This window comes from Nocardioides sp. LHG3406-4 (assembly GCF_049897745.1).
Taxonomy (GTDB): domain Bacteria; phylum Actinomycetota; class Actinomycetes; order Propionibacteriales; family Nocardioidaceae; genus Nocardioides.
In genome coordinates this window covers 331,233-388,161 of record NZ_JAFCWV010000002.1, presented here as the reverse complement: position 1 = coordinate 388,161, position 56,929 = coordinate 331,233, and the positions used below count along the sequence as shown (strand labels likewise).

The following is a 56,929-nucleotide window of genomic DNA, read 5'->3' as shown; positions in this document are numbered from 1 at the left end:
ATCCGGGATCGCTGTGGAGCGCTGGCGCGATCGGTGTCAGCGGCACAACGACGGGCGGCAACTTCACTCCCGCCGCAACGAAGATCCCTCCGTTCACAGATCCCTTCGCTTCCATGATTCTTCCTGCGGTCACAGGCACGGCGAAGAGCGACCCGTGCGAAGACGGCCCTGGCCGCTACGGGTCGGTATCGATCTCCAAGGGCACCTGCACCCTGACCCCAGGCACCTATGTCATCACCGGCACGTGGGACATGAAGAACGGGACCCTGCTGAGGAATGACCCCGCCCTAGGTGGAGTCACTCTCTACGTCACCACCGGGACCCTCGACTTCAAGAACGGCGATGTGTCGCTGACCCCCACGAAGGCGGACGGTGTCTTCAAGGGCATGACGATCGTGTACTCCCGCAGCAACTCCAACCCGATCATTCTTCAAGGCAACGGAAACACTTCGATCACCGGGAAGGTCTACGCCGTGAGCAGCGTCCTCGACTTCAACGGCAACTCCTGCTTCGGCTTCGAAGGGGGACCGGTCGTCGTCAAGAGCGCCACGGGCAATGGCACCAAGGGATGCGTTACGGTGACCAAGTCGGTAGACGCAACGGTGGCGACGACCCCCGGAGACATCGGGCTCAGCAAGTAGCCACGTCAGCCAAGAGGCGGCTGCTCGAGGTCCTGCTGGCTCAGCTCCTCGACGTTGACGTCCTTGAACGTCAGCACCTTCACGTTCTTGGCGAACCGCGCCGGGCGGTACATGTCCCAGACCCACGCGTCGGTCATCGACACCTCGAAGAACACGTCGCCGTTCTCGGTGCGGGCCTTCACGTCCACCTGGTTGCACAGGTAGAAGCGGCGGTCGGTCTCGACGACGTACTTGAAGATGGAGACGACGTCGCGGTACTCGCGGTAGAGGGTGAGCTCCATCTCGGTCTCGTACTTCTCGAGATCCTCGGCGCTCATGGTGTCTCCTCGTGATGGTGGTCGTGCCCATTCTGCACCGGCAGCGGCGGTTCGAGCCCGGCGGCACGACGTACGTTGACGAACCGCATCCGGTGCACCGGCGACGGCCCGTGGGTGGTGAGGGCCGCGGCGTGCTCGTCGGTGATGTAGCCCTTGTGCGTCTTGAAGTCGTACGCCGGCCAGTCGCGGTGCAGGTCGCACATGATGCGGTCGCGGGTGACCTTCGCCAGCACCGACGCCGCGGAGATGCACGCGGCGACGCGGTCGCCCTTCCACATGGCCAGGCCGGGCACGTCGAAGCCGTCCACCGGGAAGCCGTCCGTGAGGACGTAGGCCGGCCGGACGTCGAGCAGGGCCACGGCCCGGCGCAGCGCCTCGACGTTGGCGACGTGCATGCCCAGGCGGTCGCACTCCTCGCTCTCGATGACGACCACCGACCAGGCGCTCGCCCGGCGAAGGATCTCGGCGTAGGCGCGCTCGCGAGCCTTCTCGGTCAGCAGCTTGGAGTCGGCGAGGCCCGGGACGATGCCGGCCTTGCCCGCCGGCAGGATGCAGGCACCCGCCACGAGGGGGCCGGCGCAGGCACCGCGGCCCGCCTCGTCGACGCCGGCGACCGGCTCGATGCCCGCGCGCCGCAGGGCGCGCTCGTAGCCGTAGAGCCCGGCGTCGCGCCGTACGGTCGCACCTCGGGGCAGCTCGCTCACAGCGCGTTCCTCAGGGTGAGGCGCCGACGTCGGCGAACGTCGCCGGCCGCTTGACCCACTGGAAGTGGTCGCGCGGCCACAGCAGCACGAACACCTTGCCGACGACGAGGTCGGCAGAGACGAACTCGTCACCGGGGACGCAGTCGGTCACGGTCTGGGGGCACATGTGCTCGGAGGAGTCGGCCGAGGCGCCGCGGTTGTCGCCCATCACGAAGATGTGGCCCTTCGGCACGGGCCCGGCCTCCCAGTCGTCGCCGCACTGGGTCGGCATCGGCCCCCGGCACTCCTGGCCGTCCTGCTTGACGTAGTCGTTCTCGTTGAGCGGCACGCCGTTGACCGAGATCCGGCCCCGAGCGTCGCAGCACTTGATGACGTCGCCCTCGACCCCGATGACCCGCTTCACCAGGTGCCCGCCGGTGGGGTAGAGCCCGATCTTGGACATCACCTTGGTCAGCGCGCTGGTCGGGCCGGCGTCGTCGAGAGGGCCGAGCCAGCCACCTGGATCCTTGAAGACGACGACGTCACCGCGCTCGGGACCGCCGCCGCCCCAGTAAGAGACCTTCTGGACCAGGATCCGGTCGTTCTTCACGAGACCGGGCTCCATCGACTCCGACGGGATGTAGAACGCCTGCACGAACAGCGCCTTGATGAGCACCGCCAGCACCAGCGCGACCACGAGCAGCAAGATGGTCTCCTGCCACAGCGGAAGCGGCTTGCGCTTGCGGGTGGCCGGAGCTGCCGGGGTGGGAGTGGAGGACCGCGAGCCCTCCTCGCCATCAGCCGTGGAGGTGGACGCGCGGTCGTCGGAAGTCACGAAGCGAGACTAACCACTGAGTGGTCGGAGACCGACGCTCAGAGCTCGCGCCGCTCCTTGATCTTGGCGGCCTTGCCACGCAGGTTGCGCAGGTAGTAGAGCTTCGCGCGACGCACGTCACCGCGGGTGACGATCTCGATCTGCTCGAAGATCGGGGAGTTCAGCGGGAAGGTGCGCTCGACACCGACGCCGAAGGAGACCTTGCGGACGGTGAAGGTGCGGCCGATGCCCGAACCCTGGACCTTGAGGACGACGCCCTGGAAGACCTGCACGCGGGAGCGGTTGCCCTCGGTGACCTTCACGTGGACCTTGATGGTGTCGCCCGCACGGAAGTCGGGGACGTCGTCGCGCTTGATGGCGTTGCCGAGCTCGGCAATGACGTTGGTCATGATGCTCCTCACGACTCGCCACAGGTCAGCCGCGGTTATCGGATGGGTGGATCGGTGGCCCGCGCCGTGCGTGGCCGGCGGCGAGGACTCCCCCTGTGGCAGGAGCCCGACGCAACCCTCCGGTCGTGATCTTCGGAGCGGTCTTCGGCCGACGTGGACCGAGGAGCAAGTCTGCCAGAGCCCGCGGCGTACGACGAATCAGCGCCCGCCGGACGTGCGGGGGCGGGTCAGCACCACGGCTCCGGGCGGCCCGTCCCCACGGATCCGGTAGCCGGCCTTCTTGTACATCCGGATGTTGTCGTGGCTCGAGGCACCCGTGAACAAGGAGTACGACGTCACGCTCGGCGGCGCGGCGGCCTCGATCTCGGCGAGCATGAACCGGCCGAGGCCCTGGCCCTGCAGGTCGGGGGCGACCATCAGCCGGCCCACGTCCCAGACCTCCCCGTCGACGCGGCCGCGCGCGGCTCCCACCAGGCGACCACCGCGGCGCAGCACCAGCCAGGTCCAGTCGTCGAGCGAACGGCGTACGTCGTCGAGGGACTCGTGCAGCGCCGGGATGCGGACGCCGGGGTTGGCGTGCAGCTCCTGCACCCAGCAGCACATCTGGAGGACGTAGAGCTCCGGCACGTCGGCCGGCACGGCACGCCGCAGCTCGCCACCTCCCGGCACCGCGCTGAGCGGCAGGAGGTCCGGACGCCGCTCGGCCGTCCGCCGCAGCGCCTGCTCGCGCCGCCAGCGCTCGATCGCGGCGTGGTTGCCGCCCAGCAGCACCTCGGGCACGTCACGCCCGCGCCAGGACGGGGGCTTGGTGTACACGGGGTACTCCAGCAGGCCGTCCTCGTGCGACTCCTCGACCAGGGACTCGGGGTTGCCCATGAACCCGGGCAGCAGGCGCACGACCGCCTCGGTGATCGCCAGCGCCGCGACCTCGCCGCCGTTGAGGACGTAGTCGCCGATCGAGATCTCGCGCACCTCCCCCAGCGTCGCGGCGTGCTCGACGACGCGCTGGTCGATGCCCTCGTAGCGGCCGCACGCGAACACCAGGTGCTCGCGGGTGGCCAGCTGCCGGGCGACGTCCTGGGTGAAGGGCTCCCCACTGGGGGTCGTGAAGACGATCGTGGGGCTCCCGGTCGCCACCTCGTCGAGCGCCTCGCCCCACGGCTCGGGCTTCATGACCATGCCCGCGCCCCCGCCGTACGGCGTGTCGTCCACGGTGCGGTGCCGGTCCTGGGTCCACCGGCGCAGGTCGTGCACGGTGACGTCGAGCAGCCCCTTCTCGCGGGCCTTGCCGGTCAGGCTCAGCTCGAGCGGGGCGAGGTAGTCGGGGAAGATCGAGACGATGTCGACGCGCATCAGGCGCCGGCCGCATCGTCGGGGAACGGCGTGACCAGGCCCGGCCGGTCGGCGACCACGATGCGACCGGCTGCGACGTCGACCTCGGGCACCAGCGCGGTCACGAACGGCACCAGGGTGTCGCGCCCCTCGGGCGTGCGGATCGTCAGCAGGTCCTGGGCCGCACCGTGCTGGACGGCGGTGAGGGTGCCGAGCTCCGCACCCTGCTCGTCGTAGGCCGTGAGCCCGATGAGCTGGTGGTCGTAGTACTCGTCAGGGTCCTCGGGCGTCGCGTCGGCCGGGAGGTCGGCGTGCAGGACGATGCCCCGGGCCGCCTCGGCGGCGTTGCGGTCGCCGAGCTCGTCGAAGCAGACCAGCAGCACGCTCTGGTGCCACCGGGAGCTGGTGACGGTCATGCTGCGCAGCGGGGAGGCGGAGCCCGCCGGTGGCTGGGCACGGAGCACGGCGCCGGGTGCGAAGCGGCGGTCGGGCTCGTCGGTGCGTACGTCGACGGTGACCTCGCCGCGGATGCCGTGCGGCTTGCCGATGCGACCCACGACGACCTCGATGCTGTCCACGGGGGTCAGCGTAAGTGGCGGGCTGGGGTCACCGGATATCCGGGGACTCCTGGGGTTAGAGGCCTATGCAATGCCCACGAACCCCACGACTCGCCCACGAACCCCGGGGCGCGGCGACCCGGGCCCGCAAGTCACCGGATATCCGGTGACTCCTGGGGTTCGAGGCCCATGCAATGCCCTCGAACCCCACGACTCGCCCACGAACCCCGGGGTCGGGGACTCCCGGGTACGACGAACGGGCGCCACCCCGAGGGGTGACGCCCGTTGCGGTGGAGCGTGTCAGCGGCGGTCGACGTCGACGAAGTCGATGCGCGCACCGCCGCGGCCCGCGAGGGCCGAGATGACGGTGCGGAACGCCGTCGCCGTACGGCCGTTGCGTCCGATCACCTTGCCGAGGTCGTCGGGGTGGACCCGGACCTCGAGGATCGAGCCGCGGCGCAGCTGCTTGTCGCGCACGGTCACGTCGTCAGGGTTGTCGACGACACCCCGGACCAGGTGCTCGAGTGCATCGGCGAGCACGGCGCTCAGGCCTCGCCCTTGCCGGCGTCCTCGGGCGTGATCTTCTCAGCAGCCTCAGCCTCGGCGGCGGCGCCCTCAGGCGTCTCCGACGCGGGCACGGCGGCCGGGGTCTCCTTGGCGGGAGCCTCAGCCTTGGTGTCAGCCTTGGTGTCCGCCTTGGGCTTGTCGTCGGCCTTGGCGTCCGTCGAGTCCTCGGCCTTGGCCTCCGTCTTCTTGGCTGCCTTCTTGGTCACCGCGCCGCTCTTGGGCTCGTTCGCGACGTCCTTGAGGGCCTCGTTGAAGATCTCGATCTTGTCGCGCTTGGGCTCCTTGACCTTGAGCGTGCCCTCGGTGCCCGGAAGCCCCTTGAACGTCTGCCAGTCACCGGTGATCTTGAGGAGCTTCTCGACGGCCTCGGTCGGCTGCGCACCGACGCCGAGCCAGTACTGCGCCCGCTCGGAGGTCACGTCGATGTAGGACGGCTCCTCCTTGGGGTGGTACTTGCCGATCTCCTCGATGACGCGACCATCGCGCTTCTTGCGCGAGTCGACGACGACGATGCGGTACTGCGGCACCCGGATCTTGCCCAGGCGCTTCAAACGAATCTTGACGGCCACGTCTGTGGTGTCTCCTCGGAAGTTGTGTGTGGTGAGGTGCCCTCTGCCAGGTGGGGACCGGGTCAGGCTCCTGCGATGGGCCCGGCCACGTCCGGATGAGAGGGTCCGGCCGTGCAGGGCACAGCGGGTGATTCTGCCAGACCCGACCCCGTCATTCCGAATCGAGCCCGATGAGGCGCCGGAAGGCGTCGACGCCGGTCACCGCGAGGGCGTGCTCGCCGCGCACGAAGTCGCCGGGCGAGAGCACCAGCCCCTGGTTCAGGGCCAGCTCCCCCGGCCGTCGCGCGAGGCGGCGTACGCCGTTGGCGCGGTAGCCGGCCTTGCGGCTCACGGCCAGCGACGCGGGGTTGTCGAGGAACGCCCCGGACGTGATCTCGGCGAAGCCGAGGTGGTCGAAGCAGAGCGCACACATCGCCTGCCGCATCGCGGTCCCGAGGCCTCGGCCCTGGTGCGCCCTGCCGAGCCACGAGCCCGTCTCTCCGGTGCGGGTGACGAGGAAGTCGCGGGTGCTCACGCCTTGTACGCCGACGAGCTCACCGTCGTGCCAGACGCCGAGGTTGAGCTCCCACGACTCGGGGCTCCACTCGGCGCGCAGCCTCCAGTGGTACTGCGCGAACCGCAGCGGGAGCTCGGCGGCCGGCGCGTCGGTCCAGGGGTAGAAGAACGGCATCTCCTCGGGCTCGTGGATGCCGGCGACGGCCAGCTCCGCCAGCGTCACGATGTCGTCGTCGGAGATGCCGCGGAGCTCGATCGGCCCGGCGGCGACCCGCAGGCCAAGGGGCGCGAAGACCTCGCTGATCGCGGTCATGCGACCACCCTCCCGCGGAGTACGACGCGGCTCGGCGTGTGCAGCACCGACAGGTCGGCCAGCGGGTCCGCCGGGTAGACGACGAAGTCGGCCGGCGCTCCCTCGGTGAGGCCAGCGGGCCGGCCCAGCCACTCGCGTGCCCGCCACGAGGCGGCACCCAGGGCGTACTCCGCGGACATGCCCAGTCCGGCCATCGCGACCACCTCGCTCGCGATGTTGCCGTGCCGGCTCACACCCCCGCCGTCGGAGCCGGCGTACAGCTGCACCCCGGCGTCGTGGGCGGCCATGATCGTGTCGCGCTGGCGCGCGTGCAGGTCGGTCATGTGGTCGGCGTAGACGGGGAACCTCGCGCGCCCCGCCTCGGCGTACTGCGGGAACTTGTCGATCTGCATCACTGTCGGCACCAGCGCCACACCGCGCTGCGCCATCGTCTCGACCAGGTCGGGCGACAGGCCGGTGCCGTGCTCGATGCAGTCGATGCCGGCCGCGATCAGCCCGGGCAGCACCGTCTCCCCGAAGCAGTGGGCGGTCACATTGGCGCCCAGCGCGTGCGCGGTCTGGATCGCCGCGGTGAACGCGTCCTCGGGGAAGCTCGGCTCCAGGTCGCCGGTCTCGCGGCTGATCCAGTCGCCGACCAGCTTGACCCAGCCGTCGCCGCGGCCGGCCTCCTGCTCGACGTACGACGTGAGCTCGTCGGGCTCGACCTCGTGCGCGTAGTTGCGGATGTAGCGCTTCGTGCGCGCGATGTGGCGGCCGCACCGGATCAGCCGGGGCAGGTCGTCGCGCTCGTGGATCCACGAGGTGTCGAGCGCCGAGCCGCAGTCGCGGATGAGCAGCGCGCCGGCGTCGCGGTCCTCGATCGCCTGCGCCTCGGCCTCCTCGACGGTGACCGCGCCGTGGTCCTCGAGCCCGATGTGGCAGTGCGCGTCGACGAGCCCTGGCACGATCCAGCCCTCCCCCGCCGACTCGACGCCCGGTGGGCGCTCGAAGGTGACGCGACCGTCGACGAGGTAGAGGTCGCGGACCTCTCCCTCGGGGAGGACGGGCCCGGAGAAGCGGAGCGCACTCATGATCCGACGCTATCGTGCGGCTCCCCACTACCGATGATGACAACCGCCGCCGCGCGAACGACAGTCCCCAGTACTCGACATCAACGACGGCGGGGGGCCACGATGCGTCTGCCCAGACCCATGACGCGCCGTCGCGGCGCCCGCGACACGCGGACCGCCGTCCTCGCCCTCCTCGCCCTGGTCGTGGCCGGGCTGGCCACCTGGGCGCTGGCCGCCCCTGCCGTCGCCGCCCCGTGCGACGCGCCGGTGGTCAGCCCGGTCGCCTGCGAGAACACCAAGCCGGGCAGCCCGGAGAGCGAGTGGGGCATCACCGGGGCCGGCAGCTCCTCCATCCAGGGCTTCGCCACCGACATCAGCGTCGACCAGGGCGGGACGGTGGGGTTCAAGGTCGACACCGTCGCGACGTCGTACCGCCTCGACATCTACCGGATGGGCTACTACGCCGGCGCCGGCGCCCGCAAGGTGGCCACGGTGCTGCCGACCGTGCTGAACAGCCAGCCGAACTGCGTGACCGCTCCCGCGACCGGGCTGGTGGACTGCGGCAACTGGACCCAGAACGCCTCCTGGGCGGTGCCGGCCGACTCGGTGTCGGGCGTCTACTTCGCCCGACTCGTCCGCACCGACGGCACAGCGGGCGCCAGCCACGTCTTCTTCGTGGTCCGCGACGACGACGGCGGCTCCGAGCTCCTCTTCCAGACCTCGGACACGACGTGGCAGGCCTACAACGCCTACGGCGGCAACAGCCTCTACACCGGGGCACCCGCCGGCCGCGCCTACAAGGTGAGCTACAACCGGCCGTTCACCACCCGCGCGAACGCACCCGAGGACTGGGTGTTCAACGCGGAGTACCCGATGGTGCGCTTCCTGGAGTCGAACGGGTACGACGTCAGCTACACGACCGGCATCGACTCCCACCGGCGCGGCGGCGAGCTCACCGAGCACCAGACCTTCCTGTCGGTCGGCCACGACGAGTACTGGTCGGGCCAGCAGCGGGCCAACGTCGAGGCAGCCAGGGCAGCCGGCGTCAACCTCGCCTTCTTCAGCGGCAACGAGGTCTTCTGGAAGACCCGGTGGGAGAACAGCATCGACGGCTCCGGGACGCCGAACCGCACCCTGGTCACCTACAAGGAGACCCACGCCGACGCCGTCATCGACCCCGCAGCTCCGACCTGGACCGGCACCTGGCGCGACCCGCGGTTCAGCCCGCCCGGCGACGGCGGGCGACCCGAGAACGCCCTGACCGGCCAGATCTTCACCATCAACTGCTGCGCCATCAACATGTCCGTCGGCAGCGCCGACGGCCGGATGCGCTTCTGGCGCAACACCCGCGTCGCCAACCTCACCGGGAGCCAGACCACGACCATCGGCACGAACGTGATCGGCTACGAGTGGGACGAGGACCTCGACAACGGCCACCGTCCCGCCGGCACGTTCCGGCTCTCCCAGACCCAGGGCTCCGGGGAGCGGATCACCGACCACGGCTCGAGCTACAGCCAGGGGCCGGCCACCCACTCGATGACGATGTACAGGCACGCCAGCGGCGCGCTCGTCTTCGGCGCGGGCACCATCCAGTGGGCCTGGGGCCTCGACAGCCAGCACGACCGCGGGACGGCCGCGGCCGACGTCGCCGCCCAGCAGGCGACCGTCAACCTGCTGGCCGACATGGGCTCCCAGCCCACCACGCTGCGGCCCGGACTGTCCGTGGCGACCGCCTCCACCGACACCGTGGCGCCCACATCGACCATCACGTCTCCGGCGGCCAACGCGACCGTGCCCGTCGGGACCCCTCTCACCGTCAGCGGCACCGCCGCTGACACCGGCGGTCGCGTCGGCGGTGTGGAGGTCTCCACCGACAACGGCGCGACGTGGCACCGGGCCACCGGCCGGGAGACCTGGACCTACTCCTACACGCCGTCGGCCAACGGCGCGACCACCCTCCGGGTGCGGGCCACCGACGACAGCGCCAACACCCAGTCCCCCGGGCCCGGGACCCCCATCACCGTGGGCAACGGCCCGGCGACGTGCCCGTGCACGATCTGGCCCGGTACGGCGACCCCGGAGCGCACCGACTCCGACACCGCCGCCGTGGAGCTCGGCGTGAAGTTCCGCACGAGCACCGCCGGCTTCGTCACGGGCATCCGCTACTACAAGCCGTCGGTCTCGACCGGCACCCACGTCGGCACCCTGTGGACCGGCGCCGGGACCAAGCTCGGCACGGTCACGTTCACCAACGAGACCGCGAGCGGCTGGCAGCAGGCCACGTTCGCCAGCCCGGTCGCGGTCACCGCCAACACGACCTACGTCGCGTCGTACTTCACCCCGTCGCGGTACGTCGCCAGCTCCGACTACTTCGCCACCGCCACCACCCGCGGCCCGCTCACCGCGCTCGCCAACGGGACCGACGGCGGCAACGGCCTCTACCGGTACGGCGGCACGCCGGGCGTCTTCCCGACCAGCAGCTACAACAGCGAGAACTACTGGGTCGACGTCGTCTTCGCCGACACCGACACGACAAAGCCGACGGTGACGAGCCGCACCCCTGCCCCCGGCGCCACCGGCGTCTCGGTCGGTGTCAGCCCGACGGCGGAGCTCAGCGAGCCGGTCCAGCAGTCCACGATCGGCTTCGAGCTGCGCGGCCCGGGCGGGGGGCTCGTCCCTGCCGCCACGTCGTACGACGCCGGCACCCGCACCGCCACGCTGGATCCCGCTGCGGCACTGGCGCCGGCGACGACCTACACCGCCAGCCTGGCCGGGGCCCGGGACTCGGCGGGCAACACCATGGACCCGGTGACCTGGACGTTCACCACCGAGACCGCCGACACCACGAAGCCCACCGTCACCGGACGCACCCCCGCGCCGGGTGCCACCGGCGTCTCCGTGGGCACCTCGGCCAGCGCCGTGTTCAGCGAGGCGGTGCAGCAGGCCTCGATCTCGATGGAGCTACGCAACGCCGCGAACGCCGTGGTCCCGTCCACGACCTCCTACAACGCGACCACCCGGACGGTCACCCTCAACCCGAACGCCCCCCTCGCGGCCTCGACGACGTTCACCGTGAACCTCACCGGCGCCCAGGACGCCGCCGGCAACACCATGGACCCGGTGACCTGGACGTTCACCACCGAGGCCGCCGACACCACGAAGCCCACCGTCACCGGACGCACCCCCGCGCCGGGCGCGACCGGGGTCCCGGTGACCGGCACGGTGACCGCGACGTTCAGCGAGCCGGTCCAGCAGGCGTCCATCGCCCTCGAGCTCCGGACGCCGGCCAATGCCCTGGTCCCGGCCACCACGAGCTACAACGCCACGACGCGCACGGCGACCCTCACCCCGACCGCGGCCCTCAACGGTGCCACGACGTACACCGCGAGCCTGGGCGGCGCCCGCGACCCATCGGGCAACCTGATGGACCCGGTGACCTGGTCGTTCACCACCGTGGCCAGCACGAACGGATGCCCCTGCACGATCTGGCCGGCGACCGCCACCCCCGCACGCACCGACTCCGATCGCGACGCCGTCGAGCTCGGCGTGAAGTTCCGCACGAACACCGACGGCTTCGTCACGGGCATCCGCTTCTACAAGGCAGTCGAGTCGACCGGCACGCACACCGGCAGCCTCTGGACCAGCGCCGGGGCCCGGCTCGCGGGCGTCACGTTCACCAACGAGACCGCCAGCGGCTGGCAGCAGGCGACCTTCACCAGCCCGGTGGCGGTCACCGCCGGCACCACCTACGTCGCGTCGTACCACACCCCCTCGCGGTACGTCGTCACCTCCAGCTACTTCACCGCGCCCACCACGCGGGGCCCGCTGACCGCCCTGCAGGACGGCGTCGACGGCGGCAACGGCCTCTACCGCTACAGCGCCACCGCCGGGGTCTTCCCGAACCAGACCTTCAAGAGCGAGAACTACTGGGTCGACGTCGTCTTCGCCGACACCGACACCGTGAAGCCGACCGTGGTCGGCAGGACGCCGGCCCCCGGTGCGATGAGCGTGCCGCTCGGGACCACGGCCACGGCGGCATTCGACGAGCCCGTCGACCCGGGGAGCATCACCTTCGAGCTGCGCAGCCCCACGGGTGCGGTGGTCACGTCGACCACGACCTACAACGCCGGGACCCGCACCGCCACCCTGACTCCCTCCACCGCGCTAGCCCCGTCCACGACCTACACCGCCACCCTCGGCGGGGCCCGCGACCCCTCGGGCAACGTGATGAGCACCCTGACGTGGACGTTCACCACCGAGACGCCGGACAGCACGAAGCCCACCGCGACCGGGCGCACCCCGGCGCCGGGCGCAACCGGAGTGCCCGTGTCCAGCACGGTGACCGCGACGTTCAGCGAAGCCGTCCAGCAGTCCACGATCAGCCTCGAGCTCCGCACCCCGGCCAACGCCCTGGTCCCGGCGACGACCACCTACAACGCGACCACCCGCACCGTCACCCTCACGCCCACCTCGGCGCTGTCGCCGTCCACCACTTACACGGCCAACCTCTCCGGTGCCCGCGACGTGTCGGGCAACCTGATGGATCCCGTGAGCTGGACCTTCGCCACCGAGGCCGCCGACAGCTCCAAGCCGACCGTCACGGGGCGCAGCCCTGCCGTCGGTGCGACCGGCGTGCCCGTGAGCACCACCGCCACCGCCACCTTCAGCGAGACCGTCCAACAGGCCACGGTCACGTTCGAGCTGCGCACCCCGGCCAACGCCCTGGTCCCGGCGACGACCACCTACAACGCGACCACCCGCACGGTCACCCTGACGCCCAACGCGCCGCTGGCCCTCGGCACGACCTACACCGCGAACCTCACCGGGGCACGCGACACCGCGGGCAACCAGATGGACCCGGTGAGCTGGACGTTCACCACCACGGCCAGCACCAGCAACTGCCCGTGCAGCATCTGGCCGAGCAGCGCGGTCCCCGACCGGACCGACGCGGACACCAGCGCGGTCGAGCTGGGAGTGAGGTTCCGGGCCAGCACCAACGGCTTCATCACCGGCATCCGGTTCTACAAGCCGGCCGTCTCGACCGGCACCCACGTCGGCAGCCTGTGGACCAGCGCCGGCGTCAGGCTCGGCTCGGTCACCTTCACCAACGAGACCGCCAGCGGCTGGCAGCAGGCGACGTTCCCCTCACCCATCCAGGTGAGCGCCGACACGACGTACGTCGCGTCGTACTTCACGCCCTCGAGGTACGCCGCCAGCTCGGCCTACTTCGCGGCGGCGGCCACCACCCGGGGCCCGCTGACGGCGCTCCGCGACGGCACCGACGGCGGCAACGGCCTCTACCGCTACACCGGGACGCCGGGCGCCTTCCCGAACAGCACCTACGGCAGCGAGAACTACTGGGTCGACGTCGTCTTCGCGGAGACCGCCGTGGACGACCAGGCCCCGACCGTCAGCGCCCGGACCCCGGCCCCGGGCTCGGCCGGCGTGCCCGCGTCGGTCCGGCCCTCGGCGAGCTTCAGCGAGACCGTGACCCCCGCGTCCATCTCGATGGTGCTGCGCAACACGGCCACGTCCGCGGCCGTCGCGGCGACGACGGGCTACGACGCCGGCACCCAGACCGCCACCCTGACCCCGACCTCACCGCTGGCCTACTCCACGGGCTACACCGTGAGCCTCAGCGGCGCCCGGGACGCAGCCGGCAACACCATGGCGCCGGTGTCCTGGACGTTCGAGACCTCGGCGCCGCCTCCGCCCGGCATCGACGCCGGGCCGGGCGGGCCGATCGCCCTGGTCACGAGCGATGCCAACAGGTCGTCGTCCTACCTCGCGGAGATCGCCCGGGCCGAGGGCCTGAACGAGTTCGCCACTATCAAGAACACCGATCTCTCGGCGGCCTCGCTGGCGGCGTACTCCGTGGTGGTCCTCGGTGACGTGGCGATCACCGACGCCCACGTCACCGCCCTCACCGCGTGGGTCAACTCGGGCGGCAACCTCGTCCTGATGCGGCCCGACCCGCGGCTGCTCCCGCTCGCCGGCCTCACCGCCCAGGCCGGCACCGTGGCCAACGGCTACCTGCGGGTCGACGCCGCCACCGAGCCGGGGGCCGGGATCACCACCGAGACCATGCAGTTCCACGGCACCGCCAACCGCTATGCGCTGAGCGGCGCCACGTCGGTGGCCGAGCTCTTCACCACCGCCACGGCCGGGACCGGCCAGCCGGCCGTCGCCTGGCGGTCGGTCGGGTCGAGCGGCGGCCAGGTCGCGACGTTCGCCTACGACCTCGCCCAGTCGGTGATCTGGACCAGGCAGGGCAACCCCGCGTGGGCGGGCACGAACCGGGACACCCTCCTGCCCAACCGCTCCAACGACCAGTTCTTCGGCGGCGCCTCCACCGACTGGGTGAACCTCGCCAAGGTGGCCATCCCGCAGGCCGACGAGCAGCAGCGGCTCCTCGCCAACCTGGCCACCGTCATGGTCCGGGACCGCCTGCCCCTGCCGCGGTTCTGGTACTTCCCCTCGACCCACAAGGCGGTTTTGGTGGCGACGGGCGACGACCACGCCAACGGTGGGACCCAAGGACGGATGAGCACCTACAACGCCGCCAGCCCGGCCGGCTGCACGGTCTCCCGGTGGGAGTGCCCGCGCTTCTCCAGCTACGTCTTCCCCGGCTCGCCGCTGACCAACGGGCAGGCGTCGACCTTCACCTCGCAGGGCTTCGAGGTCGGCCTCCACCCGCAGAACGGCTGCACCAACTACACGTCGCTGGCGAACCTCCAGGACACCTACACGGCGCAGCTCGCCGAGTGGAAGGCGAAGTACACCGCCGTCCCCGCGCCGACCACCAGCAGGTACCACTGCATCGTGTGGAGTGACTGGGCCTCGCAGCCCAAGGCACAGCTCGCCGCCGGCATCCGGCTGGACACCAACTACTACTACTTCCCCGGCTCGTGGGTGGCCGACCGTCCCGGCTTCATGACCGGGTCGGGCATGCCGATGCGTTTCACGGACACCGACGGCTCCCTGATCGACGTCTTCCAGGCGGCGACCCAGATGACGGACGAGTCGGAGCAGAGCTACCCCTTCACCCCGGACACGCTGCTCGACCGGGCGCTGGGCCCGCTCGGCTACTACGGCGCGTTCACCGCCAACCTGCACACCGACAACGCGACGACGTTCGAGGACACCCAGGTGCTGGCCTCCGCGCAGGAGCGCGGGGTGCCCGTGATCACCGCCAAGCAGCTCCTGACGTGGGTCGACGGCCGCAACGCGTCGTCGTACTCCAACACGTCCTGGAGCGGGAGCACCCTCACCTTCACGGTCAACGTCGGCGCCGGTGCCAGCCAGCTCACCGGGATGGTGCCGACCACCGGCCCGGGCGGCCGGACCCTGACGACGCTGAGCCGCAGCGGCCTCGCGGTCCCCTACTCGCTGATGACCGTCAAGGGCCAGCAGTACGCCGTGTTCGCGGCGTCCTCGGGCGGGCACGTGGCCGAGTACGCCGACGGGGGCAGCGCCGCCATCGCCGGGGCCCGCACCACGGAGGTGTCGTCGGACACCGCGACCCTGGCCTGGCAGACCGACGCACCGGCCTCGAGCACGGTGCTCCTCGGCTCGACCCCGCAGAGCCTCTCCCCCAGCGCGACCGTCGCCGAGCTGACCGGCCGGCACCTGGTGTCACTGGACGGCCTGGCGGCCGGTCGGCGCTACCACTACCGCCTCCGGTCGACCGCCGCAGACGGCTCGGTCGCCGTCTGGCCCGCACCCGGCGCGGCGCCGGCCAGCTTCACCACCCGCGGCCCCGACTCACGAGCGCCGCGGATCGGCGACGTCCGGGCCTTCGCCCTGCCCGACGGGACGGCCCGGATTACCTGGACCACGGACGAGCCGGCGACCTCGGTCGTCAGGTTCGGCCGGTCGCGGCTGGGCACCCTGCGTCGCGACGACGAGCTGACGCGCCGCCACGAGGTGGTCCTGACCGGCCTGGCGGCCCGGCGCAGCTACGGCTTCCGGGTCGAGTCGCTCGACGCGGACGGCAACACCCGCAGGGCCGCCGTACGCCGCCTGCGAGCTGCCGGGGCGGGCGTGGCGGTCCAGACGCTCGAGGAGTTCCGCACCGGAACCATGTCCCCGGGCCTGACGCTCGACCCGAGGGGGTTCGGCTCCCTGACCCTGGCCGGTCGCGGGCGCGCGTCGTACACCTCGACCGTCGTCGACGCCCATCAGAAGGTCGACTGGCGCCGGGCCGTCCTGCGCGGCAGGTTGCCCGCCGGCACCCGGGCGACGGTGACCATCCGCACCGGGAGCACCTCCACGCCCGGCGCCTCCTGGTCCACGTGGAGCAGCCCGCGCGACCACGGCGACCGGCTGAAGCAGTCCGGTCGCTATCTCCAGTACCGCATCGCGCTCGTCGCGACCGGGTCGGCGGTGCCCTCCGTGGCCGCGGTCGGGTTCACCCACTCCGGCCGGTCGACGGAGGTCACCGAGCACGACCGCTGAGGTCGGCGTGCCCGGGCGACCTTTACCCCACCTCGGGGATGCCTTTCATCTGCCGCCGTGTGCACGGTGAATTCCCCGTGCTCCTCCCTGAGGTGGTCTCCATGTCTCTACCAACACGGCTCCTCCCAACACCCCGGCGGCGCGCAGCCGTCGTCCTCGCCACGGCCCTCACGGTCGTCTCGACCCTCTTGCTCGCCCCCGCTCCCGCGATAGCCGGCGGGTCGCACGGCCACGGGTCCCACGGACCCGATGGTCCGCCCTGGACCGTCGTGGCCAGCGGTCTCGACAACCCACGCCAGATCTCGATCGACGAGAGCTACTCCCAGCACTACGGACGCCGCCACGGCGGCGACCACGGTCGCGGCCACGGCTACGGCCACAAGCCCGTGCTGTACGTCGCCGAGGCCGGTCGCGGTGGCGACGGCGCCTGCGTCGAGGGTCCCGAGGGCCCCGCCTGCTTCGGTCTGTCCGGTGCCGTGACCCGCGTCCGGCACGGCCACCAGGCCCGCGTGGTCAGCGGGCTCCCGTCCCTGGCCGCGGCCGACGGCTCGCAGGCCATCGGCCCGGCCGATGTCGCGGTGCACGGCTCCTGGTACGCCGTGACGGTGGGCCTGGGCAACGACCCGGCGGTCCGCCTCGACATCCCCGGGGGCGAGCGGCTGGGCACCCTGCTGGCCGGCCGCTTCGGCGGCGGCCAGATCGAGGTGGCCGACCTCGCCCAGTCGGAGGCCGACGAGGACCCCGACGGCGCCGGTCCCGACAGCAACCCGACCGGGCTGTTGACGACGCACCGCGGCTTCGTGGTGACCGACTCCGGTGCCAACGCGCTCCAAGCGGTCAGCTGGCACGGCGACGTCTCGACGCTCGCCACCTTCCCCGAGCGCCTGGTCCCGCCGCCCCCGTTCCTGCCGCCGGGCGACATCCCGATGCAGAGCGTGCCGACGTCGGTCGTCCGCGGCCCGGACGGTGCGTGGTACGTCAGTGAGCTCACCGGGTTCCCGTTCCCCGCAGACGGCGCACGCATCTATCGCGTCGTCCCGGGCCAGGCACCCACGGTCTACGCCACCGGGCTCACCAACGTCACCGACCTCGCCTGGCACGGCCGCAAGCTCTACGCGGTGCAGATCGCCGGTGACGCCGGACTGCTGGCGGCGGAGGGCCTCCCGATGGGCTCGTTGGTGCGCGTCGACCGTGACGGCTCGCACAAGACGGTCGCCGAGGACCTCCCCGCGCCGTACGGCGTGGCGATCGACGACGGCAACGCCTACGTCACCACGTGCAGCGTGTGCGCGGGCGAGGGTGGAGTGGTCAGGATCCCCCTCTGGTGACCCCCCACAGTCACCCGGCAGTGACCCTGTAGTGAGGGAGGCGCTGGGCCCGTCAGCCGAGCTGGTCGAGCAGCCAGGACGGGCCCAGCGCCATCGCACCCAGTCCCTGCACGCGGGCCTGGAGGAAGCGGTCGGCGGTCACCACGGTGACCTGCTCGCCCGACTCCCTGGCCCCCCGTGCCGACCGCTCGATCTCGCTGTCGCCGTCGCGAGGCGCGTGCACGACGCGCACATGACCGTCACGGCCCGCAGGCACCCCGCCCTTCGCGGCACCCTCCAGCACCAGCACCACCTCGTCGAAGGGCAGGTCGGCGACGAGCAGCTGTTCGTGCAGCCGACGCGCCGCTCCGCCGCGGTCCTTCCACCAGCCGTCGGGACGCGAGCCGACGACGTTCGCCCCGTCGACCACCAGCACGGTCACCGCGGTCCGCGCCCTACTTGAGGAACTTGGAGAAGTCCTTGGGCAGGTTCAGCGCAGCCGCAGCCTGCTCGTAGTCGACCCCCGCGGCATCGGGGTCGCCGAACGGGTTGGCCGGCGCTGCCGCCGGCTTCTCGGAGGCCGCCTTCGCCTGCTGGGCCGCCTTGGCGGGGTTGCCCGACACCCGGCGCCCCTTGGCAGGCTTCGGCTTGCCCTTCTGACGCTTGCCGGCACCGCCACCCATGGCGGGCATCCCCGGCATGCCGGGCATCCCGCCGCCGCGGGCCATCTGCTGCATCATCTTGCGGGCCTCGAAGAAGCGGTTGACCATCTGGTTGATGTCGGACACCTGGACGCCCGAGCCTCGGGCGATCCGGGCGCGGCGGGAGCCGTCGATCATCTTGGGATTGGCCCGCTCAGCCGGCGTCATCGACAAGATCATCGCCTGGATGCGGTCGATCTCGCGTTCGTCGAAGTTGTCGAGCTGCTCGCGGAACTGGCCCATCCCGGGCAGCATCCCCATGATCTTCGACATCGAGCCGAGCTTGCGCATCTGCTGCATCTGCGCGAGGAAGTCGTCGAGGGTGAAGTCGCCGCCGCCGAGCAGCTTCTCGGCCGCCCTCGACGACTCCTCCTGGTCGAACGTCTTCTCGGCCTGCTCGATCAGGGTGAGCATGTCGCCCATGTCGAGGATGCGCGAGGCCATCCGGTCGGGGTGGAAGAGGTCGAAGTCGGTCATCTTCTCGCCCGCGGAGGCGAACATGACCGGCTTGCCGGTGATCGACGCGATCGACAGGGCAGCACCACCGCGGGCGTCGCCGTCGAGCTTGGTGAGCACGACCCCGTCGTACCCGACGCCCTCGAGGAACGCCTGCGCGGTGCTCACGGCGTCCTGGCCGATCATCGCGTCGACGACGAAGAGCACCTCGTCGGGCTCGACCGCGTCGCGGATGTCGGAGGCCTGCTGCATGAGCTCGGCATCGACGCCGAGGCGGCCGGCCGTGTCGACGATGACGACGTCGTGCAGCTTGCGTGCGGCCTCCTCGAGGGAGGCCTTGGCCACGGCGACCGGGTCGCCGACGCCGTTGCCGGCCTCGGGTGCGAACACCGGCACACCGACCCGTTCGCCGTTGACCTGGAGCTGGTTGACGGCGTTGGGCCGCTGGAGGTCGGCCGCGACGAGCATCGGGGTCTTGCCCTGCTCCTTGAGCCACAGCGCGAGCTTGGCCGCGAGGGTGGTCTTGCCGGCACCCTGGAGGCCCGCGAGCATGATGACGGTGGGGCCGCTCTTGGCGTAGCGCAGCCGGCGCGTCTCGCCGCCGAGGATGCTGACGAGCTCCTCGTTGACGATCTTGATGATCTGCTGGGCGGGGTTCAGCGCTCCGCTGACCTCCTCGCCTCGCGCCCGCTCCTTGACGGCGCCCACGAACTCCTTGACCACGGGCAGGGCCACGTCGGCCTCGAGGAGGGCGATGCGGATCTCACGCGCGGTCGCGTCGATGTCGGCGTCGGAGAGCCGCCCCTTGCCGCGGAGGTTCTTGAAGGTGTCGGCAAGCCGGTCGGAGAGTGTCGCGAACAAGATGGTCCTTCACTAGGTCTCGGGTCTCCCAGCCTAACCGTGCCCCGGCGACACACGAATCCGTGGATCACCGGTCCGGGGGTCGCGGCGGGGGCGTCAGCGCCGCCCGGAGGGCGTGCGCGGCGGCAGCGGCACGGTCGTCGGCGAGCGGCCCGGCGTCCTGCTCCTGCACGTAGAACACGTCGACGGCCTGAGGGCCGACCGTGTCGATGTGGGCCGACGACACGGTGACGCCGAGCTCAGCAAGCGTGGCGCACACCAGGTAGAGCACGCCGGGCCGGTCGGCCGCGCGGACCTCGATCACCGTGGCCACGGTCGAGGCATCGGTGCGTACGGCGACCGTTGGCGCCAAGGCGGTGCCGTCCCGTGCCTGCTCGGCCGGGCGCAGCCGCTGGGCGGGGTCGATGCGGCCCGCCACGATCGAGTCGAGGCGCTGCCGCAGCACGGCGGGCTCGACGGCGGTGTCGGTGACGTCCCACTCGGTGACCGCGACGTCGCCCTGCGTCCAGGCCCGCGCGCCCCGGACCGACGCGCGCTGGAGCGCCAGCATCGCCGCGACGTCGGCCAGGAGGCCGACCCGGTCGAGCGCGATGACGCGCACGCGCACCCCGTCGTCGGCCTCGAGCACGTCGATGGACGTCGCGCCGCGGCGTACGCCGTCGGGCACGTCCACGACGTCCTGGACCACGCCGGTCGGCGGCTGCCCCGACTCCAGGACGCCGATGGCGTGCGCTCCGAGCCGGTGCACGAGCCCGGCGCGCCACGACGACCACGCCTTCGCCGAGGTCGCCCGGGCATCGGCCTCGGTCAGGGCCAGCAGCAGCGACATCGCCTCGGGCGAGGCGATCCGGGACGTCAGCTGGGCGATGGTCGCCGGGTCGTCGGGGTCGCGAGTGGTGGCGACGCCGGACAGCAGCAGGTGCCGGCGCACCAGGGTGCCCACCAGATCGACCGCCGCGGCGTCGAACCCCATCCGCGTCGCCACCGCGCGGGCGATCGGCTCGCCGGCCACGGCATGCTCGGTCAGCTCGCCCTTGCCGATGTCGTGGAGCAGTGCGGCCACCAGGAGCACGTCCGGCCTCGACACGCTGCGGATCAGGGCCGACGCCTCGATGCACGTCTCCACGACGTGCCGGTCGACGGTGAACCGGTGGATGGCCGACGCGTGCGGCAGCAGCCTGATCCGCTGCCACTCGGGCAGCACCCGGTCGACCGCACCGGTCTCCTCCAGGGTCTCCCACACGCCGAGCAGGCCCCGGCCCGATGCCAGCAGGCGCACGAGCAGGTCCCGCGCCTCGGCCGACCACGGCTCGGGCACCGGCGGGGACTCACGCACCAGTCGCGCCGCCGTAGCCGGGGAGAGTACGACGTCCCGCTCCGCTGCCTCGGCCGCAGCACGGAGCAGCAGCAGCGCGTCGTCGGCCGGCGCGACCCTGCCGTCGAGCACCACCTCGCCCGAGGAGAGGGCCACGCCGGGGGCCACCGTCCGGAGGTCCGGTCGCCGGGCGCCCCGCACCGACACCGGCCTGGCGAGCACGCCGTCGATGCGGCGCCACGTCAGCCGGTGGATGTGCGCGATCCGCCGGCCGGTCTCGCGCAGTGCGACCTGGGCCGCCGCCTCGCCCTCGAGGCCCAGCCGGGCGGCCAGCTCGGCCCACGCCTCCGGACCGACGCGGTCGGCCCCGCGGCCGGCGATCTCGTGCAGGTGGTCGCGCAGGTCCAGCAGGTCCTGCCGCGCATGCTCGAGAGCCACGTGCGGCACGTCCACCAGCCAGGTGGCCACGAGCGCCCGCACCACGGTGGCGTCGCGCAGCCCGCCCGCGGCCTCCTTGATGTCGGGCACCGACTCGTGCGCCACCTCCCCGACGAGCTCGTGACGCTGCCGGACGATCCGGTGCAGCGCGGGCAGCCGGGACCGCGCGTCGCGTCGCCACGCGGCGAGCATCGTCGTACGCAGGCGCAGGGTGAGGTTCGGGTCCCCAGCCAGGTGTCGCGCGTCGAGCAGGCCGAGCGCGACCTTCACGTCGCGGGCGGCCGCATCGAGCATCTCCTGCTCGGTGCGCACCGCGTGGTCGAGCCGCGCGCCGGAGTCCCAGAGCGGGTACCAGACATCTCCAGCGCCCTCCCCCGGGTCGACCGCACCGGCGTGGACGAGCACCACGTCCAGGTCGGAGTACGGCGCCAGCTCGCCGCGGCCGTAGCCACCCACCGCCACCAGGGCCACCCCGGCGGCGGGCAGCTCGGCCTTCTCGTAGGCGGCCCGGCACAGGGTGTCGGCCTCGGTGGTGCGCCGGGCCCGGTCGGTTGCGGTCATGGCAGCGGGCTCCTCCCGGAGCGGCGGGCCACCGCAGGCAGCAGGTCGACAGGCTGCCTGCGGTGACCCTCCGGCTAGATGGCGGCCTGGTCTGTGTCCCCGGTGCGCACGCGGACCACCGTCTCGACCGGGCTCACCCAGACCTTTCCGTCGCCGATCCGACCCGTCTGGGCGGACTTGACGACGATGCCCAGGATGTCGTCGGCGTCGGCGTCGTCGGCCACGATCTCGATCCGGATCTTCGGCACCAGCGCGATGTCGTACTCCGCGCCCCGGTAGACCTCGGTGTGGCCCTTCTGCCGGCCGTAGCCGCTCACCTCCGACACGGTCATGCCGGTGACGCCGAAGGTCTCGAGGGCCTCCCGGACATCCTCCCACTTGTGCGGCTTGATGACCGCGGTGATCAGCTTCATGCGTTCGCACCTTCCTTGCTGCTCGGGCTGGTCGGGCTGGCGGGCCTGGCCGACGTGGCCAGGTGGCCCGAGGTGAGCCCGAGGCTGCCGCCCCCGCTGCTGGTGAAGTCGTAGCCCGACTCGGCGTGCTCGGCGGCGTCGATGCCCTCGACCTCGAGCTCCTCGTCGATCCGGAAGCCGATGGTCCGAGAGATCGCGACCCCGATGATCGTCGTCGCGACGAACGAGAAGGCCAGGACGGCGCCCGCCCCCACCACCTGGCGCCAGAGCTGGTCCACGCCGCCGCCGTAGAACAGGCCGTCGACCGCGGCGGGCGCGCTGGCCGTGGCGAAGAGCCCGATGCCGATCGTTCCCCACAGGCCGCCGACCAGGTGCACGCCCACGACGTCGAGCGAGTCGTCGTACCCGAGCCTGTACTTGAGTCCGACAGCCAGGGCGCACAGGGCACCCGCGACCAGTCCGAGCGCGAGCGACCCCACGGGATTGAGGGCCGCGGCCGCCGGCGTGATGGCGACCAGGCCCGCCACGATCCCGGACGCCGCGCCGAGCGAGGTGGGCCTGCCGTCGCGGATCTGCTCCACGACCAGCCAGCCGATCATGGCCGCGGCCGTCGCCGACAGGGTGTTGACCCAGGCCACGGCGGCGAACACGTTGGCGCCCACCGCCGAGCCGGCGTTGAAGCCGAACCAGCCGAACCAGAGCAGGCCGGCACCGATCATCACGAGCGGCAGGTTGTGCGGCCGCATGGCCTCCTTGCCGAAGCCCTTGCGCCTGCCCAGGACCAGGGCGAGCGCGAGGCCCGCGGCGCCGGCGTTGATGTGGACGGCGGTGCCACCGGCGAAGTCGAGCGCCTTGAGGTTGTTGGCGATCCAGCCGCCCGAGAAGTCGACGCCGGTGACGCCGTCGAAGGCGAAGACCCAGTGCGCAACCGGGAAGTACACGACCGTCGCCCACACCGCGGCGAAGAGCAGCCACGGCACGAACCGAGCCCGGTCGGCGATCGCGCCGGAGATCAGGGCGACCGTGATGATCGCGAAGACGGCCTGGAACCCGACGAACGCCAGGCTCGGCACCGTGAAGACCAGCGCCCCGGGATCCATCAGGCCCTTGAGGCCTATGAAGTCGGCCGGGTTGCCCACGAGTCCGCCGGCCACGTCGTCGCCGAAGGCCATCGAGTAGCCGTAGAGGACCCACAGCACCGTCACGACCGCGAGCGCCGAGAAGCTCATCATCATCATGTTCAGGACGCTCTTGGAGCGGACCATCCCGCCGTAGAACAGGGCCAGGCCGGGAGTCATCAGCAGCACGAGTGCCGCCGACGTGAGCACCCAGGCGGTGTCGCCAGTATCCATGTGTCTCAACCTCGTGATCGTTCGCACGGAGGGCACGACTCCCCCGGCGACCACGCTGTCACCGGCCGGCTTCGTCCCAGTGGCACGACTGTGCGGGCCCGAGGTTTCGGCGTACGGCGCCCCGTGTTGCGCCCAGGCAACGAGTACGGCGCCGATGTTTCGGGCAGGTGAACAGGAGCGGGCCCTCGTGGGGACCGGCCCCGTGGCCGCCCCACGGGGCGGCCCGAGGGCACCGCCCCGTGGCCGGTCGTGAACTAGGGTGCGGTGGTGGACCGACCCGGTGAAGGAGCCCCCGCACGATGAGGATCATCGGCACCTTGATGGTGCGTGACGAGGTCGACATCGTGGCGGCGATGGTCGAGCACCACCTCGCCCAGGGTCTCGACAAGCTGATCGTCACCGACAACCGCAGCTTCGACGGCACCACCGAGGTGCTCGAGGCCTACGCCGAGACCGGGCTGATCGAGCTCCACCACGACCCCGAGCACCGCAAGCAGCAGCGCGACGTGGTCACCCGGATGGCCCGGCGCGCCCGCACCCACTACCGCGCCGACTGGGTGCTGAACCTCGACGCGGACGAGTTCCTCATCCCCGTCGACAAGCGGCTCACGGTGCGCCAGGCCCTCGAGGCCACCCCGCTGCACCTCAACGCCTTCACCGTGCCGGTCTTCAACCTCATCGGCCCCGCCGGCTGGGCCGGCAGCGGCATCGGCCGGCTCTGCTGGCGCGACCTGCGCACCGACGCGCAGCTGAGGGCCATCGGCATCCACGCGCAGCCCACGCCCAACGCCGTCCACCGTGGCGAGTCCGACATCGTCGTGCAGCAGGGCAACCACGTCACCTCGATGCCGAGCAACGGCCAGCCGCCGCCCGAGGTCTCCATGGAGGTGCTCCACCTGCCGTGGCGCTCGTGGACCCAGTTCGAGCGCAAGGTCGTCAACGCCGGCCGCGGCTACGAGGCCTCCCCCGACCTCAAGCCCAGCCGCAACCACCACGGCATGGCCGACTACCGCCGCTACAAGGAGGGCACGCTCGAGCAGTCCTACATCGCGCGCAGCCCGCTGCCCGACGACCTCCGGGTCGGCGAGGCCAACGGCTGGTACGTCCGGGACCCGTGGCTGCACGAGCACATGGAGGAGCTGATGGGCTCGGCCCTGCGGCCGGACCTGCTCCGCGCCGTGCTCGACACCGAGCACCTCGTCGACCCGCCGCCGGAGCTGGCCGACACCCCGCTGCGCCGCCACCTCGACCTCGACCGACGGGCCCGCATCGTCGACACCGACAGCGCGACCGCCTGACCGGGCGGCGTACGCCGCTCAGCGGTCGAAGCCGCGCTCCCTGCGAGCCTCGAGCGCGATCTCGATCAGCCGCTGCGCGCGCGCCCGGAACGAGTGCTCGCGGTGGATCTGTGCGGCCACCGCCCGACGCTCGTCGTCGCTGCCGAAGATCTCGTCCAGGTCGGGCGTGGAGCTCATCGTGATCAGGTCGGCCGAGGAGTGCATGACCTGCACAGATCGGCCGAAGGTCGTGCCCAGCCCGACCACGTCGTCGGTGATGACCCGGGCGCCGCTCGCGGCGGCGTCGAAGAGCCGGTTGGAGAGGAAGCCCTCCAGCCGCATGTCTTCCCAGTGGTCGTTCAACACCACCCCGGCGGAGCGGTAGGCGGCACCCAGCTGGGCGTTGGGCAGGTAGGCGTCCTTCACGACCCGGCCGGTGACGAACTGCCGCCACTGGCTGCCGTAGATGGAGATCGGCAGCCCCGACTCGACGGCGGCCTTCACGATCGGTCGGAACTGCTTGCGTGAGCCACCGACGAAGAGCACCGGGTGGCCGGTGTCGGGCACGGCCAGGTCTGGGTGGAAGAGCGTGTGGTCGGTCGCCTGCAGCATCGGCTCGACCCGGATGCCCCAATCGCGGGAGCGGCGGGCAGCCCACGCCTCGCTCGCCGCCAGCAGCCGGTCGTAGGTCACCGCCTCCCCCGTGGAGAGCATCTCCGGGTGGGAGATGACCCAGCCGATCGTCACGTGCTCGTAGGACGGCCGGTAGGGCGCGAGACCGCGCAGCACGAGCGAGACGTCGTCGAACCGCCCGGTGTAGCGCTCGTGCTCGGGCCGGTGGTCGATGACGACCTCCTGCCCGGCGTCGCGCAGCGCGGAGGCCATCGCCCGGGCGAAGTGCGTGTCGCCCCAGCGCTCGGCGTCGGGCCCGAACGGTGCGGGGTTCTTGATCGCCCAGCGCAGCCGGGGAGGCGACTCGTCGACGCGCAGCCAGGTGTCGCGGATCAGCACCGGCTCGGGCACGCCGAGTCGGCGTTGGCTGCGGTGCCGGAACGACACCGCGTGGTCGACCACCCGGAAGCCCCGGGTCGCCCACAGCGCGGCGTCGTCGCGCGGCGCGTTGCTCCCCCAGCGCTGGAGGTAGAGCTCGCGGTTGGTGTCGTAGGCGTCGTACCGGCCGGGAGTCTGCGACTCGTGGTGCGTCACCCGCGACTCGGGGAGCACGACGAAGCGGGCCTGCCCCTGCGTCTCGAGACGCTGCGCCGTGAGCCGCAGGCACAGGTCGACGTCCTCCATGCCGTTGCGGAAGACCGGGTCGAAGCCGCGCAGGGCGACGACGTCGGCACGCCTCATCGCGAGCGCCGCCCCGGTGAGCGCGGAGAAGGAGAGGTCCTCGATGCCGAGGGCGTCCTCGATCGGGAAGCCCTGGAGGAACGCGTGCGGCACCCCGCCCGTGGTCGGGAACGCGATGCCGGCCGACTGGATCACGCCCGTCGGGTAGAGCAGCAGCGACTGGGCGCCGAGCACGTCGTCATCGGCGAGCGCGGCCACGAGCGGCTCGAGCCAGCCCCGGTCGACCGTCGTGTCGTTGTTGAGGAACACGACGTACTCACCGCGGGCGTGCGGCAGCGCGAGGTTGTTGCCGAGAGCGAAGCCGTGGTTGACGGCGTTGTGGATCACCCGGACCCGGTCGAAGCGCCACGCCAGCGAGTCGAGGATCACCGAGGTCTCGCCGTCGCAGCCGTTGTCGACCACCAGGCACTCGACCGGGACCTCGCCGGCGTCTGCCGCGGCGACGACGCTCTCGACGGCGGCGACGGTCATCGTCCAGTCGGCGTAGGTCGGGATGATCACCGACACCAGGCCGGGCGTGGTCTCGGCGACCGCGAGGGAGTCCCAGTCGATGAGCGACCGGTTGAGCACGACGTCGGGCCACGAGCCGACGGCGGAGTCGTCGAAGGCCGGCCGGTCGCCCGCCGGCCGGTGCTTCGCCTCCGCCGTCCAGGCCACGTGGCGGGTCACGCCGAGCGCCATGATCGCCCGCACCCCGCTGACACGGGCGATCCGCGACACGAGGTCGAAGGCCCAGGCACCTCGCAACGACTCGTCGAAGCCACCGAGCTCGAGCACCGTGGCCCGGTCGACCAGCAGCCGCGCCACGTCGACGGTGCCGCGGTCACGGACCTGCTCGCGGGGCAAGCCGTTGCCCACCAGCCCGGAGGAGCCGTCGCGACGTACCCGACGCATCACGTCGGCGACCGCGAGCCCGCGCTCGGTCTGCGCCACGGCGAGGGCGAGCCGCAGCCGGTCCTTCTCCCAGGTGTCGCCCGCCGACAGGAAGGTCAGCCACACGCCCGTGGCGGCAGCCACCGCCCGGTTGAGGTCGGCCGGCACCGGGCCCGGCGCCGGCACGATCTCCCACGAGTCCGCCGGGAGCTCGGCGGCGAGCAGCTCGGCCAGCCCGGGCTGCGTCCCGTCGTCGAGCACGAGGGCGTGCCACGACGTGAGCCGCTGGCCCCTGAGGCTGCGCAGCGAGGTCACGAGGTGGCCGGGGTGCGTGCCGGGGGTGATGACCACCGACACGAGGGCGTGGTCGCCGGCCACGGCGATCTCGACGTTGTCGTACGGCGCGACCTCGGCGGCTCCCCGCCGCAGCTCGGCGCGCGAGACGGCGCCGCGCACGATGCCGGCCCGGCGCAGGTCCCACTCCGCGCGGCGTGCCGAGAGCCAGTCGAGCAGGCTCGGGGTGAACTCACCGGAATGACCGACGAGCCAGTGGTTGGCCGGGATGCCTGCGGCCGCGCCCACCTCCTGGTAGTGACCGATCGGACCGTGCGGGTGGGTGGCCGCGCCGGGGTTGCGTCGGCGGTAGCGTCGGGTGTCGAAGAGGGGGTGGGTCGGCGTGCGGAACGCCTTGCGCCGCAGGTAGACGAGGAAGACGTCGCGCTGCCCGAGGTCTGCGCGGTAGTTGCGCGCGAAGAACTCGCGGTCGAAGAGCGGGTGCGGTGACGGCCGCTTGCCGACGGGCGTCCGCAGGTAGTGGCGGACCAGCTCGCGACGGGTGCCCTCGACGCCGGCCTGCCGGGAGTAGTAGGCCTCGTCGAACAACGGCGACTGCATGAGCCGGGTGGCGTCCGGGCCCAGCCGCGCCGGCGACTCAGGCAGGTTCGGGCGACCGTCGAGCACCCGGCCGACCGCGCGCCGCAGGCGCGCGATGCCGGGGGTGTCTCCCGACTGGTCCTCCTGCGAGTCCACTGCCCTGCCTTCCGGATCCTGGTGCTGCGTCGTCGGCGACGTACTCAGCCCAGCAGTGCGTCGACGAACGCGCCGGAGTCGAAGGGTGCCAGGTCGTCCGGCCCCTCGCCGAGGCCGACGAGCTTGACGGGGACGCCGAGCTCTCGCTGGACGGCGACGACGATACCGCCCTTCGCGGAGCCGTCCAGCTTCGTCAGGACGATGCCGGTGACGTCGACGACCTCGGAGAACACCCGGGCCTGGATCATGCCGTTCTGCCCGGTCGTGGCGTCGAGCACGAGCAGCACCTCGGTGACCGGTGCCTGCTTCTCGATGACCCGCTTGACCTTGCCGAGCTCGTCCATCAGGCCCGCCTTGTTCTGCAGCCGGCCGGCAGTGTCGACGATCACCGTGTCCACGCCCTGCTCGACGCCCTGCTTGACCGCCTCGAAGGCCACACTGGCGGGGTCGGTGCCCTCAGGGCCGCGCACCACCTCGACGCCGACCCGCTCGCCCCAGGTCGCGAGCTGCTCGACCGCGGCGGCGCGGAAGGTGTCTGCGGCGCCGAGAGTGACGGTGCGGTCCTCGGCCACCAGGATCCTGGCGATCTTGCCGACCGTCGTCGTCTTGCCGGCGCCGTTGACCCCCACCACGAGCACCACGCCGGGCTTGCCGTCGGCGCCGCTGACCTGGAGCCGGCGGTCCATGCCCGGGTCGACGAGGGCCAGCAGCTCCTCGCGGAGCACGGCGCGGGCGTCGGGCGCGCTCCCGCCCTCGACGCGCAGCCGCGTGCGGAGCCGCTCGACCAGCTGCTGGGTCGGGGTCACCCCGATGTCGGCCGTGAGCAGGGTGTCCTCGATGGACTCCCAGGTGTCCTCGTCGAGCTTGTCGCGGGCGAGCAGGGCCAGCAAGCCCCTACCGAGAGTGCCCTGCGAGCGGGAGAGCCGCTCGCGCAGCCGCACAAGTCGTGACGCCGTACCCTCCGGCCTCTCGAGCGTGGGGGCCGTGGCGACCGGCGCGACAGCCTCGCCGGGCGTCTCGACGTCGGCCTCGGTCGGCGGCGGCGCGACGACGTCGGTGCCCCTCGCCGGTGGCGCGGTCTTGCGGCGCCGCCCGGAAGTCAGCAGGCCGACGACAGTCAGCAGTCCGACGACCGCGATGCCGATGATCAGGAACAGCCAGTCACCCATGCGGCAATCCAATCAGACGCGTGTCTCCCAGCGGGCGCCGCGCACCCGCACGGGTGTCAGACGTGGTGCCGGTCGTGGTGCTGGTCCTCGTCGAGGGTCGGCAGTCTCTCGACGCCCTTCCTCATCGCGTCGCCCAGCCACGGCGCACCGGGGATCTCCTCGCCTCGGTGCGGGAAGGCGACATAGGCGACCACGGCGACCGAGACCGCCAGGGCGAGCAGCATGATGAGGATGATGGCGGTCACGGTCGGTCAGCTCCCGAGCGGTCGGCGTCTACGTCTTCTCCAAGAGTGGCACAGCCGGCGTCCCGGATGCCCTCCCCCGGCGCGTCGCGGCGTGTGACAGGCGACTCGTCAGGGGCGCAGGAGCGGCGTGACCGCGGCACGGATCACGTCGGGCAGCGGGACGACCGGGCGGTGACCGCCGCCCAGGCCGTTGTCGACGTACACGTGCACGAAGCGGCCCTCGGCGGCCGCCTCGTCGCCGTCTCCCTGGAAGAGGCCGATGCGATAGACGACCGAGGACGTGCCGACCTTGTCGACGACCATGCCGGTCTCGATCGGGTGGGGGAACCCGAGCTCGCGGAAGTAGCGGCACGACGTCTCGGCGACCACGCCGATCTGCCGCAGCAGCCGCACGTCGGTGCCGGTGGCCTCGTAGAGGTGGGCGTTGACGGCCGTGTCGAACAGCTCGTAGTAGGTCGCGTTGTTGAGGTGACCGTAGGCGTCGTCGTCGCGCCAGCGGGTCGTGACGGTGCGCCAGGCGACGTAGTCGGCTCGGGTCGGACGGGGCGGCTGCTCCGCCATCACGCTTGGTCTCGACACGCCGGTCACGACCTCGCAGGCTCGGTCGTGCGGCTCGCTCGACCTCGTCCGGACCGGGCCCGCTCCGCGGCCCCGCCGTCTTGATCCGCGTCGCGCAGGCGCTGGCTGATGACCGCCGAGACGCCGTCGCCGCGCATGGTGACGCCGTAGAGAGCGTCACCGACCTCCATCGTGCGCTTCTGGTGGGTGATGACCAGCAGCTGGGAGCTCTCGCGGAGCTCCTCGTAGATCTCGAGCAGCCTCCCGAGGTTGGTGTCGTCGAGGGCCGCCTCCACCTCGTCGAGGATGTAGAACGGCGACGGCCGGGCCTTGAACAGCGCCACGAGGAACGCCACGGCGACCAGGGAGCGCTCGCCGCCCGAGAGCAGCGACAGTCGCTTGACCCTCTTGCCGGCCGGGCGGGCCTCCACCTCGATGCCGGTGTTGAGCATGTCGCTGGGATCGGTCAGCACCAGCCGGCCCTCGCCGCCGGGGAAGAGCCGGGTGAACGTCGACTCGAAGGCGCGCTCCACGTCGGCGTACGCCTCGGTGAAGACCTGCTCGACGCGGTGGTCGACCTCGCGGACGATGTCGAGGAGGTCCTTGCGAGTCTGCTTGAGGTCCTCGAGCTGCTCGGTCAGGAACTTGTGCCGCTCCTCCATCGCGGAGTACTCCTCGAGGGCGAGCGGGTTGACCCGGCCCAGCATCGCCAGCGCCCGCTCCGCGGAGCGGAGCCGCTTCTGCTGCTCCTCGCGCACGAACGGCACCGGGTCGGGCGTCTCCTCCCCCTCGGCCACCTCGCCGAAGTAGGGCACGAGGGTCTCCGGGCCGTAGTCGGCGACCAGGCCGTCGGGGTCCATGCCGAGCTCCTCGAGCGCGCGCTCCTCGAGCTGCTCGATGCGCATCTTCTGCTGGGTGCGCGCCATCTCGTCGCGGTGGACCGAGTTGACCAGCTCGTCGTGCTCGCGGCCCAGGTCACGCAGGCGCCCGCGCACGGCCAGCAGCTCCTGCTCGCGGCCGTGCCGGGCCCGCTCGATGTCTCCTCGCGCCTCGGAGGCCAGCGTGATCGACCGCTCCAGCTTGCCGAGTACGACGGCCACGGCGGCGCCCACCGACTCGGCCGCACGGCCCTCGCGGATGATCCGCTCGCGCCGCTCGCGCGCCTTCGCCCGCGACTCGCGCTCGGCCCGGGCGGAGCGCACCAGCGCGTCCGCGCGACCGTGCAGGGCCCGGGCCCGCTCCTCCGCGGTGCGGAGCCCGAGCCGGGCGTCCATCTCGCCCTGGCGGGCGGCCCGGGCGGACTCGACGAGGCGCTCGCGGTCGGCGACGTCGGGCTCCTCGTCGGTGGCGTCCTCGGCGGCGGCCAGCCTGCGCTCGAGCTCGGCCAGCCCGGCAAGGTCCTTCTCGCGGGCCTCCTGCGCGGTGGCGATGGCGCGCTCGAGTCGCTCGGCCTCGCCGCGGGCCGCGCGAGCCAGCGAGCCGTACTGACCCAGCTCCTCGGCCACGGCGGCGAGCGTCGCGTCGGACTCGTGCAGCTTGGCCAGGGCGACGTCGGTGCGCTTGAGGGCCTCGAGCCGCTCGGACTCGAGACGCGAGATGTCGAAGCCCAGCCGCTCGGCCGAGGCGGTCGCCTCGAGCAGCTGCGACGACGCCTCGTCGAGGGCCGCCTGGATCTCGATCAGGCTGGGCTGGCTGGACGAGCCGCCGGAGGCGAAGTGGGCACCGATCAGGTCGCCCTGGCGGGTCACGGCGGTGACGTCGGGCAGGTCGGCCACCAGCGCCCGCGCGGCGTCGAGGTCGTCGACCACGGCGACCTTGAACAGCAGCCGGGACAGCGCCCCCTCGAGCGAGGTCGGGCCCTCGATGACCTCGACGGCGTACGTCGCGCCGGCAGGCAGCGCGGGCCACGACCGGTCGTCGGCGGGAGCGCCCCCGAGCAGCATCCCCGCCCGGCCGAGGTCGTCGTCCTTGAGGTGGCCGATGGCGGCCACGGCCGAGTCGGCGTCCGTGACCGCGACCGCGTCGGCGGCCGAGCCGAGCGCCCCGGCAACGGCCGCCTCGTAGCCCGAGCGCACCGACAGCAGCGCCGCGACCGAGCCCATCACGCCCGAGACCGAGTCGGACGCGGCGAGCAGCGCTCCCGCGCCGTCCTTGCGGTTGAGACCGAGCTCGAGCGCGTCCTTGCGGGCGAGCAGGCCGGCCCGCTCACGGTCGGCCTGCGCGGCCTCGTCGCGGGCCTTGGCGAGCCGCTCGTCGATGTCGTCGAGGGCGGAGACCGCGGCCTCGTGCTCGGCGTCGAGGCCCTCCTCACCGGCGTCGAGGCCGGCGACCCGGGTCTCGAGCGCGGTGAAGTCGCGCTGGGCGCGCTCGGCGCGGGCGACGGCCTCCTCGCGCGCGGCACGAAGGCGGCCCAGCTCGTCGGCGGCGGCGGCCGCCCGCGACTTGATGGCGTTGACCTGTCCGTGCAGCCGGGCCAGGCCCTCGCGCCGGTCGGCGGCGGCCCGCTGGAGACCGGCGATGCGCCGGTCCTCCTCGGCTGCGGCGTCCTCGGCGGCCCGGCGGGCGGTGACGGCCTGCTCGAGGGCGGTGCGCAGGGCCTCCACCTCGGCGCCGATCTGCTGCTCCTGCTCGCGGACCCGGGTCGCCTCGGCCTCGAGCTGCTCGGGGTCGCGCCCACCGTCGTCGATCTCGTCGTCGCTGGTGCCCGCGGCGTTGCGCACCCGCTCGGCGGCCAGGGACTGGGTGCCGCGGAGCCTCTCCTTGAGCCCGGACAGCGCGAACCACGTCTCCTGGGCCTGGGCCAGCGCCGGCAGGTCCTCGCGCAGCGCCGCCTCGAGTCGCGCCTCCGCCTCCCGCGCGGTCGCGAGGTCCGCCTCGACCTGCTGGCGTCGCTCGAGCAGCAGCGACTCGTCGGCGAGCTCCTGGTGGAGCGCCGTACGCGCGGCGACGAGGTCGTCGGCGACCAGGCGAGCGCGGGCATCGCGCACGTCGGCCTGTACGGCGACCGCCCGCCGAGCGACCTCGGCCTGCCGGCCCAGCGGCTTGAGCTGACGGCGGATCTCGGAGAGGAGGTCGGTCAGCCGGGTGAGGTTGCCGTCGGTGGAGTCGAGCTTGCGGAGCGCCTTCTCCTTGCGCTTGCGGTGCTTGAGGACGCCGGCGGCCTCCTCGATGAAGCCGCGGCGGTCCTCGGGGGTCGCGTGCAGGATCGAGTCGAGCTGGCCCTGCCCGACGATCACATGCATCTCGCGGCCGATGCCGGAGTCGGAGAGCAGCTCCTGCACGTCGAGGAGCCGGCACGAGCTGCCGTTGATGGCGTACTCGGACCCGCCGTTGCGGAACATGGTGCGGCTGATCGTCACCTCGGCGTACTCGATCGGCAGCGCGCCGTCGGAGTTGTCGATCGTCAGCAGCACCTCCGCTCGGCCGAGCGGCGGGCGCCCGGAGGTGCCGGCGAAGATGACGTCCTCCATCTTGCCGCCCCGCAGCGACTTGGCGCCCTGCTCGCCCATCACCCAGGCGAGCGCATCGACGACGTTGGACTTGCCGGAGCCGTTGGGACCGACGATGCACGTGATGCCCGGCTCGAGCTGGAGCGTCGTCGAGGAGGCGAAGGACTTGAACCCCTTGAGGGTCAGGCTCTTCAGGTACACGCGTAGCTCCTCCGGGGGGGCACGTCTCGTCGACTGAACGCGGCAGTCTCTCAGACGTCCGCGTGGGGAGGCTCAGCGCCGCTCAGCCTACCCGTCGGCGACCCGCTCGCCGGTAGCCTCGACGGCATGTCAGACGACGAGCAGAACAGCGCCGAGGAGGCCTCCTCCGAGCCGCCGCAGAACTTCCAGATCACCGTCCCCGACGACCAGGTCGGCGGTGTCTGGTCGAACTTCGCGGCCGTCTCGCACAGCCCGTACGAGTTCACCATCGACTTCGCCCGGATGGACTACGCCCACCAGCGCGACGACGGCAGCCACCAGGGCACCGTGGTCGCCCGGGTCAACCTCTCCCCGTTGATGGTCACCCAGCTGCTGGAGGCCCTCGAGACCAACTGGCAGGGGTACGCCGCCCGGTCGATGCCGCCGGAGTTGCAGTGACGGTCGGCCAGGCCGGGGCAGCGCGCGGCTTCGCGGGTGTCCAGGGCGGGTAGGGCATCCTCACGCACCCGCGCCACCGACCCGAGGAGAACCCATGATCCGCACGCTGCTCGTCTCCGCAGTCACCACGCTCGCGCTGGTCGCACCCGCTGCCGCCGCCGACGCGTCCACCGATGCCGCGCCTCGGGAGGCTCAGCTCGCAGCCGGCATCGCCGGCACCTGGACGGGCGGCTTCGACGTCACCGGGAGCAACGCCCAGGACTCCGGCGTGGTCCTCAAGATCAAGAAGAAGGGCAACAAGTACACCGGCACCGTGACCCACAAGGGCTTCTGCGCGGGCACCCTGAAGTTCAAGGGCAGGTCCGGGGGCTACTTCAAGTTCACCGAGAAGCTCACCAAGTCACTCAAGCCGGGTCTGGTGTGCACCCCGACGGTCGACCTCAAGGTGAAGCGCAAGGGCGGCAAGCTCAAGGGCGTGTGGTCCAACAACGGCCAGACCGCCAACGGCACGATGCGGCGCGGCTGACCTCTTCCGCGTCCGAACGGCCCCGTCGACCAGAGGTCGGCGGGGCTTCGGCTTCTCGGTCAGGCGCGCAGCATCTGCTCGAGCGCGTCACCCTCGCGCTCGAGGATGCTCGCCGCCTGGGCGGCGGTGAGCCGGTCGTTCTCCTGTTGCAGACGGACGACGAGCCGCTCGAGCTCGGCGACGCGGGTGCGCAGGTGGTGGTTCTGGGCGGAGAGACGAGCGGTGGTCCGCGGGTCGCTGTTCAGGTGACCGATCAGCGCCTTGGCCATGGGGCGAGCCTTTCGGGAGGGCGGTGTGGCGGCCCGTCAGGGCCCTTTCAAGAGTCCCACCGTGCCCGCGACCGGTCAATCCCCGGGGAGAGGGGCCGCCGTACGGCGTCTCCTGGGTGCGGGCTGGCAGGACGGGCAGAAGTACGACGACCGGTTCATGAAGGCGACCCGCCGGATGGGGGCGCCGCAGCGCTCGCACGGCTCGCCCTCGCGCCCGTAGGCGTGCAGCGACCGGTCGAAGTAGCCCGACTCGCCGTTGACGTTGACGTAGAGGGCGTCGAACGAGGTGCCGCCCTGCGCGAGCGCGGCGGCCATCACCGCGCGGGCGTGAGCGAGCACGTCGGTCACCTGCGCCCGGCTGAGCCGGTCGCCCGGACGCTCGCCGTGCACGCGGGCCCGCCACAGGGCCTCGTCGGCGTAGATGTTGCCGACGCCCGAGATGAGCGTCTGGTCGAGGAGCTGGCGCTTGATGCCCGAGGAGCGCCGGCGGGCACGGGCGATGAACGCCTCGTCGTCGAACTCGGGGTCGAGCGGGTCGCGAGCGATGTGCGCGATCTCGGTCGGCAGGTCGGCGCCGCCGGTGGAGACGAGCAGCCCGCCGAACATCCGCTGGTCGACGAACCGCAGCTCCTGCTCCGGCACGTTGAGCTTGAGTCGGACGCGGAGGTGGCGCTCGTCGGGCTGGCCTGCGGGCTGCACCAGCATCTGGCCGCTCATGCCGAGGTGGCCGAGCAGGGCGTCGCCGTTGTCGAGGGCCAGCCAGAAGTACTTGCCCCGGCGCCGGGCCGCGTCGACCCGCCGGCCGGTCAGTGCGGCGGCGAAGCCGTCGGCGCCGCGCGGGTCACGGCGCACCGGACGGTGGTGCAGCACGTCGACGTGCTCGATGACCGAGCCGACCACATGGCGCTGGAGGCCGATCCGGACCACCTCGACCTCGGGCAGCTCGGGCACGGCTCAGGCCGGGTCGGAGACTGCGCTGGTGAAGGGGCTGGATTCGGGGCTGGATTCGGGGCTGGTGGCTGAGCCGGTCTGGGCAGCCTCCTGGATCGCGCCGTACGCCGTCTCGGCGGCCGCCTGCTCGGCTTCCTTCTTCGACCGCCCGGCGCCGTGGCCGTAGAGCTGGTCGCCCACGCGCACCTGGGCGGTGAAGCTCTTCATGTGGTCGGGGCCCTCGTCCTCGATGACGTACTCCGGCACGCCGAGGCCGCGCTCGGCGGAGAGCTCCTGCAGGGAGGTCTTCCAGTCGAGGCCGGCGCCCATGGCGGCGGCCGCCTCCATCAACGGGTCGAAGAGCAGGTGTACGACGGGGCCCGAGGCCTCGAACCCGCCGGAGAGGTGGATCGCCCCGATGACCGCCTCGACCGTGTCGGAGAGGATCGAGGCCTTGTCGCGACCGCCGGTCGACTCCTCGCCGCGGCCGAGCCTGATGTGCTGGCCGAGCTTGATGTCGCGAGCGACCCCGGCCAGGGCCCGGGCGTTGACCACGGCCGCGCGGAGCTTGGCCAGCCGGCCCTCGGAGAGGTCCGGGTGGGTGGTGTAGAGGGCCTCGGTCACCACGACGCCCAGCACGGAGTCCCCGAGGAACTCCAGCCGCTCGTTGGTCGGCAGCCCGCCGTTCTCGTAGGCGTACGAGCGGTGCGTCAGGGCACGCTCGAGCAGCCCGGCGTCCAGCGTGGGATCACCGAGTGCGACGCGCAGGTCGTCCGTGGTCAGTGCGTCGACCGGTTCAGAGAACCTGGCGACGGTCGGCGCGGGCGCCGTACTGGCCGCACGTGCCGCACGCACGGTGCGGCAGGTGCTTGGCACCACAGGCGGGGTTCGCGCAGGTCACGAGGGAGGGCGCAACGGCCTTCCACGCCGACCGACGGTGACGCGTGTTGCTGCGCGACATCTTCCGCTTCGGGACAGCCACTGTTATCTCCTCATACGGGCCGGAAGTCTCCGGCCATCGTGTTCTTCTGGCCTTGGTCCGGCCGGTCAGTCCTGGTCGTGATCCGGCTGGAGGGCTTGCAGGCCCGCCCAACGCGGATCGATCGCTGCGTCGTGGCTGTGGTCGGGATCGTCGGCGAGCCGTGCACCACACTCGATGCACAGACCCGGGCAGTCCTCCTGGCACAGCGGCTGGAAGGGCAGTGCGAGCACCACCGCATCCCGCAGCAACGGCTCGAGGTCGAGCAGGTCGTCCTCGAGCTTTCTCGTCTCGTCGTCGAGGTCCTCGTCAGAGTGGTCGTGCCGGATGTCGTCGTAGACGTACAGCTCCTGGAGATCGGCGACGATGTCGTCGTCGATGGGCTCCAGGCACCGCACGCATTCGCCGACGAGCTTGGCTTGCGCCGTACCCGTGACCAACACGCCCTCCATGACCGCCTCGAGGCGCAGGTCAAGCTCGACCGGCGATCCCTCGGCGACACGAAGCACTTCGATGCCGAGTTCTGACGGAGCCGGAACGGTGCGGACCATCTGACGCTGGGACCCCGGGCGGCGACCGAGCTCGCGTGTATCGAGCACGAGCGGCGCTCTCGGGTCCAGGCTGTTCAGGGGTCAACTCCAGTCCGGCACGACAGAACCTGTGAATCGTAACCGGCGGCGGTCGACGGGAGCAAAACGGACGGGCCGGGCACGCCGCTCACGCGCCGTCCTCGGGGCGCGCACGCTCGGCTGATCGATCGGCCAGCCGCTCGGTGAGCCGGGTGTGCACGAAGGCGGGGACCAGCCCGGCCACGTCGCCCCCGAAGCTGGCGACCTCCTTGACCAGCGAGGACGCGAGGAAGGAGTACTCCGGGCTGGTCGGCACGAACACCGTCTCGATGGGCGCCAGGCTGGAGTTCATCTGCGCCATCTGCAGCTCGTAGTCGAAGTCGCTGACCGCGCGCAGGCCCTTCACGATCGCCACGATGCCGTGCTGCTGGCAGAAGTCGGTCAGCAGTCCGCTGAAGGCGTCGACGCGGACGTTGGGGAAGCGCTCGCAGGCGGTGGTCAGCATGTCGATGCGCTCCTCGGGGGTGAAGAGCCGGTTCTTGGAGGCGTTGATCCCGACCGCGACGACCACCTCGTCGAAGAGCGAGGCGGCGCGCTCGACGATGTCGAGGTGTCCGTTGGTGACCGGGTCGAACGAACCGGGGCACACGACGCGCCGAACACGTGCGGTCACCGCTACTCCTCTGGGTTGGGGGCGGCGCGACCGTACCAAAGCATCGTCTCGCCGTAGCGCCGCTCCCGCTCCCCGACCAGACCGGAGGGCCAGGCGATCGGCTCACCGCGCGAGGAGCGCTCGACCACGACCATGGCCCCGGGCACCAGCCACTGGTGCGCGACCAGCGCGGCCAGGTCGTCGTTCACCCGGCGGGTCTCCAGCGGGTAGGGCGGGTCGATGAAGGCGACGTCGTACGGCGCGGCGGGCATCTTGGTCAGCGCGGTGGCCACCGATGCGGTGACCACGTGGGCCCGGGCGAAGTCGAGCTCACGGGCGTTCTCGGCGATCAGCGCGGCAGTACGACGGTCCTGCTCGACCAGGGTGACGACGCCCGCTCCGCGGGACCACGCCTCGAGGCCCACCGCCCCGGACCCGGCGTACAGGTCGAGGAATCGCAGTCCCGACAACGAGCCGCACCACGACTCGATCGCCGAGAACAGTGCCTCGCGCACCCGGTCGCTGGTCGGCCGCGTGGCCGACCCCCTGGGCGTGTGCAACCGCCGCCCTCCGGCGGTCCCCCCGATGATCCGCGTCATGTCACTATGTCTTCTCCATGAACTCAGACTCCCGCGTCTGCTCCATCTCGTCCACCGCGCGGGCGAGTCGGGGTGCACCGGAGAGCTCCGGGTCCTCGGCGAGCAGCTCCTCGGCGGCCTCCCGGGCGCGCACGATGGTCTTCTCGTCGCGGAGTACGCGCAGGGTGACCAGGCTCGACCGGAAGCCGCTCTGGTTGCGGCCCAGCACGTCTCCCTCGCGACGCTGCTCGAGGTCGACCCGGCTGAGCTCGAAGCCGTCCGTCGTCGCGGCGACCGCGTCGAGCCGCACCCGGGCGTCGGTCCCGGCGTCGGCCCGGGTGACCAGCAGGCACAGCCCCGGCAGGCCGCCCCGGCCGACCCGGCCGCGCAGCTGGTGGAGCTGCGAGACGCCGAAGCGGTCGGCGTCCATGAGCACCATGGCGGTCGCGTTGGCGACGTCGACGCCCACCTCGATGACGGTGGTCGACACGAGTACGTCGACCTCGCCGGCCGCGAACGCCCTCATCACAGCGTCCTTCTCGTCGGCGGGCATCTTGCCGTGCAACATCTGCACGCGCAGGCCGGGGAGGCGGGTGGACAGCTCCTCCAGGAGGTCGGTCACCGCCCACAGCGCCTGCCGCGGTGGCACCGGGGCGCCGGTGTCGTCGAGGTCGACCTGGTCGGTCTCCCCCTGCTCGGGCTCGTCGCCGGTGATGCGCGGGCAGACGACGTAGACCTGGTGGCCCTTGGCGACCTCCTCGCGGACGCGGTCCCACACGCGGTCGATCCAGTGCGGCTGCTCGGCGAGCGGCACGACGTTGGTCTGGATCGGGGCGCGTCCGGCGGGCAGCTCCGTGAGCACCGACGTCTCGAGGTCGCCGAAGACCGTCATGGCCACCGTGCGCGGGATCGGGGTGGCGGTCATCACCAGCACGTGGGGTGGGGTGCCGGCCTTGTCGGTGAGTGCCGCGCGCTGCTCGACACCGAACCTGTGCTGCTCGTCGACGACGACCAGGCCGAGGTCGGCGAAGGAGACGTCCTGCTCGAGCAGGGCGTGGGTGCCGAGCGCGATCCCGGCCTCGCCGCTGGCCATCGCGAGCATCGCCTCGGCACGCTGGGCCCTGCCCATCGAACCGGTGAGCAGGACCACGCGGGTCGCGTCGGGCGCTCCCCCGAGCATGCCTCCCGCCGCGAGGTCCCCGAGCAGGGCGGTGATGCTGCGGTGGTGCTGCTGGGCGAGCACCTCGGTCGGAGCCAGGAGCACGGCCTGCCCGCCGGAGTCGACGACGCGGAGCATCGCGCGCAGTGCCACGAGGGTCTTGCCGGAGCCCACCTCGCCCTGCAGGAGTCGGTTCATCGGGTGGCTCTCGGCCAGCTCCCGCTCCAGCAGCGCGCCGATCTCGCCCTGGCCGTCGGTGAGGGTGAACGGCAGCCGGGCGTCGAACGCCGCCAGGAGCCCACCGCCGCCGGCGCGGGCCTGCGCCCCCATGGCCCGTTGGACGGCGCGGCGTCTGGCCATCACCAGCTGGAGGATCAGAGCCTCCTCGAACCGGAACCGCTTCTGCGCGGCGCCGAGCTGCCCGTGGTCGTCGGGCGCGTGGATCCAGCGCAGCGCCGCCATGACGTCGAGCACGCCGTAGCGCTCGCGCAACGCCGGCGGGAAGACGTCGGGGACGTCGGTGACCACGTCGAGGGCGAACTGCACGGCCTTCTGGACGTCCCAGGAGTAGACGCCGGCCGTCACGGGGTAGATCGGCAGCAGACCCTTGAGGCTGGCGGCCAGGCCGGCGTCCGCGGCATCGGACCCCTCCTCGTCGTCGTCGCCCGCCTCCGCCGCGCCGAACATGACCGAGTGCGGGGAGGCTAGCTGCCAGGCCCCGCCGAAGCGCTGGGCCTTGCCGGTGAACATCCCGCGGTTGCCCGCGGCCATCCGGCGCTGCTCGGTCTCGGCCTGGCCCTTGTAGGGCACGAAGAACGACAGCGTGAAGGAGGGCCCGTTGGTCTCGATCCGCACCTCGACCCGGTAGCTCAGCTTGCGGGTGCGCCGATTCATGAACGACTTGACCTCGCTGCGGGTGACCCGGCCGACGACGCTGAGCAGGTCGCCCTCCTTCGGCTCGGCCACCTCGGAGAGCTCGGTCGTCTTCACGTAGCGGCGCGGGAAGTGCCACACGAGGTCCCCGACGGTGTCGAGGCCGAGGCCCTTCTGGATGGCGTCGCGCTTCTTGGTGGAGCGGCCGAAGACGCTCGCGATCGGCGAGTCGGGGGTGATGGCGACCACGGGTGCCTACTCGACCGACATCAGGAGCGGGTAGCGGGCCTGGCCTCCGTCGTAGACGACGACGTCGACGTGCGGGTGGCTCGACTCGACGAAGGCAGCGCAGCGCTGACCGAGGCCCTCGGCTCCGTCGTCGCACCCGGAGACGATGGTGACCAGCTCGCCGCCACCGCCGAGCAGCCGGTCGAGGACGCCCGTCGCGACGTCGTACAGGTCGTCACCGACGGCCGCGAAGTCACCGGCGACGACGCCGAGCACGTCGCCCGGCTCGCAGGGTCCGGCCATGGTGATCGCCTTCCTGGCCGCGACGGTGACCGCACCATGGCGGGCGTGCCGCGCGGTGGCGGTCATCTCCAGCACGTCGGCGTCGAGGCTGCGGCCCGGCTCGTGCACGGCGGCCGCCGCCAGGCCCTGCACCTGCGCCCGGGTCGGGATGATCACGACCCGCAGGTCGCCGGACTCCTCGGCGGTGCGGGCGGCGATCTCGGCGACGCGCACGGAGTCGGGGTCGTTGGGAAGGACGACCACCTCGGCGGCACCACAGGCCGTGATGGCCTCGAGCAGCTGGCCCGACGAGGGCCGCTTGCCAGGGCCTCCCTGCACCACGACGGCACCCGCCTCCTCGAAGAGCCGGGCCAGGCCCGGGCCAGCGGCCACGGCCACGATGCGGCGACCGGTGCGGGCGGCCCCGCGACGGCGGACGGCGGGCGCTTGGTCGGCGAAGTGGGTCACCCGCACCCGGTGAGGGCGACCCGCGCGGATGCCCGCCTCGATCGCGGCGCCCACGTCGTCGACGTGGACGTGGACGTTCCAGAGCCCCTCGCCGCCGACCACCACCAGGCTGTCGCCCAAGGGTGAGAGTGCTGTCTTGAGCGCAGGGATCGCGGCGTCATCGGCATCGAGGAGGTACATCACCTCGTACGCCGGCCCGTCGGGCCTGAGCGCGTGGCCCGACACGGGCGTGGGGATGCGCGGCACGCCGCGCTGCGCGACGACCGCCGGCGGGACCCGCCCGGTCAGCACCGTCTCGGCCGCGTCGAGCACCACGCAGACACCGCGCCCGCCGGCGTCGACCACTCCGGCGTCGGCCAGCACCTTGAGCTGGTCGGGCGTGCGCGCCAGGGCCTCGCGAGCCGCGGCGGCGGCCACCGAGAAGACGTCGCGGGCGCGGGCGCCCGGCTCGGCGGCCCGGGACAGGGCGGCGTCGCTCGCCGCGCGGGCGACGGTGAGCATGGTGCCCTCGACGGGCGCGCCCACCGCGACGTAGCTCGCGTCCGTGGCCAGGCGCAGCGCGTCGGCCATCACGACGGCGTTGCGCTCCTCGGGCGTCGCCGCGGACAGTCGCGAGGCGATCCCGCCCAGCAGCTGGGACAGGATCACGCCGGAGTTGCCTCGGGCCCCGAGCAGGGCGCCCCGGGAGAAGGCGGTGAGGGCCGACGCGAAGTCGGCTCCGTCGGCCACGGCCCCGCGGATCGCGTCGCGAGCCGCCGAGACGGTGAGGAACATGTTCGTGCCCGTGTCACCGTCGGGCACGGGGTAGACGTTGAGGGCGTCGATCTCCTCGCGGGCCGCGGCCAGCGCGTCGGTGGCGACGTCGACGAACCGCAGCACCGTCTCGAGGGAGATGCCGTGTCGCACGGTCTCCATCGGCATCCCTCCTGTCCCGGCCGGCAGCGGTCGAGTGCCACAGGGTAGTGCCCGTCCGCGACACCCGGTGGCGGGAACCCAGTCGCGGCCGGGTGACCGGCACGGACCGACGATGCGAGGCCCAAAGCGAAGGGCCCCGTGAGCAGTGCTCACAGGGCCCGTCGTGACGGATGTCAGGTCAGCGGGAGACCTTGCCGGCCTTGAGGCAGCCGGTGCACACGTTCATGCGCTTGGGGGTGCCGTTGACCGTGGCACGCACCCGCTGGATGTTGGGGTTGAAACGACGCTTCGTAATCTTGCGCGACCACGGCCGGTTGTTGCCGAAGCCGGGCTTCTTGGCGCAGATGTCACAGACGGCAGCCACCGGGTACTCCTGAAGGTTCGTTGAGACTAGGTCGAGGGCTCGCCCGGGCCGAAGACGGCCGGCGAGCAACCGCACAAGAGTATCCGACGCCCGGCGGTTCGATGAAATCGCACTGACGGCTGGTCAGAAGTGCACCCAGCCTGCCGGTCCGTCGTACGCCGTGCCGTCGACCGTCACACCCTCCCCCTCCGCGACCGCGCCGACGACCAGCCAGCCGTCGGGCACCCGATCCGACGGGAACGTCGCCAGCAGCGCGTGGTCGTCGCCGCCGCCGAGGATGAACTGGATCGGGTCGGCCCCCAGCGCCGCCCCGACGGCGTGCAACGGCTCCGGCACCTCGAACGCCGAACGCCGGACGTCGATGGCCACCCCCGACTCCTCGGCGAGGTGACCCGCGTCGGCGACCAGTCCGTCGGAGATGTCGATCATGGCGCTCGCTCCGGCCTCCGCGGCGATCGTCCCGGCGTCGTACGGCGGCTGCGGGCGGCGATAGGCCTCCACCAGCACCCGGGGGGACCGGAACCCGCGTCCCAGGACCGCCAGGCCCCCGGCGGCCCACCCCTGGCGACCGCACATGGCCACCACGTCACCCGGTGCGGCGCCGGAGCGGAGCACCGGGCTTTGGGTGCAGGCACCGAGCACCGTCACCGCAATGACGACCTGGTCGGCGCGGGTCACGTCGCCACCGACGACGCTCGCGCCGACCAGGGCGCACTCGGCGGCGAACCCGCGCGCGAAGTCGAGGGCCCACTGCGCGGGCAGGTCGGCGGGGGCGGCCAGGCCCACGGTGAGGGAGTGGGCGCGGCCGCCCATCGCGTTGATGTCGGAGAGGTTCTGGGCGGCGGCGCGGTGACCGACGTCCTCGGCGCTGGCCCAGTCACGACGGAAGTGCCGGCCCTCGACCATCAGGTCGGTGGAGACCACCACGTGGCCGTTGCGGATGCGCAGCACGGCGGCGTCGTCGCCGGGGCCGACGAGCACGTGCTCGCCCTGCTCGAACAAGCCGGTGAGGGCGCCGATCAGGCCGAACTCACCGGCGTCGGCCAGCGTCGCGTCGGCGGGGAACGGGGGCTGCGGTGACGACGGCTCGGGCATGGCCCCCATCCCACCAGACAACCCGCCCGGGGCGGGGCGTCGGTGCGCCGCGGGACCGCTATCGGCCAGTCGCGCCAGCACTGTAGGTTGACGGGGACCGTGCTCAACGAGACCGAGGAGTCCTGATGGTCGTCCAGGCCTACATCCTGATCCAGACCGACGTCGGCAAGGCCGCCGAGGTAGCCACCGCCATCTCCCAGGTCAAGGGGGTCACCCTCGCCGAGGACGTCACCGGTCCCTACGACGTCATCGTCCGTGCTGAGGCGCGCAACGTCGACGAGCTGGGCAAGCTCGTGGTGTCCAAGGTGCAGAGCCTCGAGGGCATCACCCGCACCCTCACCTGCCCGGTCGTGCACATCTGACCACGTGACCGCACCACTCTGCGTGCGTCGCCCCGGACTCCGTCGGATCCGGGGCGTCGTCGCGCTTGCGCTCGTCGGCGTCGTGCTGGCCGGCTGTGGGTCCGACGACGTGAGCATCGAGTCCCGCGACGTGTCGGCGGCCGACACGACGACGTGCCATGAGCTCCTCGAGGACCTGCCTGACAGCCTGGCGGGCGAGAGTCGCCGCGCTGTCCAGCCCCACGACGCCCTCGGCGCCGCCTGGGGTGACCCGGCCCTCGTCCTGGAGTGCGGTGCAGCCATGCCCGACTCCTTCAACGACTTCTCTCAGTGCTCGATGGTCGACGACGTGCAGTGGTACGTGCCCGAGGACGGACTCAAGGACCCGTCGGCCGACATCACCATCTGGTCGCTGGGCTACGAGCCCGCGATCCAGGTGCTCGTGCCGGCGCCGTACCGCACAGAGGCGGACGCCGTGATGGGCGACCTGCGTACGGCGATCAACAAGCACCTGGAGCTCGTGCACCCCTGTGTCTGACGGGTAGTCCGGTGCAAATCAGGTCTCTGACAGCCGCCGCAGCCCCGAATTGCACCGGACTACCCCCCAAGACGGGTCAGCGCAGGCCGGTGCCGCGCTGCATGGCCAGCGTGAGCAGCCGGTCGACCAGCGCCGGGTAGTCGAGGCCCGACTCGGCCCACATCCGGGGGAACATCGAGGTCGGGGTGAACCCCGGCATCGTGTTGAGCTCGTTGACGACCAGCGAGTGGTCGGGCATCACGAAGAAGTCGACCCGGGCCAGGCCCTCACCCGAGACCGCCTCGAACGCGCGCACGGCCAGCGCGCGCATCCTCTCCTCGACCTCGGCCGGCAGGTCGGCCGGCACGTCGAGCTCGGTGTGCTCCTCCGGGAGGTACTTCGCCGCGAAGTCGTAGAACTCGTGGTCACCGCCGATGCGGATCTCGGCCGGGCGGCTGGTCTCGACACCGCCGTCGAGGGTGCCGAGTACGCCGCACTCGATCTCGCGCGCACCGACGGCCGCGGCCTCGACCAGCACCTTCGGGTCGTGCCGGAAGGCCTCGTCGAGGGCCTCGTCGACCTCGCCTGCGTCGTGCACCTTGCTGATGCCGATGCTCGATCCGCCGCGGGCCGGCTTGGCGAACGCCGGGAACCCCAGCGCGGCGATCCGCTCACGGCACTCGGCCGCGTCCGCGCGCCACTCGCGCTCGGTCACGATGACCCCCGGCATGGTCGGCAGCCCGGCAGCCTCCAAGATCACCTTCATGTAGGCCTTGTCCATGCTGACGGCCGAGGCGAGGACGCCGGCGCCGACGTAGCGGACGCCCGCCATCTCGAACATGCCCTGGATGGTGCCGTCCTCCCCCCACGGCCCGTGCAGCACCGGGAAGACCACGTCGACCTCACCGAGGGTCCGCGGCGGCGCGGAGGGCTCGCTCACGACGATGTCGGTGTGCCCCTCCTCCCGCAGCAGTGCCAGGCCCGCGAGGTCGCCGTCGACCTGGGGCAGGGCGTCGGCGGTCGTCAGCTGGAGCCGCGAGGTGTCCGATGACTCGAGCACCCACCGCCCGTCCAGGGCGATCCCGACCGGCACCACGTCGTACACGTCGCGGTCGATCGCGTCCATGACGCTGCCGGCGGTGATGCACGAGATGGCGTGCTCGGAGGAGCGGCCGCCGAAGACGACGGCTACGCGAGGCTTTCGGCTGGTGGGCTCACTCATCGCCGACGACCCTAGCCGCCTACGGTGTCCCCCATGCCCGCCGACTCGCCCCTGAAGCCCAGCACCGTAGCCGTCACCGCCGGTCGCCCCGCCCACGAACCGGACGCGCCGCTGAACGAGCCGATCACCATGGCGTCGACGTACGTCGCGGGCGGCGAGGTCGAGTACGGCCGCTACGGGAACCCGACCTGGACGGCCCTCGAGGACGTGCTCGGCCGGCTCGAGGGCGGCCGGTGCCTCACGTTCGCGTCGGGCCTCGCGGCGGTCGCGACCGTGCTGGACCTGGTCGGCACCGGCGCGAAGGTCGTGGCGCCACGGCACGCCTACAACGGCACCGTCATGCAGCTGGCCGACCTCGAGGCACGCGGGAGGCTCCGGGTCGAGCTGGTCGACATCACCGATACCGATGCCGTGGTGCGCGCCTGCGACGACGCCGCCCTGGTCTGGCTGGAGTCGCCGACGAACCCCGCCCTCGAGATCGCCGACATCGCGACCATCACCGCAGCCGCGCACGAGGCCGGGGCCTACGTCGTCGTCGACAACACGTTCGCCACTCCCCTGCTCCAGACCCCGCTCGCCGACGGGGTGGACGTGGTGGTGCACTCCGCGACCAAGTACCTCGCCGGGCACAGCGACGTGCTCATGGGAGCGGTGATGACCGGCGACGACGAGCTGTACGCCGTGCTCAAGGGCCGCCGCGACCTGCTGGGCGCCGTTCCTGGAGCCTTCGAGGCGTGGCTGACGCTGCGTGGCCTGCGCACCCTGCACCTGCGCGTGGAGCGCGCTCAGGACAACGCCCGCGAGCTGGCCCGGCGGCTGGGCGAGCACCCGGCGGTCGGCGAGGTGCGCTACCCCGGGTTCGGCGGGATCGTGGCGATCGTCCTGGCGCAGGGACCCCTGGCCGCGGACCTGCTCACCCGCAAGACGAAGCTGTGGGTGCACGCCACGTCGCTGGGCGGCGTCGAGTCGACGTTCGAGCGGCGCCGCAGGTGGAAGACCGAGCCCACCACCATCCCAGACGCCCTGGTGCGGATGTCGGTGGGCATCGAGGACGTCGACGACCTCTGGGGCGACCTGGTGCGCGCCCTCGACACGCTGTCCTGATCCGTCGCCCGCCTCGGTTTCGAGGCTCGCTGCGCTCGCACCTCAACCAGCGGCGCCGCTGGTTGAGGTGCGAGGAGCGCCAGCGGCGCGAGCTAGTCGGTCTCGGCCTTGGTGTCGCGGGCGACGAACCGCTCCATCATCTCTGGCGCGGTCAGCTTGCCGGCGACCACGTCATCGACGTGCTCGGCCATCGGCGCGTCGACGCCGGTCCGCTCGGCGAGGGCGCGCAGCGACGAGCAGGACTTGGCGCCCTCGGCAACCTGGCGGGTGGAGTCGTAGATCTCCTGCGTGGTCATACCCTGGCCGAGCTTCTCCCCGAAGGTGCGGTTGCGCGACAGCGGCGACGAGCAGGTCGCGACCAGGTCACCGAGCCCCGCGAGACCCATCAGGGTCATCGGGTTCGCGTTGAGCGCCATGGCGAGACGGGCCGTCTCGGCCAGTCCGCGGGTGATGACGGAGGCGGTGGTGTTGTCGCCGAACCCGAGGCCGACAGCCATGCCGACGGCCAGGCCGACGACGTTCTTGTAGGCCCCACCGAGCTCGCAGCCCAGCACGTCGACCGATGTGTAGGGGCGGAACGCCGCAGAGTGGCACAGCGCCTGCAGCCGGCGGGCGACGTCCTCGTCCTCACACGCCACGACCGAGGCGGCCGGCTCACGTCGCGCGATCTCCTTCGACAGGTTCGGCCCGCTGACGACCGCGATCCGGTCGGGGCCGGCTCCGGTCTCCTCGGCGATCACCTGGCTCATCCGGTCCAGGGTCCCGAGCTCGACGCCCTTCATCAGCGAGACGATCACCGAGCTCTCGGGCAGGACCGGGGCCCACTCCTTCAGGTTGGCCCGGAAGGTCTGCGACGGGACCACCATGAAGACGGCCTCGGCGCCGGCGGCGGCCTCCTCGTGGTCGTGGGTCGCCCGGATCGTGGGCGGCAGCTCGATGCCCGGCAGGTAGTCGGCGTTCTGGTGGGTCGCGTTGATCGTCTCGCAGACCTCCTCGCGCCGCCCCCACAGCGTCACGTCGTTGCCGGCGTCGGCCAGCACGATGGAGAACGCCGTACCCCACGATCCGGCGCCGAACACCGCCACCTTCGTCATTGCTGGTCCTTCCGACGTGCACGCTTGTTGGGATTGCCGATCACGTTCACACCAGCCGCGCTGGGGTCGAACCGCTCCACCGGCGCCTTCTCGCCACGCAGCTCCTCCACGACGGCCACGATGGCGGCCATGATCCGATCGGTGGCCTGCTGCACGACGGCCGGCGTCGCCTCGACGGCGAGGAGGTCGGCGAGCGGCACCGGGTCGGCGGCCTTCATGGTGATGTGCTTGCGGGGGAAGAGGTCGGGCCTGACCGAGTACGGCGGCAGCAGCCGCTGCGCGCCCCACTGGCCCACCGGGATCACGGGCGCGCCGGTGGCGAGCGCGAGCCGCGCCGCCCCGGACTTGCCCCGCATGGGCCACAGGTCGGGGTCTCGGGTGAGGGTGCCCTCGGGGTACACGACGACGCACTCGCCGGCCTCGATCGCCGCCACCGCGGCGTCGTAGGCGCCGACCGCGCCGGCGGTGAGCCGCTCCACGGGGATCTGCCCGGCCGACCCGAGGAAGCCGCCCAGGTAGCGGTTGCGGAACAGGCCCGACTTGGCGAGGTAGCGGGGCAACCGGCCGTGGTCGAACACGAAGTGCGCCGACAGCAGCGGGTCGACGTGGGAGATGTGGTTGACCACCACGATGCAGCCACCCGTGGCGGGGATCTTCTCGCCGTCGATCCAGGTGCGGGAGGTGGCGGCGATCAACGTGGGCTTGAGGATCGAAGCGGCGACGGTGAAGGCCCAACCGCGCTTCTTCTCCAGCTTGCGAACCCGCACCGACGACCTCGTTCTTCTCGTGTTCCGGACTGGTGCCCTGCTGGGTGCCCCGGACTGGTCAGTGCAGGCTACTCGCTCGGATGGCGCGGGTACTGGCAAGATCGAGGCGATGCCCGAATCCCCTCGCTTCGTCGTCCTCGTGCCGGTCAAGACGTTGGCACTGGCGAAGTCACGCCTCACCGGGCTCCCCGACGAACGCCGGCAGGACCTCGCCGCGGCCTTCGCCCAGGACACCATCGCCGCCGTCCTCGACACCACGCTCGTCGAGCGGGTCATGGTGCTCACCGACGACTTCCGGTTCGCCGACAAGCTGGCCTCGGCCGGCTGCACGGTGATCCCGGACGGGGCCAGCGACGACCTCAACGCCAGCCTCCGGCAGGCCGCGGCCGAAGCCCACCGACGCTGGCCCCGGTTGCGGCCGGTGGCGCTGGCCGCCGATCTGCCCGCGCTGAAGGCCGTGGACCTGTCCCAAGCCCTGGCCGAGGTGCCCTCCGGGCCGGCGTACGTCGCGGACCACGCGGGTTCCGGCACCACCCTCTACACCGCGTCGTACGCCGAGTTCGCGCCGTCGTTCGGCAACGACTCGGCGGCTGAGCACGCACGCGCGGGGGCGACCAGCATCGACGGTGACCTGCCCACGCTGCGGCTCGACGTCGACGACGTCGGCGACCTGGGCCGCGCGCTGTCGCTCGGCGTCGGCATCCACACGGCCGCGGTCACCGGCCGCGTGTGAACGGACCACAGACGCGCTGACCCCGCCCGGTCGGACCGGGCGGGGTCAGAGCTGGGACAGGCTGCGGGTCAGGACCTCTTGGTGGCCTTCTTCGCAGTCGCCTTCTTGGTGGTCGAGGCCTTCTTGGCGGTCGTCTTCTTGGCAGTGGCCGTCTTGGCAGGAGCCTTCTTGGCGGCCGTCTTGGCCGTCGTGGTCTTGGCCGTCGTCTTCTTCGCCGGTGCCGACTTCTTGGTGGTCGAGGCGGTCTTCGCCGGCGCCTTCTTCGCCGAGGCGGCCTTGGTGGCCGTGGCCCTCTTCGCCGGAGCAGCCTTCTTCGTGGTGGTCGCCGCCTTGCGGGTGGCCGACCCAGCAGCCGAAGCCGCCTTCTTGGCCGGTGCAGCTGCCTTCTTGGCCGGCGCGGCGAGCGACAGCTTGGGCAGCTTCTTCGCGCCCGAGACGATGTTCTTCAGGTCCTGCCCGGCCTTGAAGGCAGGGACGGCCGTCTTCTTGGACTTCATGCGTTCGCCGGTCTGCGGGTTGCGGACCCAACGCGCCGCGCGGACGCGCTTCTCGAACGACCCGAAGCCGGTGATGGCGACCTTCTCGCCCTTCGCGACCTCGCGAGTGACCGTGTCCAGGACCGACTCGAGCGCATGGGCCGCGGCCTTGCGGTTCCCCTCGTAGCGCGCAGCGAGCGCGTCGATGAGCTGTGACTTGTTCACTAGCTTCCCTTCCAATGAACTACTGCGGCCGAGCCGGTGCTCGACGCCTGCCCTGAACGCTAGGTATTCGCGGGCCCGGTAACAATCACCGTCGACGTTTTTCGCAATGTTTTTTCAGGGCCCGCAAATGGCCGATCCCGCTCAACTGAGGGGTTTTCGCCGGAGCGACGCCCCGCAAAATGCCGGAAACCCTTGCGTGGCAAGGGTTTCCGGGATCCCGCAGGCGATTCGGACGTCAGAGAGTGGCGGGCTTCCAGCTCGGTCGGCTCGACTCATAGGTTGCGATGTCGGCCTCGTGTCCGAGGGTGATGCCGATGTCGTCGAGGCCCTCGAGCAGCCGCCAGCGCGTGTAGTCGTCGATGTCGAAGGAGTCCTCGATGGCGTCGGGACCCTCACCGGCACGCACCGTGCGGGCCTCGAGGTCCACGCTGACGGTGGTGCCGGGCCGCTCCTCGAGGAGGTCCCAGAGCCTCTGCACGACCTTCTCGTCGACCTGCGCGGCCAGCAGCCCGGCCTTGCCGGAGTTGCCGCGGAAGATGTCACCGAAGCGTGGCGAGATGACGACCCGGAAGCCGTAGTTCTGCAACGCCCAGACGGCGTGCTCGCGCGACGAGCCGGTGCCGAAGTCGGGACCGGCGACGAGCACCGAGCCCTCGGCGTACTCCGGGCGGTTGAGCACGAAGGACCTGTCGTTGCGCCAGGCCGCGAACAGGCCGTCCTCGAACCCGTCGCGGGTCACCCGCTTGAGGTAGACGGCCGGGATGATCTGGTCGGTGTCGACGTTGTTGCGGCGCAGCGGGACCCCGACGCCGGTGTGCTGGGTGAACGCGTCCATGTCAGGCCTCCTGTGCGGTCGGGACGAGGTCAGAGGGCGAGGAAAGCGTGCCGCGCACGGCGGTGGCCGCGGCCACCGGCACCGACACGAGGTGGGTGCGACCACCCTTGCCCTGGCGTCCCTCGAAGTTGCGGTTCGACGTCGACGCACTGCGCTCCTGGGGAGCGAGCTGGTCGGGGTTCATGCCCAGGCACATCGAGCACCCGGCGCCGCGCCACTCGGCTCCGGCATCCAGGAAGACCCGGTCCAGGCCCTCCTCCTCGGCCTGGAGGCGGACGCGCACGGATCCGGGTACGACGAGGAGTCTCGTGCCGTCGGCCACGGTGTGCCCCTTGAGGATCTCGGCAGCAAGCCGGAGGTCCTCGATGCGGCCGTTGGTGCAGGAGCCGACGAAGACGGTGTCGACCCGCACGTCGCGCATGGGCGTGCCTGCCTCGAGGCCCATGTACTCCAGCGCCTTCTGGGTGGAGACCTTGTCGTCGGGCTCGTCGAAGTCGTCGGGGCTGGGCACCGAGGCACCGAGCGGCACGCCCTGGCCGGGGTTGGTCCCCCACGTGACGAACGGCGTCATGGTCGAGGCGTCGAGCACGATCTCGGCGTCGTACGTCGCGTCGTCGTCGGTCAGGAGCGTCGACCAGTGCGCCACGGCGGTGTCCCAGTCGGCGCCCTTGGGGGCCTCGGGGCGGCCCTTGAGATAGTCGTACGTCGTCTGGTCGGGCGCGATGAGGCCGGCCTTGGCGCCCCACTCGATGGACATGTTGCACACCGTCATCCGGCCCTCCATCGAGAGCTCCTCGATGGCCGGGCCGCGGTACTCCACGATGTAGCCCTGGCCGCCACCGGTGCCGGTGTGCGCGATCAGGGTGAGCACCAGGTCCTTCGCGGTGACGCCGGCGGGCAGGCTGCCGTTGACCGTGACGGCCATCGTCTTCGGCCTGGCCTGGCTCAGCGTCTGGGTCGCCAGCACGTGCTCGACCTCGGAGGTGCCGATGCCGAAGGCGATCGCGCCGAACGCCCCATGAGTGCTGGTGTGGCTGTCGCCGCACACGATCGTCATGCCCGGCTGGGTCAGGCCGAGCTGCGGGCCGATGATGTGCACGATGCCCTGCTCGATGTCGCCGAGCGGGTGCAGCCGGACGCCGAAGTCGGCGGCGTTCTTGCGGAGCGTGTCGACCTGCGTCTTGCTCACCGGGTCGGCGATGGGCAGGTCCCAGTCGACCGTGGGAACGTTGTGGTCCTCGGTGGCCAGCGTCAGGTCCGGGCGGCGTACGGTGCGGCCGGTCAGGCGCAGGCCGTCGAACGCCTGCGGGCTGGTCACCTCGTGGATCAGGTGGAGATCGATGTAGAGAAGGTCGGGCTCCCCGGGGGCACTGCGGACCACATGCTCGTCCCACACCTTCTCAGCCAGGGTCTTGCCCATCGCGTTCTCCTCACTCCTCGGTTAGATCACACAGGCTACCCCTTGCATCCCATGTTATGAGACGGCAGTATTGCCATATGGACACCACCTCTGGAGTCGGCGTACTCGACAAGGCCGCCTTGGTGCTGGCCGCTCTCGAGGCCGGCCCCGCCACCCTGGCCGGCCTGGTCGCCGGCACCGGACTGGCCCGGCCGACCGCCCACCGCCTCGCCGTCGCGCTCGAGCACCACCGGCTCGTGGCCCGCGACATGCAGGGTCGGTTCGTGCTGGGCCCTCGGCTCGGCGAGCTCTCCGCAGCGGCGGGCGAGGACCGGTTGCTGGCCGCGGCCGGCCCGGTGCTGGCCCGGCTGCGCGACATCACCGGCGAGTCCGCGCAGCTGTGGCGACGGCAGGGCGAGCACCGCGTCTGCGTCGCCGCCGCCGAGCGCCCCTCCGGCCTGCGCGACACCATCCCGGTCGGCTCGCAGCTGACGATGCGGGCCGGGTCCGCAGCCCAGGTGCTGCTCGCCTGGGAGGACCCCGAGCGCATGCACCGCGGTCTCCAGAACGCAGCGTTCTCCGCCACCGCTCTCTCCGGCATCCGGCGACGCGGCTGGGCGCAGAGCGTCGGCGAGCGTGAGCAGGGGGTCGCCTCGGTCTCCGCACCGGTCCGCTCCCCCGGCGGCAAGATCATCGCCGCCGTGTCGGTGTCCGGACCCCTCGAACGGCTCTCCCGGCAGCCGGGCCGCATGCACGCGCCCGCCGTGCTCGCGGCCGCCGAGCGGCTCTCCGAGTCGCTGCGCCGAGCCGCGGCCGACTGACCGGCGCCCGCGGGCGTCCCTCCCGGATGAGTACGTCGGCGCATGCGCGACGGCGGGAACGCGCCCATGGTGGTGGCATGCGCTACGTCCTGAAGGTCCTCATCCGCCTCGCCTCGCTCGCCATCGGCCTCGTCGCCTACATGGAGCTCATCGTCAGCAACTGGGGCGAGAAGGGCGACGCCAACATCGGCGCCGGGCTCCTCGCCTTCCTGGCACTCGCCCTCGTCGGCCTGTTCTGGGCGGTGTACGACGGCCACCAGGTCGGTGCGCTCCCCGCGGTCGTCTGCTGGGGCGTCGTGTCGGCGCTGTTCTCCCAGGGCTGGCTGGTCCTCCGGGCCTTCTCCGAGGCCGACGAGTCGATGAGCGCGGGCGAGCTGATGCGTGCGGACGCGCCGCTGATCCCCTTCACGTTCATGCTCGTGTTCATCCCCGCGGTCCTCGGCGCTGTGATCGGCCACGCCACCCGCCGGGGCACCGTCGCCTAGTCCGGACCGCGTTCCCAGGCGCCTTCCAGCACCAATGCGGTGAGGCCCGCCTCCGACCTCGTCTCGTGGTCCTCACCGGCCTCCCACACGACCGCCTGCCCACCTTCGACCCGGGCCGGGGCACCGTGCGAGCCGCTCACGGTCGCACTGCCGGCCAGGACGATCAGCAGCTGTACGCCGACGGCCGGGTGCCGCCCCACCACACCACCCGGCGCGAGGGTGAGCACGGAGACGTGTCCTGGCTTCAGGACCCCGATCGTGGAGAGGGTGAACCCGACGCTGGCGAACTGGGTGATCTCCCGGGAGTCCAGGCTCTCGAGCTCGAGGATCCGCATGCCCTCATCCTGCCCGAGGCGACGCCCGCGTGGCCGGTCTCGGGGCAGCCGACCTCAGAACAGGGCGTCCTGCTCGAGCGAGAGCAGTGTCTGCTTGCGCTCGAGCCCGCCGGCGTACCCGGTGAGGGTGCCGTTGGCGCCGATGACTCGGTGGCACGGGATGACGATCGGGATCGGGTTGCGGCCGTTGGCCAGGCCGACCGCGCGGGACGCGGCGTTGGTCATGCCGAGCCGGTGGGCGACCTCGCCGTACGACGCGGTCTCTCCGAAGCCGACACCGAGCAGCACGTCCCAGACACGCTTCTGGAAGTCGGTGCCCTGCGGTGCGAGCGGCAGGTCGAACTCCTTGAGGTCGCGGGCGAAGTACGCCGTCAGCTGGCGGGCCGCCTCGGCCAGCACCGGGTGCTGGTCGTCGCGGTCGCCGAGCGGGCGCCCCACACCGGGCCTGAACGGCGTGAACTCGATCGCGGTGATCGCGCCGGCGTGCTCGACGATGCGCAGCTCGCCGATCGGTGAGTCGATGACGGTCCACATGTCAGTCCTCCTCTGTCTCGGCAGCCAGTGACTGCCACAGGTGCATCTGTGCGTAGGAGCGCCAGGGGCGCCAGGTGTCGGCGAGCGGAGCCGCGGCGCGCGGGTCGCGACCGACCGCGGCGAGGGCGTCCCTGATGCCGATGTCGGTGGGCAGGAACACGTCGGGATGGCCGAGGGCGCGCAGGGCGATGTAGTCGGCGGTCCACGGTCCGATCCCGGGCAGGTCGAGCAGCTGGGCCCGGACCACGTCGCGGTCGGCGCCCCGATCGAGGGCGATCGACTCCTCGGCCAGGGCCGCACACAGCGCGATCAGCGCACGACCACGCGCCCGGGGCATCGGCAGGTCCTCCGGATCCAGACCGGCCAGGGTGGCGACGTCGGGAAACAGGTGCGTGAGCTCGCCGTCGGGGGCCACGACCGCGCCGTACTGCCGGGTCAGCCTGGCCGCGACCGTGCGTGCACCGGCCACGCTCACCTGCTGGCCGAGCACGGCTCGCACGGCGATCTCATGACCGTCGACGTGGCCGGGCACGCGCAGGCCGGGCGTCGCCCGCACGAGCGGTCCGAGGAGCGGGTCGCCGGCGAAGGCCTCGGCGACGGCGACCGGGTCGCAGTCGGCGTCGAGGAGACGGCGTACTCGCTCGACGGCCGCGCCCGTGTCACGGAGATCCTCGAGGGCGAACGTCGCCGGCACGAACGCGGTGCCCTCGCCGGTGAGGTCGTCGAGCTCGAGGCGGACCGTGCCGACGCCGTGCGGCAGCCGCAGCGTGCGGGAGTACGACGTCGCGTCCGCGCTCTCGACCCCGGGCACCGCGCGGGTGGCGAAGAAGGCGAGCAGCGCGTGGCCGGCGAACGGCGTGCGCACGGCGAGCCGCATCTCGACCGTCCCGTGCGTCGACCGCGTGCTGCCACGTCGGCCACGCAGGTCGGTCGGGCTCGCGGCGTAGACCTCACGGATCGTGTCGTTGAACTGCCTGATGCTGGAGAACCCGGCGGCGAAGGCCACGTCGGCGTAGGGCATCGGCGTGGTCTCGATGAGGATGCGCGCCGTCTGGGCGCGTCGGGCCCGCGCGAGGGCGAGCGGCCCGGCGCCGAGCTCCTGGGTGAGCAGGCGGGTGAGGTGGCGCGAGGTGTAGCCCAGCCGCCGGGCCAGGCCGTCGACGCCGTCGCGGTCGACCACGCCGTCCGCGATCAGGCGCATGGCGCGGCCGGCGACATCGGCTGCGACGTCCCAGTCGGGGCTGCCCGGCGTGGCGTCGGGGATGCACCGCTTGCACGCGCGGTAGCCGGCCGCCTGCGCGGAGGCGGCCGTCGGATGGAAGGTGACGTTGGCGTAGCCAGGCGTGCGCGCGGGGCACGAGGGCCGGCAGTAGATGCCGGTGGTCCGCACCGCCGTGTAGAACACGCCGTCGAAGCGGCGGTCGCGGCTCTTCACGGCCCGGTAGCAGGACTCCTTGTCCAAGCGCACGGGGTGCGGGGCGGTGGTGGTCATGTGTCCATCCTGGGGCCAGTCTCGCACGAGTTCTGGCGGGAATCGGACACCTGGTGTCACGCTGCTCTCCGCGGCCTTCCGTAACCTGACGCGCGTGACCGACATCGACATCGCGCAGCTCGCGCCCGACGACTGGGCCGCCTTTCGCGACCTGAGGCTCAGGGCCCTGGCGGACGCTCCCGACGCCTTCGGGTCCCGCCTCGACGACTGGGCCGAGGCGCCAGAGGAGCGGTGGCGCGACCGTCTCCAGAACGTGCAGCTCAACGTCATCGCCCGACTGGGCGACGAGGCCGTCGGGATGGCCAGCGGAGTGCTCGACGACGACGGAGCCGAGCTGATCTCGATGTGGGTCGACCCCGCGGTCCGTGGCACCGGCACAGCACGCGCGCTCATCGACGCGGTCGTCGACTGGGCGCACGGCCTGGACCGGACGACGTACCTCATGGTGCGCAGTGACAACGC

Annotated in this window: 53 protein-coding genes (2 of these 53 only partly in view); 13 read left to right on the top strand and 40 right to left on the bottom strand. The window is 71.9% G+C overall.

The window, feature by feature from the left end:
• Positions 1-641, top strand: the 3' portion of a protein-coding gene (locus tag ACP7BP_RS07880; protein WP_426244019.1) for a pilus assembly protein TadG-related protein. It extends 601 nt beyond the left edge of the window; only the last 641 of its 1,242 coding nucleotides appear in the window; its start codon lies beyond the left edge, outside the window; the stop codon is at positions 639-641.
• 5 nt (positions 642-646) lie between these two features.
• On the opposite strand, the gene ACP7BP_RS07875 is transcribed toward ACP7BP_RS07880, so the two are convergent.
• The 10 genes from ACP7BP_RS07875 to ACP7BP_RS07830 all read right to left on the bottom strand — a co-directional run bounded on the left by ACP7BP_RS07875 (position 647) and on the right by ACP7BP_RS07830 (position 7,768).
• Positions 647-958 carry a DUF2469 domain-containing protein gene (locus ACP7BP_RS07875; RefSeq protein ID WP_426244018.1) on the bottom strand — a complete coding sequence of 104 codons (312 nt, stop codon included), beginning with the start codon at positions 956-958 and terminating at the stop codon, positions 647-649.
• Positions 955-1,662, bottom strand: coding sequence for a ribonuclease HII (locus ACP7BP_RS07870; RefSeq protein WP_426244017.1), 708 nt, complete (start codon positions 1,660-1,662; stop codon positions 955-957). The genes ACP7BP_RS07875 and ACP7BP_RS07870 overlap by 4 nt, the downstream gene beginning before the upstream one ends.
• Before the next feature lie 10 nt (positions 1,663-1,672).
• Complete coding sequence (gene lepB, locus ACP7BP_RS07865; RefSeq protein WP_426244016.1) at positions 1,673-2,476, bottom strand: signal peptidase I; 804 nt, start codon at positions 2,474-2,476, stop codon at positions 1,673-1,675.
• Positions 2,477-2,514: 38 nt separating this feature from the next.
• Complete coding sequence (gene rplS, locus ACP7BP_RS07860; RefSeq protein ID WP_426244015.1) at positions 2,515-2,865, bottom strand: 50S ribosomal protein L19; 351 nt, start codon at positions 2,863-2,865, stop codon at positions 2,515-2,517.
• A 198-nt stretch (positions 2,866-3,063) separates the two neighbouring features.
• Positions 3,064-4,218 carry a tRNA (guanosine(37)-N1)-methyltransferase TrmD gene (trmD, locus tag ACP7BP_RS07855; RefSeq protein ID WP_426244014.1) on the bottom strand — a complete coding sequence of 385 codons (1,155 nt, stop codon included), beginning with the start codon at positions 4,216-4,218 and terminating at the stop codon, positions 3,064-3,066.
• Positions 4,218-4,775 (bottom strand): ribosome maturation factor RimM, encoded by a 558-nt coding sequence (gene rimM, locus ACP7BP_RS07850; RefSeq protein WP_426244013.1) that lies wholly within the window; start codon positions 4,773-4,775, stop codon positions 4,218-4,220. The genes trmD and rimM overlap by 1 nt, the downstream gene beginning before the upstream one ends.
• A 279-nt stretch (positions 4,776-5,054) precedes the next feature.
• A complete protein-coding gene (locus ACP7BP_RS07845; protein ID WP_426244012.1) occupies positions 5,055-5,294 on the bottom strand; it encodes an RNA-binding protein in 240 nt (79 codons plus the stop codon).
• Positions 5,295-5,299: 5 nt separating this feature from the next.
• Entirely contained in the window at positions 5,300-5,890 is a 591-nt protein-coding gene (gene rpsP / locus ACP7BP_RS07840; RefSeq protein WP_426244011.1) for a 30S ribosomal protein S16, read from the bottom strand.
• A gap of 151 nt (positions 5,891-6,041) precedes the next feature.
• Positions 6,042-6,698 (bottom strand): GNAT family N-acetyltransferase, encoded by a 657-nt coding sequence (locus ACP7BP_RS07835; RefSeq protein WP_426244010.1) that lies wholly within the window; start codon positions 6,696-6,698, stop codon positions 6,042-6,044.
• A complete protein-coding gene (locus ACP7BP_RS07830) occupies positions 6,695-7,768 on the bottom strand; it encodes an amidohydrolase family protein (RefSeq protein ID WP_426244009.1) in 1,074 nt (357 codons plus the stop codon). The genes ACP7BP_RS07835 and ACP7BP_RS07830 overlap by 4 nt, the downstream gene beginning before the upstream one ends.
• 120 nt (positions 7,769-7,888) lie before the next feature.
• On the opposite strand from ACP7BP_RS07830, the gene ACP7BP_RS07825 reads away from it, so the two are divergent.
• Both ACP7BP_RS07825 and ACP7BP_RS07820 read left to right on the top strand, forming a co-directional pair.
• A complete protein-coding gene (locus ACP7BP_RS07825; RefSeq protein WP_426244008.1) occupies positions 7,889-16,204 on the top strand; it encodes a DUF4082 domain-containing protein in 8,316 nt (2,771 codons plus the stop codon).
• A 101-nt stretch (positions 16,205-16,305) separates the two neighbouring features.
• Positions 16,306-17,532, top strand: a complete 1,227-nt coding sequence (locus tag ACP7BP_RS07820) for a ScyD/ScyE family protein (RefSeq protein WP_426244007.1) — start codon at positions 16,306-16,308, stop codon at positions 17,530-17,532.
• Positions 17,533-17,584: 52 nt separating this feature from the next.
• Here the strand turns inward: ACP7BP_RS07820 and ACP7BP_RS07815 are convergent, their stop codons facing one another.
• The 5 genes from ACP7BP_RS07815 to ACP7BP_RS07795 all read right to left on the bottom strand — a co-directional run bounded on the left by ACP7BP_RS07815 (position 17,585) and on the right by ACP7BP_RS07795 (position 23,608).
• Positions 17,585-17,953, bottom strand: coding sequence for an NYN domain-containing protein (locus ACP7BP_RS07815; protein ID WP_426244006.1), 369 nt, complete (start codon positions 17,951-17,953; stop codon positions 17,585-17,587).
• Between the two features lie 13 nt (positions 17,954-17,966).
• Entirely contained in the window at positions 17,967-19,529 is a 1,563-nt protein-coding gene (gene ffh / locus ACP7BP_RS07810; protein ID WP_426244005.1) for a signal recognition particle protein, read from the bottom strand.
• A 67-nt stretch (positions 19,530-19,596) separates the two neighbouring features.
• Complete coding sequence (locus ACP7BP_RS07805) at positions 19,597-21,843, bottom strand: [protein-PII] uridylyltransferase (RefSeq protein WP_426244004.1); 2,247 nt, start codon at positions 21,841-21,843, stop codon at positions 19,597-19,599.
• A 74-nt stretch (positions 21,844-21,917) separates the two neighbouring features.
• Positions 21,918-22,256 (bottom strand): P-II family nitrogen regulator, encoded by a 339-nt coding sequence (locus ACP7BP_RS07800; RefSeq protein WP_426244003.1) that lies wholly within the window; start codon positions 22,254-22,256, stop codon positions 21,918-21,920.
• Positions 22,253-23,608, bottom strand: a complete 1,356-nt coding sequence (locus ACP7BP_RS07795) for an ammonium transporter (protein WP_426244002.1) — start codon at positions 23,606-23,608, stop codon at positions 22,253-22,255. The genes ACP7BP_RS07800 and ACP7BP_RS07795 overlap by 4 nt, the downstream gene beginning before the upstream one ends.
• A gap of 299 nt (positions 23,609-23,907) precedes the next feature.
• Between ACP7BP_RS07795 and ACP7BP_RS07790 the strand changes: the two genes are divergently transcribed.
• A complete protein-coding gene (locus tag ACP7BP_RS07790; protein WP_426244001.1) occupies positions 23,908-24,906 on the top strand; it encodes a glycosyltransferase family 2 protein in 999 nt (332 codons plus the stop codon).
• An 18-nt stretch (positions 24,907-24,924) separates the two neighbouring features.
• Here ACP7BP_RS07790 and ACP7BP_RS07785 read toward each other — a convergent pair whose 3' ends face one another.
• The 5 genes from ACP7BP_RS07785 to smc form a co-directional block, all read right to left on the bottom strand.
• The gene (locus tag ACP7BP_RS07785) at positions 24,925-28,140 is read right to left on the bottom strand and encodes a glycosyltransferase (RefSeq protein ID WP_426244000.1); all 3,216 of its coding nucleotides are present in this window, start codon (positions 28,138-28,140) and stop codon (positions 24,925-24,927) included.
• A gap of 44 nt (positions 28,141-28,184) precedes the next feature.
• Positions 28,185-29,309, bottom strand: coding sequence for a signal recognition particle-docking protein FtsY (gene ftsY / locus ACP7BP_RS07780; RefSeq protein WP_426243999.1), 1,125 nt, complete (start codon positions 29,307-29,309; stop codon positions 28,185-28,187).
• Positions 29,310-29,365: 56 nt separating this feature from the next.
• Positions 29,366-29,554, bottom strand: a complete 189-nt coding sequence (locus ACP7BP_RS07775; RefSeq protein WP_426243998.1) for a hypothetical protein — start codon at positions 29,552-29,554, stop codon at positions 29,366-29,368.
• A 108-nt stretch (positions 29,555-29,662) separates the two neighbouring features.
• Entirely contained in the window at positions 29,663-30,133 is a 471-nt protein-coding gene (locus tag ACP7BP_RS07770; RefSeq protein ID WP_426243997.1) for an acyl-CoA thioesterase, read from the bottom strand.
• Between the two features lie 5 nt (positions 30,134-30,138).
• Positions 30,139-33,762 carry a chromosome segregation protein SMC gene (gene smc / locus ACP7BP_RS07765; RefSeq protein WP_426243996.1) on the bottom strand — a complete coding sequence of 1,208 codons (3,624 nt, stop codon included), beginning with the start codon at positions 33,760-33,762 and terminating at the stop codon, positions 30,139-30,141.
• Between the two features lie 126 nt (positions 33,763-33,888).
• Here smc and ACP7BP_RS07760 point away from each other — a divergent pair, with 126 nt between their 5' ends.
• The gene (locus tag ACP7BP_RS07760; RefSeq protein ID WP_426243995.1) at positions 33,889-34,200 is read left to right on the top strand and encodes a DUF3467 domain-containing protein; all 312 of its coding nucleotides are present in this window, start codon (positions 33,889-33,891) and stop codon (positions 34,198-34,200) included.
• A gap of 94 nt (positions 34,201-34,294) precedes the next feature.
• The gene (locus tag ACP7BP_RS07755; RefSeq protein WP_426243994.1) at positions 34,295-34,726 is read left to right on the top strand and encodes a hypothetical protein; all 432 of its coding nucleotides are present in this window, start codon (positions 34,295-34,297) and stop codon (positions 34,724-34,726) included.
• A 59-nt stretch (positions 34,727-34,785) separates the two neighbouring features.
• Here the strand turns inward: ACP7BP_RS07755 and ACP7BP_RS07750 are convergent, their stop codons facing one another.
• From ACP7BP_RS07750 to ACP7BP_RS07700, 11 genes are all read right to left on the bottom strand, one after another.
• Entirely contained in the window at positions 34,786-34,995 is a 210-nt protein-coding gene (locus ACP7BP_RS07750) for a hypothetical protein (protein ID WP_426243993.1), read from the bottom strand.
• A gap of 75 nt (positions 34,996-35,070) precedes the next feature.
• The gene (mutM, locus tag ACP7BP_RS07745) at positions 35,071-35,946 is read right to left on the bottom strand and encodes a bifunctional DNA-formamidopyrimidine glycosylase/DNA-(apurinic or apyrimidinic site) lyase (protein ID WP_426243992.1); all 876 of its coding nucleotides are present in this window, start codon (positions 35,944-35,946) and stop codon (positions 35,071-35,073) included.
• Between the two features lie 3 nt (positions 35,947-35,949).
• Positions 35,950-36,780 (bottom strand): ribonuclease III, encoded by an 831-nt coding sequence (gene rnc, locus ACP7BP_RS07740; RefSeq protein WP_426243991.1) that lies wholly within the window; start codon positions 36,778-36,780, stop codon positions 35,950-35,952.
• Entirely contained in the window at positions 36,722-36,907 is a 186-nt protein-coding gene (gene rpmF, locus ACP7BP_RS07735) for a 50S ribosomal protein L32 (RefSeq protein ID WP_248582375.1), read from the bottom strand. Before rpmF ends, rnc begins: the two co-directional genes overlap by 59 nt.
• Before the next feature lie 65 nt (positions 36,908-36,972).
• The gene (locus ACP7BP_RS07730) at positions 36,973-37,455 is read right to left on the bottom strand and encodes a YceD family protein (RefSeq protein WP_426243990.1); all 483 of its coding nucleotides are present in this window, start codon (positions 37,453-37,455) and stop codon (positions 36,973-36,975) included.
• Positions 37,456-37,621: 166 nt separating this feature from the next.
• A complete protein-coding gene (gene coaD / locus ACP7BP_RS07725; protein WP_426243989.1) occupies positions 37,622-38,146 on the bottom strand; it encodes a pantetheine-phosphate adenylyltransferase in 525 nt (174 codons plus the stop codon).
• Between the two features lie 2 nt (positions 38,147-38,148).
• Positions 38,149-38,724 carry a 16S rRNA (guanine(966)-N(2))-methyltransferase RsmD gene (gene rsmD / locus ACP7BP_RS07720; RefSeq protein WP_426243988.1) on the bottom strand — a complete coding sequence of 192 codons (576 nt, stop codon included), beginning with the start codon at positions 38,722-38,724 and terminating at the stop codon, positions 38,149-38,151.
• A 4-nt stretch (positions 38,725-38,728) separates the two neighbouring features.
• Entirely contained in the window at positions 38,729-40,984 is a 2,256-nt protein-coding gene (locus ACP7BP_RS07715; RefSeq protein ID WP_426243987.1) for an ATP-dependent DNA helicase RecG, read from the bottom strand.
• Between the two features lie 6 nt (positions 40,985-40,990).
• Positions 40,991-42,628, bottom strand: coding sequence for a DAK2 domain-containing protein (locus ACP7BP_RS07710; RefSeq protein ID WP_426243986.1), 1,638 nt, complete (start codon positions 42,626-42,628; stop codon positions 40,991-40,993).
• A 178-nt stretch (positions 42,629-42,806) separates the two neighbouring features.
• Positions 42,807-42,992 carry a 50S ribosomal protein L28 gene (rpmB, locus tag ACP7BP_RS07705; RefSeq protein ID WP_056885645.1) on the bottom strand — a complete coding sequence of 62 codons (186 nt, stop codon included), beginning with the start codon at positions 42,990-42,992 and terminating at the stop codon, positions 42,807-42,809.
• A gap of 123 nt (positions 42,993-43,115) precedes the next feature.
• The gene (locus tag ACP7BP_RS07700) at positions 43,116-44,087 is read right to left on the bottom strand and encodes a thiamine-phosphate kinase (protein ID WP_426243985.1); all 972 of its coding nucleotides are present in this window, start codon (positions 44,085-44,087) and stop codon (positions 43,116-43,118) included.
• A gap of 125 nt (positions 44,088-44,212) precedes the next feature.
• On the opposite strand from ACP7BP_RS07700, the gene ACP7BP_RS07695 reads away from it, so the two are divergent.
• Together ACP7BP_RS07695 and ACP7BP_RS07690 are read left to right on the top strand one after the other, a co-directional pair.
• Positions 44,213-44,449, top strand: coding sequence for an Lrp/AsnC family transcriptional regulator (locus ACP7BP_RS07695; RefSeq protein ID WP_426243984.1), 237 nt, complete (start codon positions 44,213-44,215; stop codon positions 44,447-44,449).
• 4 nt (positions 44,450-44,453) lie between these two features.
• Positions 44,454-44,966: a DUF3515 domain-containing protein gene (locus ACP7BP_RS07690; protein ID WP_426243983.1), complete on the top strand. Its 513-nt coding sequence runs from the start codon at positions 44,454-44,456 to the stop codon at positions 44,964-44,966.
• Between the two features lie 76 nt (positions 44,967-45,042).
• Here ACP7BP_RS07690 and ACP7BP_RS07685 read toward each other — a convergent pair whose 3' ends face one another.
• On the bottom strand, positions 45,043-46,167 hold the full coding sequence (locus ACP7BP_RS07685) for a D-alanine--D-alanine ligase family protein (protein ID WP_426243982.1): 1,125 nt from the start codon (positions 46,165-46,167) through the stop codon (positions 45,043-45,045).
• A gap of 33 nt (positions 46,168-46,200) precedes the next feature.
• Between ACP7BP_RS07685 and ACP7BP_RS07680 the strand changes: the two genes are divergently transcribed.
• Entirely contained in the window at positions 46,201-47,271 is a 1,071-nt protein-coding gene (locus ACP7BP_RS07680) for a trans-sulfuration enzyme family protein (protein WP_426243981.1), read from the top strand.
• A 92-nt stretch (positions 47,272-47,363) separates the two neighbouring features.
• Here the strand turns inward: ACP7BP_RS07680 and ACP7BP_RS07675 are convergent, their stop codons facing one another.
• Together ACP7BP_RS07675 and ACP7BP_RS07670 are read right to left on the bottom strand one after the other, a co-directional pair.
• Complete coding sequence (locus ACP7BP_RS07675; protein ID WP_426243980.1) at positions 47,364-48,365, bottom strand: NAD(P)H-dependent glycerol-3-phosphate dehydrogenase; 1,002 nt, start codon at positions 48,363-48,365, stop codon at positions 47,364-47,366.
• Positions 48,362-49,132 carry a lysophospholipid acyltransferase family protein gene (locus ACP7BP_RS07670; protein ID WP_426243979.1) on the bottom strand — a complete coding sequence of 257 codons (771 nt, stop codon included), beginning with the start codon at positions 49,130-49,132 and terminating at the stop codon, positions 48,362-48,364. Before ACP7BP_RS07670 ends, ACP7BP_RS07675 begins: the two co-directional genes overlap by 4 nt.
• Before the next feature lie 109 nt (positions 49,133-49,241).
• Here ACP7BP_RS07670 and cofC point away from each other — a divergent pair, with 109 nt between their 5' ends.
• Positions 49,242-49,865 (top strand): 2-phospho-L-lactate guanylyltransferase, encoded by a 624-nt coding sequence (cofC, locus tag ACP7BP_RS07665; protein ID WP_426243978.1) that lies wholly within the window; start codon positions 49,242-49,244, stop codon positions 49,863-49,865.
• Positions 49,866-49,933: 68 nt separating this feature from the next.
• Here the strand turns inward: cofC and ACP7BP_RS07660 are convergent, their stop codons facing one another.
• The 3 genes from ACP7BP_RS07660 to leuC form a co-directional block, all read right to left on the bottom strand.
• Positions 49,934-50,566 (bottom strand): HU family DNA-binding protein, encoded by a 633-nt coding sequence (locus tag ACP7BP_RS07660; protein WP_426243977.1) that lies wholly within the window; start codon positions 50,564-50,566, stop codon positions 49,934-49,936.
• A gap of 235 nt (positions 50,567-50,801) precedes the next feature.
• Positions 50,802-51,401 carry a 3-isopropylmalate dehydratase small subunit gene (gene leuD / locus ACP7BP_RS07655; protein WP_426243976.1) on the bottom strand — a complete coding sequence of 200 codons (600 nt, stop codon included), beginning with the start codon at positions 51,399-51,401 and terminating at the stop codon, positions 50,802-50,804.
• Position 51,402: 1 nt separating this feature from the next.
• Complete coding sequence (gene leuC / locus ACP7BP_RS07650) at positions 51,403-52,821, bottom strand: 3-isopropylmalate dehydratase large subunit (RefSeq protein WP_426243975.1); 1,419 nt, start codon at positions 52,819-52,821, stop codon at positions 51,403-51,405.
• A 77-nt stretch (positions 52,822-52,898) separates the two neighbouring features.
• On the opposite strand from leuC, the gene ACP7BP_RS07645 reads away from it, so the two are divergent.
• A complete protein-coding gene (locus ACP7BP_RS07645) occupies positions 52,899-53,621 on the top strand; it encodes an IclR family transcriptional regulator (RefSeq protein WP_248582391.1) in 723 nt (240 codons plus the stop codon).
• Between the two features lie 77 nt (positions 53,622-53,698).
• Entirely contained in the window at positions 53,699-54,106 is a 408-nt protein-coding gene (locus ACP7BP_RS07640) for a hypothetical protein (protein WP_426243974.1), read from the top strand.
• Here ACP7BP_RS07640 and ACP7BP_RS07635 read toward each other — a convergent pair.
• From ACP7BP_RS07635 to ACP7BP_RS07625, 3 genes are read right to left on the bottom strand one after another with little or no spacing between them, the layout of a single operon-like run.
• On the bottom strand, positions 54,103-54,441 hold the full coding sequence (locus ACP7BP_RS07635) for a hypothetical protein (RefSeq protein ID WP_426243973.1): 339 nt from the start codon (positions 54,439-54,441) through the stop codon (positions 54,103-54,105). The two genes, ACP7BP_RS07640 and ACP7BP_RS07635, sit on opposite strands and share 4 nt — an antisense overlap.
• A 54-nt stretch (positions 54,442-54,495) precedes the next feature.
• Complete coding sequence (locus tag ACP7BP_RS07630) at positions 54,496-54,975, bottom strand: methylated-DNA--[protein]-cysteine S-methyltransferase (RefSeq protein ID WP_426243972.1); 480 nt, start codon at positions 54,973-54,975, stop codon at positions 54,496-54,498.
• A 1-nt stretch (position 54,976) separates the two neighbouring features.
• Positions 54,977-56,467: an AlkA N-terminal domain-containing protein gene (locus tag ACP7BP_RS07625; protein ID WP_426243971.1), complete on the bottom strand. Its 1,491-nt coding sequence runs from the start codon at positions 56,465-56,467 to the stop codon at positions 54,977-54,979.
• 94 nt (positions 56,468-56,561) lie between these two features.
• On the opposite strand from ACP7BP_RS07625, the gene ACP7BP_RS07620 reads away from it, so the two are divergent.
• A protein-coding gene (locus tag ACP7BP_RS07620; protein ID WP_426243970.1) for a GNAT family N-acetyltransferase crosses the window boundary here: on the top strand, positions 56,562-56,929 show its 5' portion. It continues 109 nt past the right edge of the window; 368 of the gene's 477 nt are visible here — the first part of the coding sequence; its start codon is at positions 56,562-56,564; the stop codon falls past the right edge of the window.

Bases quoted from the DNA above. Each gene is read 5' to 3' on its own strand.
- ACP7BP_RS07875 (WP_426244018.1), bottom strand. From the start codon at position 958: ATGAGCGCCGAGGATCTCGAGAAGTACGAGACCGAGATGGAGCTCACC.
- rplS (WP_426244015.1), bottom strand. From the start codon at position 2,865: ATGACCAACGTCATTGCCGAGCTCGGCAACGCCATCAAGCGCGACGAC.
- trmD (WP_426244014.1), bottom strand. From the start codon at position 4,218: ATGCGCGTCGACATCGTCTCGATCTTCCCCGACTACCTCGCCCCGCTC.
- ACP7BP_RS07835 (WP_426244010.1), bottom strand. From the start codon at position 6,698: ATGACCGCGATCAGCGAGGTCTTCGCGCCCCTTGGCCTGCGGGTCGCC.
- ACP7BP_RS07830 (WP_426244009.1), bottom strand. From the start codon at position 7,768: ATGAGTGCGCTCCGCTTCTCCGGGCCCGTCCTCCCCGAGGGAGAGGTC.
- ACP7BP_RS07825 (WP_426244008.1), top strand. From the start codon at position 7,889: ATGACGCGCCGTCGCGGCGCCCGCGACACGCGGACCGCCGTCCTCGCC.
- ACP7BP_RS07820 (WP_426244007.1), top strand. From the start codon at position 16,306: ATGTCTCTACCAACACGGCTCCTCCCAACACCCCGGCGGCGCGCAGCC.
- ACP7BP_RS07805 (WP_426244004.1), bottom strand. From the start codon at position 21,843: ATGACCGCAACCGACCGGGCCCGGCGCACCACCGAGGCCGACACCCTG.
- ACP7BP_RS07800 (WP_426244003.1), bottom strand. From the start codon at position 22,256: ATGAAGCTGATCACCGCGGTCATCAAGCCGCACAAGTGGGAGGATGTC.
- ACP7BP_RS07795 (WP_426244002.1), bottom strand. From the start codon at position 23,608: ATGGATACTGGCGACACCGCCTGGGTGCTCACGTCGGCGGCACTCGTG.
- ACP7BP_RS07790 (WP_426244001.1), top strand. From the start codon at position 23,908: ATGAGGATCATCGGCACCTTGATGGTGCGTGACGAGGTCGACATCGTG.
- ftsY (WP_426243999.1), bottom strand. From the start codon at position 29,309: ATGGGTGACTGGCTGTTCCTGATCATCGGCATCGCGGTCGTCGGACTG.
- ACP7BP_RS07760 (WP_426243995.1), top strand. From the start codon at position 33,889: ATGTCAGACGACGAGCAGAACAGCGCCGAGGAGGCCTCCTCCGAGCCG.
- ACP7BP_RS07755 (WP_426243994.1), top strand. From the start codon at position 34,295: ATGATCCGCACGCTGCTCGTCTCCGCAGTCACCACGCTCGCGCTGGTC.
- ACP7BP_RS07750 (WP_426243993.1), bottom strand. From the start codon at position 34,995: ATGGCCAAGGCGCTGATCGGTCACCTGAACAGCGACCCGCGGACCACC.
- ACP7BP_RS07730 (WP_426243990.1), bottom strand. From the start codon at position 37,455: ATGGTCCGCACCGTTCCGGCTCCGTCAGAACTCGGCATCGAAGTGCTT.
- rsmD (WP_426243988.1), bottom strand. From the start codon at position 38,724: ATGACGCGGATCATCGGGGGGACCGCCGGAGGGCGGCGGTTGCACACG.
- ACP7BP_RS07710 (WP_426243986.1), bottom strand. From the start codon at position 42,628: ATGGAGACCGTGCGACACGGCATCTCCCTCGAGACGGTGCTGCGGTTC.
- ACP7BP_RS07700 (WP_426243985.1), bottom strand. From the start codon at position 44,087: ATGCCCGAGCCGTCGTCACCGCAGCCCCCGTTCCCCGCCGACGCGACG.
- ACP7BP_RS07695 (WP_426243984.1), top strand. From the start codon at position 44,213: ATGGTCGTCCAGGCCTACATCCTGATCCAGACCGACGTCGGCAAGGCC.
- ACP7BP_RS07685 (WP_426243982.1), bottom strand. From the start codon at position 46,167: ATGAGTGAGCCCACCAGCCGAAAGCCTCGCGTAGCCGTCGTCTTCGGC.
- ACP7BP_RS07680 (WP_426243981.1), top strand. From the start codon at position 46,201: ATGCCCGCCGACTCGCCCCTGAAGCCCAGCACCGTAGCCGTCACCGCC.
- ACP7BP_RS07675 (WP_426243980.1), bottom strand. From the start codon at position 48,365: ATGACGAAGGTGGCGGTGTTCGGCGCCGGATCGTGGGGTACGGCGTTC.
- cofC (WP_426243978.1), top strand. From the start codon at position 49,242: ATGCCCGAATCCCCTCGCTTCGTCGTCCTCGTGCCGGTCAAGACGTTG.
- leuD (WP_426243976.1), bottom strand. From the start codon at position 51,401: ATGGACGCGTTCACCCAGCACACCGGCGTCGGGGTCCCGCTGCGCCGC.
- leuC (WP_426243975.1), bottom strand. From the start codon at position 52,821: ATGGGCAAGACCCTGGCTGAGAAGGTGTGGGACGAGCATGTGGTCCGC.
- ACP7BP_RS07645 (WP_248582391.1), top strand. From the start codon at position 52,899: ATGGACACCACCTCTGGAGTCGGCGTACTCGACAAGGCCGCCTTGGTG.
- ACP7BP_RS07640 (WP_426243974.1), top strand. From the start codon at position 53,699: ATGCGCTACGTCCTGAAGGTCCTCATCCGCCTCGCCTCGCTCGCCATC.
- ACP7BP_RS07635 (WP_426243973.1), bottom strand. From the start codon at position 54,441: ATGCGGATCCTCGAGCTCGAGAGCCTGGACTCCCGGGAGATCACCCAG.
- ACP7BP_RS07630 (WP_426243972.1), bottom strand. From the start codon at position 54,975: ATGTGGACCGTCATCGACTCACCGATCGGCGAGCTGCGCATCGTCGAG.
- ACP7BP_RS07625 (WP_426243971.1), bottom strand. From the start codon at position 56,467: ATGACCACCACCGCCCCGCACCCCGTGCGCTTGGACAAGGAGTCCTGC.